This window comes from Devosia geojensis (assembly GCF_000969415.1).
GTDB classification, from domain to species: domain Bacteria; phylum Pseudomonadota; class Alphaproteobacteria; order Rhizobiales; family Devosiaceae; genus Devosia; species Devosia geojensis.
Genome location: NZ_JZEX01000039.1, coordinates 56058 through 102501, shown reverse-complemented (window position 1 = coordinate 102501; position 46444 = coordinate 56058). Strand labels below are relative to the sequence as shown.

Here is a 46444-nt window from a genome sequence, read left to right as displayed (position 1 = left end):
GCTCTTCAACTTGGCCGCTCGTCGGCAGCGTCAGATGTGTATAAGGGACGGCTCGTTCCCTCCCCTCGAGGGGAGGGAGGCGATGGAGCCACCGGTATCAGCGTGTATCCGGCCTATGCCTCAGTCGTCGTTGGTGGCGTTGAGCTCTTCCGGCCGCCGACCGTCGTCGAAATCGGGTTCGGCCGGCTCGTTGGCAGCGAGCGCCGCTTCGATCGCCTCGGCCATCGCGGTGACGTCTATGCGCTGGGCGCCCTCCAGGGCCTGCCGTTCGAGCTCGGCGGCGATCACCGACTCGATGAGCGCGCGCCGGTCGAAGCTCTCCTGCGCATCCGGTTCGTCAGCCATTACCATCGATCGAAAGTCCCTGCTCGTCGACCCGTATCTCGACGCCGGGCCGCGTCTCCTGCTGGTAGGTGTAGATGCCGAAGATGACGACCACCGCCAGCAGGATGGCGATCACCAGATATAATCCGTTGCGGCTCATGGATGTTCCCCTGTTTAACCTGTCCAGGGGTTATAACGCGTTGATCGCGCTTGCGGTTCAAGCAACCTGCGCGGAAAGGCCCTTGAGGGCCATGACGAACGCGGCGATGCCGTTGGCGAGCGTTCCGGAATTATCGACGATTGTGGGTTCGATCCCCTCAGGCAGCTGCGGGCCTTCGCGGGCGAGACGCGCGGCGATCTCGACCTGCGTCTCGCGCCCGCGCGCGGAAAGCCGCTCGGCGCGCAGCGCGATCTCGGCGGTCACCAGCACCACCTTGCAGCGGGCAAAGCGGCGCACCGCTTCCGCGATCACATGCCTCGATCCATTGGCGACGACGACCCGCCCCAGCGCTACGTCGGTCGCTGCCGAAACGGGCAGCGCGTAGCTGAGGCCGTGCGCCTGCCAGGAAAGCGCGAAGCGCCCCGCCGCCTCCGCTTCCATGAAGCTCGCGAGGTCCATCGTGTCGTGGTCCTCGGCCTCGACATCGGCCTTGCGCGTCACGATGCGCCGGACGAACACGAAATCCGGGTCGCCGCGGAGCGCATCTTTCGCCCCGGCGATGAGCGTGTCCTTGCCGACGCCGGAGGGGCCGACGACGAGGACGAGCGTGCCCGGTCCCGCCATCTTCAGGCGACCCTGACGCCCGCGCGCCAGACGGCGCGCACCACCGGCTGTCCGCCGATGAGCGAGACGCGCACGAGGTCGGCGCGCTTGCCCTGCGCGATGACGCCCCTGTCGTCAAGCCCGGCGGCCTCCGCCGGATTGCGGGTGACCGTCGCCAGCGCCTGCGGCAGCGTGATGCTGTCGACCCGCTGCGGCAGGATGAACGCCGCCTGCATCAGGGCGAACGGCACGTAATCGGAACTGAGGACGTCGAGCAGTCCCGCGCGCACCAGGTCGGTGGCCGAGATATTGCCCGAGTGCGATTGCCCGCGCACGACGTTCGGCGCACCCATGAGGATCGCGAGCCCGGCGTCATGCGCTGCCGAGGCAGCCTCCAGCGTCGTCGGGAACTCGGCGATGTCGACCCCGTCCTCGACTGCCTCCTCCACATGCTCGAGCGTCGCGTCGTCATGGCTGGCGAGCGCGATGCCGAGCTCGTCGGCGAGCGTGACGATGGCGCGCCGGTTGGGCGCCGAATAGCGGTGATGCTCCTCGAGCCGCGCGGCGATGAAGACCTCGAGCTCCTCCGGCGTGCGCCCGGCCTCGTACCATTTCTTGTATTCGTCGATAGTGCGGAACTGGCGCTGGCCGGGCGTATGGTCCATCATCGAGGCGAGCTGCGTCGTCTCGTGCCGGGCATAGGTCTCGAAGTGGTCGACCACGTCCTCGGTCGGCAATTCGCAGCGCAGGTGGACGAGGTGCTCGGCTTTGAGCCGGTTCTCGTCGCGCCCGCGCCGGATGGCGCCGACCAGGCGCTCGACATGGATGCTCATGTCCCGGACGTCCGGCGACGAGCCGATGCGCACCGCGTCGAACACCGTGGTGATCCCCGAGCCGATGATCTGCGCGTCATGCGCGTGGAGCGCCGCCAACGGATCCCAGTAGACGCCCGGGCGCGGCCGGTAATGCCATTCGAGGTGGTCGGTATGCAGTTCGACGAGGCCGGCAATGAGGTAGTCGCCCTCGAAGTCCTCGCCCGTCTCGCAGGCGCCCTCGTCGACCGACGCGATCATGCCCTCTGCGATTGAGAGCGATCCCTCGATCTCCCGGTCGGCAAGGACGATCCGGGCATTGCGCAGGGCAGGGGTCATCGGGCGGCTCCCTTGAGCGCGAAGTCGGCACGGCGTCGGAAAGCCAGCCCCGGCTCTGGCTCGACAAAGATCGAGACCGAATCGAGCACCATTTCCCCGTTGAGCAGCGGGCCGAACCAGGTTTCGGCCGCCGCCCGGATTTCCGGCGCCGCCTCCGGATCGAGCCGGTCGGTCAGCGTCATGTGGAAGCGGTACTGCTCGGCGACATAGGGGTAGCCGTACTGGTCGACGAGTTCATGCTGGCGCGGGGTGAGCCTGCCGCTCGCGGTGCGCCGGGCGCGCTCCTTGTCGGAGAGCGGCGCGCGCAGGTCTTCCATCGCCTCGACACAGGCCTGGGCGAACTCCGTCAGTTCCTCGCTCTGCTGCGTGGGGACGATGGCCAGGAACCCGTCGAGCGAGCGGATTTCCATCGGTCCCATGGAGAAGGGTGCGTTCGCCTCGGCAAAGTCCGACACCGTTCCGGCAAGGTCCCCCTCGTCCGCTTCGCGGCGCAGCCGCATCGGCGAGCGCAGCGTCGCATGGAAGCCGTAACGGTTGGGTGAGCCGGTGAAATTGAGCAGCCGGTTGCGGTCCATGCCGGCCACGGGGCCGTCAAAGGTCTCGCCGGTCGCCGCGTCCCGGCCGAGCCAGATGGCGGCGCGCTCCCAGAGGGCACTGGTGGCGGGGGGCGCGTAGTAGACGGCGTAACGCTCGGCCATCGGTCTCTTTCCGAATCTGCTTGGAAATGTGCTCAAGAAACGTGGCCGCATATACGACCTGCATGTCAACTTCTTGACAGTCCCGTGAGCGCTGGACTTGAGGTGCTCGGCCCGCCAATATCCCGGCCGTCCCGCCCTTTCCGAATCGTCGAGATGCCGATGGACCGCTCCCTCCTTCAAGAGCTCTTTTCGCATGCCGTGGCCGTGGCCCAGCCCGAGCGGGCGGTGCGCGACCACCTGCCGCCGCCGCCGAAGGGCAGGACGATCGTCGTCGGCGCCGGCAAGGCCTCGGCGCAGATGGCGCGCGCTTTCGAAGAGGCCTGGCCGGGCCCGCTCACCGGCCTCGTCGTCACCCGCTATGGCTATGCCTGCCAATGCGAGCGGATCGAGATCGTTGAGGCAGCCCATCCCGTCCCGGACGAAGCCGGCTACCTCGCCGCACGGCGGCTGATGGAGATGGTCTCGGGCCTCGGACCCGACGACCTCGTCGTCGCGCTGATCTCGGGTGGCGGTTCCTCGCTGCTGCCGGCGCCCGCGCCCGGCCTGACGCTTGCCGACGAGCAGGCGGTCAACAAGGCGCTCCTCGCCTCGGGCGCCCCGATCGGGGTGATGAATCTCATCCGCAACCAGTTCTCGACCATCAAGGGCGGTCGCCTCGCCACCCGCGCCGCGCCGGCAAGGGTCGCGACCCTCGTCGTCTCCGACGTGCCGGGCGACGATCCGGCGGTGGTGGCCTCGGGTCCGACCATCGCGCTCGGCCAGCCGCGCGAGCTCGCCCGCAAATATGCCGGGCTTTATGGCATCGATCTGCCGCCGGCCGCCGCCGAGCTGCTCGTTGGAGAGGACAATCTCGCGCCCTTGCCGACCGATCCGCGCCTTGCCGGCAACAGCGTCGCGACGATCGCCTCGGCTGCGATCTCGCTTGCCGCCGCTGCCGATCTCGCCCGCGAGCGCGGTATCGAAGCGGCGGTCCTTTCCGATGCCGTCGAGGGCGAATCGCGCGAGGTCGCCCGCGTCCACGCCGCCATCGCCCGCGAGGTCGCAACCCGCAACCGGCCGTTCGAGAAGCCCGTGGTGCTGCTCTCGGGCGGCGAGACGACGGTGACGCTGCGCGGCAAGGGCAGGGGCGGGCGCAATGCCGAGTTCCTCCTCTCGCTCGCCATCGCCATCGACGGGTTCGAGGGCGTCACGGCGCTCGCTGCCGATACCGACGGCATCGACGGGTCGGAGGACAACGCCGGCGCCTTCGTCGACGGCACCAGCGCCCAGCGCATGCGCCGCGCCGGCATCGATCCGCTCGCCGCCCTCGCCGGCAACGACGCCTACACCGCCTTCGCCGCCATCGGCGACCTCCTGGTCACCGGCCCGACGGGCACGAACGTCAACGACTTCCGGGCGATCGTGGTGCGGTAGGTTCAGTGTTCGGCGACGTCGGCGATCGCCTCCCTTCCCTGAGGGGAGCTGGTGCATCTACGCCCCGCCACACATTTCTTCCGGAATCCTAAGCTCCCGCTTCACAGCCCGGCTCTGATCTGCTCTATGGAGCGCGCTTTGAACGGGAGGACGAAAAGCCCATGGCCAAGAGGAAGATCGCCGTCATCGGCGTCGGCAAGATCGCGCAGGACCAGCATCTGCCGGTGATCGACAAGAGCGGCGATTTCGAGCTTGCTGCGACCGTTTCGACGCGCGGCGTCGGCCATCGCGACGTCCCCGTCTTTCGCACGCCTGCCGAATTCTATGCGGCGATGCCCGAAGTGAGGCTCGTCTCCATCTGCACGCCGCCGGGGGTGCGCCATGCCTATGTGCGTGAGGCGCTCGACGCCGGCATGGACGTGATGCTGGAAAAGCCCCCGACCCCGACCATCTGCGAGTTCGACGACCTCGTCGCCTATGCCAGGGCCAAGGGGCGCGTCATCTACCAGACCTGGCACTCGCGCTACAACGCCGCCGTCGACCGTGCTCGCGACATCCTTGCCGCCGATGGGGTCAAGTCCGTGCGCATCGATTGGCGCGAAAGCGTACGCAAATGGCACCCCGGCCAGGACTGGGTTTGGGAGCCGGGCGGCTTCGGCGTCTGCGATCCCGGCATCAACGCCCTCTCGATCTTCACCAAGATCATGCCGTTCCCGGTGTTCGTCGAAAGCGCCAAACTCTCCTTCCCCGCCAACCGGCAGACGCCGGTCGACGTCGAGATCGTTTTCAAATCGGGCGAGGTGCACAAGCCACAGATGAGCGCCGGCTTCAACTGGCTCGAAGAGTCCGGCGAGATCTGGACCATCGCCATCGAGACGGTCAAGGGCGACGAGTTGAAGCTCGAAAAGGGCGGCACGGCGCTGCGCGTCAACGGCGGGGTCACCCTCGAGGCCCCCTCCGAGGAATACGAGCGCATCTACGAGCGCTTCGCCACCCTCCTCGACAAGGGCGAGAGCGAAGTCGACGGCTCGCCCCTGCGCCTGACCGCCGACGCGTTCCTCCTCGGCGCGCGCATCAACACCGACCCCTTCGAGTGGTAGGCGCCTAACCCTCCGCCGCCGGCGGCCGGCCCCGGCCGGTCACGCTGTGGACCTGCTCCAGCGCCGGCCGGATCTCGGTGATGCAATAGGGCGCCATCGCCGTATCGCCGGCGATGGCAACCGCCTCGTCCATGTCCCCGGCCTCGATGACGAAAAAGCCGCCGAGGAATTCCTTGGTCTCCATGTAGGGCCCGTCCGTGCGGGCGAGCTTGCCGGCCTGCATGCGCAGGACCGTCGTGGCCTCGGGCGGCTGGAGCGGTTGGGCGAGGACCAGGCGCCCCCGATCGCGAAGGCTCCAGTCCTCCTCGATGGTCGCGTCGGTCAGGCGCCGGTCGTCCTCGGGTGAGAGCGAAGTCATGGCCTTGCTGTCGATATAGACGAGGCAAACGAATTTCATGTTGAATGCTCCTGCATGTTGGCAGGATTAGTCGTTCGGTTTACAGAAAATCGACATTATTTTAATGGCGATTTGACCGTCAGCGTCCCGCCGCCGTCAGCCTGTCGAGCTCGTCCTCGGAAAGCTTCAAGCGCACGCCCTTGGCGAGGCTTTCGAGCTGCTTGACCGACGTTGCCGAGGCGATGGGCGCCGTCACCCCCGGCTGCGCGACGAGCCAGGCGAGCGCCGCTTCCGCCGGCGTCGCTTCATGCGCCACCGACACGTCGTCGAGGGCAGCAAGGATACGCATGCCCTTGTCGTTCATGTACTTTTCCATGCGCGCCCCGCGCGGGCTCTTGTCGAAATCCGCGCTCGAGCGGTACTTGCCGGTGAGGAACCCGGCCGCCAGGCTGAAATAGGGGATGATGCCGATATCCTCCTTGATGGCGAGCTCCTGCAACTCGCCCTCGAAGACGTCGCGTTCGTAGAGGTTGTAGTGCGGCTGCTCGCTCTCGTAGCGGGTCAGCGACTTGATCACCGCCGTTTCGAGTGCCTCGCTGATCTGTGCCGGCGTGAAATTGGATGAGCCGATGACCCGCACCTTCCCGGCGCGGATGAGGTGGTCATAGGCTTCGAGCGTCTCCTCCTGCGGCGTGTCGGCATCGGGCCGGTGGCTCTGGTAGAGGTCGATATAGTCGGTCTGGAGGCGCTTCAGGGAATCCTCGACCGCCTCGCGGATATAGTCGGCCTTGAGACCTTTCTTGTCCGGCGCCATCTCCGAGCCGACCTTGGTGAAGATATGGACGCTCTCGCGGTTGCCGCGGGCCTTCAGCCAGTTGCCGATCAGTGTTTCGGACTTGCCCTTGCCGTAGACGTCGGCGGTGTCGATGGCGGTGAATCCATGATCGACGAAGGCATCGAGGATGGCGAAACCCGTCGGCTCGTCCACCGTCCAGCCGAAGACGTTGCCGCCGAGCACCAGCGGTTCGATGACGAGTTCAGAGCGGCCAAGGGGGCGGCGATCCATGGGTCGGTTCCTTTCCAGTAGCGTCGAGATGGCAAACGCGGTCGGCGTCCGATGGTTCGCCCGTCAACCCGTCTGCAGACGCGGCGCGCAATAGGCGAGGGCGGTGTTGATGGCGTAGAGGGAGCCGTCGAGCGGGATGTAGTTCCGGGTGAGACTAGCGCGTGTGCCCGGATCGAGGAAGGCCGCTGCGCCCTGTTTCAGCCCGTCGAGCAGCCATTCCAGATCGCCCGCCTCATCGCCCGCCAGCCGCGCGCCGTAGCCGGTGGCGCTTGCCTGCCCGATGAAGCCGCGCTCCTCCTTGTCGACGGTGATCCTCCATGCCCCGATATCGGCCGCCCCAAGGCTGGTGTGGATATAAAGGCCAACCGAGAAATCGCTTTCACAACGCACCGCAAGACAGGCGAATTCGTCCGGGTCGGATTCGAGCGCGCATCCCATGGTCGCCCGGTCGCCTTCCCCCGGCAGCGGCGAATAGCGCCAGCCTTCCTGCTGGGCGACGGCGGACATCGTCGTCGCAAGGCAGAGGCACCCCGCGAACATCGCCCGCCGCATCGCTCCCTCCTTCATGCCCTTGGCTCGATGAGGTCCCACCGGTTGCCGTAGAGATCCTCGAAGACGGCGACCATACCATAGGGTTCGGATCGCGGCGCCTCGAGGAAGTTGACGCCCTTCTCGCGCATCGCCCGGTGGTCGCGCTCGAACTCGTCGGTCTCGAGAAAGAAGCCGACGCGCCCGCCCGTCTGATTGCCGACCGCATCGGCCTGCCGCTTGCCGTCGGCGCGGGCCAGGAGCAGCCGGGCGCCGTTCCCGCCCGCCGGGCCGACTGTCACCCACCGCTTGCCGTCACCGAGGTCGGTATCGCAGAAAAGGATGAAACCCAGTTTTTCACAGTAAAACGTGACCGCATCGTCGTAGTCGGCGACAACCAGGGCAACCGTGGCAATGGAGCGGGACATAATGCGTTGGATTCCTGATCTTTTCTGCCGATGGAACGCGACTGTTCCGGTGCATCGAACGGCCCGCGTCGAGACCATCCAAGCCGATTCCGAACCTCGGGGAAAGTCATCGGATCGTCACCGGAATGCCATCGGATTGACCAAGTGGTCAAAGTCCCCATTGCGTACCGAACCAAAAGCGGCTTTTCTGTCCACCAAGCTGGCGGGGCATGAACACTGCCAGCGCATTCAGGAACGGGAGACCATTCATGCACTCTTCACTGACCCGCATCGCGGCGGCGCTCGTTGCCACGACGATGCTCGCCGGTGTGGCCAACGCCGAAACCCTGCGCTGGGCGCGCGCTTCGGATTCGCTGACCCTCGACCCGCATTCGCAGAACCAGGGCGTGACGCACACGCTCGGCCACCACATCTACGAGACGCTTCTCGACCGTGACGTCGACGGCAACCTGCAGCCACGCCTCGCCACCGAGTGGTACCTCAAGGAAGGCGACCCGACCGTTTGGGTCTTCAAGCTGCGTGAAGGCGTGACCTTCCACGACGGCGCCGAGTTCACCGCCGACGACGTCGTGTTCTCCATCGAGCGCGCCAAGTCCGAGCACTCCAACATGCGCCAGCTCCACGCCGAGGTGGAATCTGTGGCCGCCGTCGACGACTACACCGTCGAGTTCCAAATGGTCGGGCCCGCCCCGATCTATCCGAACAACGTCACCAACACCTTCATCATGGACCGGGGCTGGTCCGAGGAACACGACCTGCAGGAAGTGCAGGATTTCGCCAGCGGCGAGAGCAATTATGCAGTTCTCAACGCCAATGGCACCGGTCCTTACGTCCTGACCTCGCGCGAGGTCGACGTCCAGACGGTCCTCACCGCCTTTGAGGATCACTGGGCCGAGGAGCCCCCGGCCGTCACCGAGATCATCTACCTGCCCATCGCCGACGCCGCCACGCGCGTCGCCGCGCTCCTGTCGGGCGACGTCGATCTCGTCCAGGACGTGCCGGTCCAGGATATCGAGCGCCTTTCCTCGACCGAGGGTTTCAAGGTCGAGACCGGCCCCGAGAACCGCATCATCTATTTCGGCTACCGTTTCGGCGAGGAACCGCTCAGGTCCTCCAACATCACCGACTCCAATCCCTTCAACAACCCGCTGGTGCGCGAGGCGATGGAGCTGGCGCTCGATCGCGACGCCATCCGGCAGGTGGTGATGCGCGGCAATTCGCTGCCGACGGGCGTGGCGACCCCGCCCTTCGTCAACGGCTGGACCGAAGAACTCGACGCCTATCCGGCGCCGAACGTCGAACGGGCCCGCGAGCTGATGGCTGAGGCGGGCTACCCCGACGGTTTCACCGTCACGCTCGATACGCCCAACAACCGCTATGTCAACGACGAGGCGGTCTCGACGGCGTTCGTCGGCATGCTCGGCCAGATCGGCATCCAGGTGACGCTGGCCTCGCGCCCCGTCGCCGAGCACTCGCCGATCATCCTGGCCAACGAGTCGGACTTCTACCTGCTCGGCTGGGGCGTGCCGACCTTCGACTCGGCCTATATCTTCAACGACCTCGTCCACACCAAGACCGAGACGCACGGCACCTACAACGTCGGCCTCTACTCCAACCCCGAGCTCGACGAGAAGATCATCTCGCTCGGCACCGAGACCGACCTCGACGTGCGCAACCAGACCATCGCCGAAATCTGGGAGGTGGTGAAGGCCGACCGCGTGCTGCTGCCGGTGCACAACCAGGTGCTCAACTACGCCATGCGCGAGGGCATCAACCTGGCGGTCCACCCCGAGGACCAGCCGCGCATGACCACGGTCACCTTCTCGGAATAGTCGAGACCTGAGCCTCAACCACCGCCGCGCAGCACCCTTCGGGAGCGCTGCGCGGCGGTTCCAATTCGGAGAGCCGCGATATGCTGGCCTTCATCCTGCGACGTCTCGGGCAATCCGTGCTGGTCATGCTCGTCGTCGCCTTCATCGCCTTCATGGTCTTCCGTTATGTCGGCGATCCCGTCGTCTCGATGGTCGGTCAGGATGCCACCACCGGCGACATCGAGCAGTTGCGTACGCGGCTCGGGCTCAATGATCCCTTCTACGTGCAGTTCGTCCGGTTCGTGGGCAATGCCTTGCAGGGTCAGTTTGGCATTTCCTACCGGCTGCAGCAGCCGGTGAGTCAGCTCATCCTCGAGCGCCTGCCGGCAACCATCGAGCTCGCCTTCGCCTCGGCGCTGATCGCCCTCGTCTTCGGCGTGGTGCTCGGCATCTATACGGCCTTGAAGCCCCGCTCGTTCTCGTCGGCGGTCATCATGACCATCTCGCTCGTCGGCGTGTCGCTGCCGACCTTCCTCATCGGCATAGGGCTCATCTACCTGTTTGCCGTCGAGCTCAAGGTCCTGCCCTCCTTCGGGCGCGGGCAGGTGGTCCAGCTCGGCTGGTGGCGGACGGGGCTGCTGACCGAATCCGGCTGGCGCTCGCTGATCCTGCCGGCGATCACCCTCTCGCTCTTCCAGCTGACCCTCATCATGCGCCTTGTGCGCGCCGAGATGCTGGAGGTGATGCGTACCGACTATATCCGTTTCGCGCGGGCCCGCGGGCTCTCGCAGCGGGCGATCAATTTCGGCCACGCGCTGCGCAATACGCTGGTGCCGGTCATCACCATCGCCGGCCTGCAACTGGGCTCGGTCATCGCCTTCGCCATCATCACCGAGACGGTGTTCCAGTGGCCCGGCGTCGGCTCGCTCTTCGTCAATTCCGTGCAGGTCGTCGACGTGCCGGTCATGGCCGCCTACCTCGTCTTCGTCGCACTGGTGTTCGTCGTCATCAACCTCATCGTCGACATTCTCTACTTCATCGTTGATCCGCGCCTGAGAGACGGCGCGCGTACCGGGAGATAAGGCTCTTGACGGACCTGCCCCATTCGCCCGAGCAGCCCGTGCCGGCGCGCACCTCGCGCCTCGCCACCTTCTGGCGCTCGGACCTCGTGTGGTCCTACCGGCATTCGCCGGTAACCATCGTTGCCTCCATCGTCGCCCTGGCATTGATCCTCATGGCGGTCCTGGCGCCCTGGATTGCGCCCTACAACCCCTTCAACCCGGCGACCCTCAACCTCATGGACGGCATGACGCCGCCCAATTCCGCCTCCTATTCGGACCGCTATTTCCTGCTCGGCACCGACAACCAGGGCCGCGACGTCCTCTCGACCATCATGTACGGCTCGCGGGTGTCGCTGTTCGTCGGCATCATGGCGACGCTCTTCGCCATGGTCATGGGCGTCGGCCTCGGGCTGGTCGCCGGCTATGCCGGAGGACTCGCCGACGCCGTCATCATGCGCGTTGCCGACGTGCAGCTTTCCTTCCCGGCGATTCTCATCGCGCTCCTCATCTTCGGCGTGGCGCGTGGCATCATCCCGCCCAACCACCAGGAGGGAGCGGCCGTCTGGGTGCTGATCCTTGCCATCGGGCTCGCCAACTGGGCCCAGTTCGCCCGTACCGTGCGCGGCGCCACCATGGTCGAGCGGCAGAAGGACTATGTGGCTGCCGCCCGCATCCTCGGGGTCAACCCGATCCTCATCCTGCTGCGGCACGTGCTGCCCAACGTGCTCGGTCCCGTGCTCGTCATCGGCACCATCGGGCTGGCGCTCGCCATCATCGAGGAGGCGACGCTCTCCTATCTCGGCGTCGGCGTGCCGCCGACCCAGCCTTCGCTCGGAACGCTCATCCGCATCGGCCAGCAGTTCCTGTTCTCGGGCGAGTGGTGGATCCTGCTCTTTCCCGCTGTCACCCTCGTCCTGCTCGCGCTCTCGGTCAACCTCCTCGGCGACTGGCTGCGCGACGCTCTCAACCCGAAGCTGCGCTGATGACCGAGCCTGTCCTTTCCGTAAAGAACCTCGTCGTCGAGTTCCCCTTCCGGGACGACGTGTTCCGCGCCGTCGACGACGTGTCGTTCGAGATCATGCCCGGCGAAGTGGTGGGGGTCGTCGGGGAGTCCGGCGCCGGCAAGTCGATGACCGGCGCCGCCGTCATCGGCCTCATCGAGCGGCCCGGCCATATCGCGGGCGGCGAGATCCGCCTCAAGGGCGAGCGCATCGACAACCTGCCGGAGGATGCGCGGGCCAAGCTGCGCGGCAAGCGAATCGGCATGGTCTTCCAGGATCCGCTGACCAGCCTCAATCCGCTCTACACGGTCGGCCGGCAGCTCGTCGAGACCATCCGCGCCCATCTGCCGCTCTCGGAGGCCGAAGCGCGCCGGAAGGCCATCGACCTGCTCGTCGAAGCGGGCATCCCCAAGGCCGCCGAACGCATCGACAGCTACCCGCACCAGTTCTCGGGCGGCATGCGTCAGCGGGTCGTCATCGCGCTCGCCATTGCCGCCGAGCCCGAACTCATCATCGCGGACGAACCGACCTCGGCGCTTGACGTCTCGGTGCAGGCCCAGATCATCAAGGTCCTGAAAAAGCTCTGCGCCAGCCACGGCGCGGCGATCATGCTCATTACCCACGACATGGGCGTCATCGCCCAGACCGCCGATCGCATGATCGTCATGCATCATGGCAAGATCGTCGAAACCGGCACCGTCGGCGACATCATCCGTCGTCCGCGCGAGCCCTACACGATCAAGCTCATCGATTCGATCCCGACAATCTCGCGCACTGGCGAAACGATCGCGCCCGAGGCCGCCAACGACGATCGCGCCTTCGTCGAGATCCGCGACCTCGTGCGCGACTTCGAGCTCGGCCGCTCGGCCTTCACCCGCCTGCTGCCGGGCAAGGTCGAGATATTCCGTGCCGTCAACGAGGTCTCGTTCTCGATCGCCAAAGGCAAGACCTTCGGGCTCGTCGGGGAATCGGGCTCGGGCAAGTCGACCTGCGCCAAGATGATCGTCGGCCTCCTGCGTCCGACCTCAGGCTCGATCCATGTCGACGGCCATGACGTGTGGGCCGGCGCCCATGGCCTGCGCGAGCGGCGCCGGCGCGTGCAGATGATCTTCCAGGACCCCTATGCCAGCCTCAACCCGCGCTGGCGGGTGGCCGATATCGTCGCCGAACCGATGAAGACCCTCGGCATCGCGCGCAACCGCACCGAGGTCCAGGATCGCGTCGCAGACCTCTTGACCAAGGTGCGGTTGGAACCTGGCGCCATGAAGAAGTTCCCGCACGAGTTCTCCGGCGGCCAGCGCCAGCGCATCGCCATTGCCCGCGCGCTTTCGAGCCAGCCCGAGTTCATCGTCTGCGATGAACCGACCTCGGCTCTCGACGTCTCGGTGCAGGCGCAGGTGCTCGACCTGATGAGCGCGCTGCAGGAGGAGTTCGGGCTCACCTACCTCCTCATCAGCCATAACCTGGCGGTCGTGCGGCAGATGTCGAGCGCCGTCGGCGTGCTGCACAATGGCGTGCTGGTGGAATCGGGCCCGGTCGACGCGATCTTCGACAATCCGCAGGCGGACTATACCAAGATGCTGCTGGATGCGGTGCCGGATATCTCCAAGGTGGCGTGAGGTGTGAGGGCTAGCGCCCCACCGCCACCCGCCCCCCCTCCCGGGCCGACGACAGCAGCGCGTCGATCAGCCAGTGCACCTCCAGCGCCGTGCGTCCGTTCGAGAGCGGCTGGCGGCCGGTGCGGATCGCGTCGATGAAGTCGGCGATCAGCGCCTTGTGCCAGTCGAAGGGGAACGCCATGGGGTCGGCGCCCCCGCCGCCTTCGCTCGGCTCGCCGATACTCTCGCGCCGGCCGTCGAGCCAGGAGACCGTGAGCGTGCCGGCAGCGAGTGTTGCGCTTGCCTTGTCGAAATTGAGGGTGAGGCTCTCGGGGCCGCCGGGATAGTTGGCGGTTGTTGCCATCAGAGCGCCGGCAGCGCCGTTCTCGAAGGCAAGCCCGCCCGCAACGAAATCCTCGGTCTCCATGCGATGCAGCTCGGTGGTCGCGGCGAGCGCCGTGACCTCGCGCACCGGACCGGTCAGCGACAGCATCAGGTCGAGCGAATGGATGGCCTGGGTGATCAGCACCCCGCCGCCATCCTGGGCGAGCGTGCCGCGCCCCGGCTGGTCGTAGTAGCCCTGCTGCGCCCGCCACCACGGCACGACGAGGTGGACCGCCTGAAGCGAACCGAAGCGGCGCTCCTTCATGGCCAGCTCCAATGCCCGCGATGCGGCACGGAAGCGGTGCTGGAAGACGACGCCGAGGGTGACCCCGGAGGCCTCGCACGCCGCAACGATCCGTTCGGCCGCGGCGGTCGTGCGCTCCACCGGTTTTTCCATGAGGATGTGCTTACCCGCCTGCGCGGCGGCTTTGACGATCTGTTCACGCGCATTGGGCGGGGTGAGGACGAGAATGGCGTCGATCTGCGGATCTGACAGCAGCTCTTCGAGGCTCTGGGCGGGCGGAAAGCCGTGTTCGGCGCAGAACGCTTCGCGGGCTTGCCTGTCACGCCGATAGACGCCACGCACGGCGATCTCGTCCTTCAGCGCGTTGAGCGCCAATGCATGCGGCCTGGCGCCCATGCCGGCCCCGACGATTCCCAGTCCGATCCTGCCCCGTTCATCGGCCATTCAGCTGCTCCCTCTTACCTCTTGCCTCGATCGCCATTGCGCGCGACGTTCGCCCGTCAGGGCATACACACTGGGGACACTCATGAGAATAGCCGCTGTTCTGGGCGCCATCCTTCTTGCCGCCGGCATCGCGCTTGCGGGCTGGTTCGTCGGCACATCGATCGTCGAAAGCCGTGCGCCGCTTCGTGTCGTCACGGTCAAAGGCCTCTCCGAGCGTGACGTAGAGGCCAATCTGGGCTTCTGGCCCATCCGGTTCGTGGCGACCGGCGCGACCCTCGAGGCTGCCCGCGCCGGGCTCGAACAGTCCGAGGCGGCGGTCTATGCGTTCCTGACCGAGCGCGGTTTCGCCGAGGAGGAGATCCAGGTGCAGAACGTCCTCGTCGAGGACCGCGCCGCCGGCTACAACGCCGGCTCGACGCCTGACGAGTTCCGCTTCGTGCTGACCGAAGACATGCTGGTCACCACCGATCGCGTGCGTGACCTTGCCGATGCCTCGCGTTCGGTCGCCGACCTCTTGCGGCAGGGCGTCGTCTTCTCGTCCGACGCCTACACGGCCGGTGCGTCCTTCGTCTTCACCGGCATCAACGACCTCAAGTCCGAGATGCTGACCGAGGCCACCCAGCGCGCCCGCGAGACTGCCGAGCAGTTTGCCCGCGAATCCGGCGCCGTCGTCGGCGACATCCAGAATGCCAATCAGGGCGTCTTCGAGATCCTGCCCGCCGTCGAGATCCCCAACGACCGGCCGGAAAAGCAGATCGCCAAGAAAGTGCGCGTGGTGACGACGATCACCTATTCGCTGGTAGATTAAAAAGGGGCGCTCGGCGCCCCCTTTTACTTATTCGATCCGTCGGCCGCTCGTCTTGTCGAACGGGTGCAAGGCCGCTTCCGGCAGGTAGAACGCGACTTCGTCCGTCTCGCCGAACGTTGCGCGGCCCTGGACGACGAGGATGACGATCTGCTCGATGCCGGCCAGGCGCACATAGACGTGGCTTTCCCCGCCCACGGGCTCGATGAGCTCGACCGTGCCCTTGAGCGCAATGGCAGCGCCCGCCGGCTGGTCGAGAACGATGGAGTCCGGCCGTACCCCGATGACGTCGGCGCCCTGCGGTAGCGAGGCGGGCAGCGACACGCCCGGCAGCTCGCGCAGCGTCGCCGTCTCGAAGATGTTCATCGGCGGCGAGCCGATGAAACCGGCAACGAAGAGCGAGGCGGGCTTCTCGTAGAGCTCGACCGGCTTGCCGACCTGTTCGATGCGTCCCGCGTTCATCACCACCAGCCGGTCGGCCAGCGTCATCGCCTCGAGCTGGTCGTGGGTCACGTAGACGCTGGTGGTCTTGAGGCTGCGCTGGATGCGCTTGATCTCGATGCGCATCTGGCCGCGCAGTTTCGCGTCTAGGTTGGAGAGCGGCTCGTCGAAAAGGAAGGCCTTGGGATGCCGCACGATCGCGCGGCCCATGGCGACGCGCTGGCGCTGGCCGCCGGAGAGCTGGCGGGGCTTGCGCTCGAGGAACGGCTCGATCTCGAGGATGCGGGCAGCCTCGGTCACGCGCTTGTCGATCTCGGGCCGCGGAGTGCCGCGGTTCTTGAGGCCGTATTCGAGGTTCCCCCGCACGCTCATGTGCGGATAGAGCGCGTAGTTCTGGAAGACCATGGCGATGTCGCGCTCGGCCGGTTCCTTGCGGTTGACCACGTCCCCGCCGATGGCGACGGTGCCCTCGGTGATGGTCTCGAGGCCCGCGATCATGCGCAGAAGCGTCGACTTTCCGCAGCCCGACGGACCGACGAGGACGACGAGTTCGCCGTCATCGATGGAAAGGTCGAGATCGTGGATGGCCGTCACGTTCCCGGGATAGACCTTCTTGACCCCGGAAATATCGATGTTTGCCATGGGTTATTTCTCCGTTTCGACCAGGCCTTTGACGAACAGGCGCTGCATGAAGATGACGACGAGGACGGGCGGCAGCATAGCAAGCATCACCGCCGCCATCACCAGGTTCCACAATGGATCGGCATCGGCCACTTGCGCCAGGCGTTTGATGCCCATGACGATGGTGTAGTAGCGCGTGTCGGTGGTCACGAGCAGCGGCCAGAGATACTGCACCCACCCGTAGATGAAGAGGATGACGAAGAGCGCCGCGATATTGGTGCGCGAGAGCGGCAAGAGGATATCGCGGAAGAACTTCATCGGGCCGGCGCCATCGACACGGGCCGCCTCCATCAGCTCGTCGGGAACCGTGAGGAAGAACTGGCGGAAGAGGAACGTCGCGGTGGCGGAAGCGATCAGCGGGATGATGAGGCCGGGATAGGAGTTGAGCATGCCGAGGTTGGCGACGACCGCGAAGGTCGGGATGATGCGCACCTCGACCGGCAGCATCAGCGTGATGAAGATCAGCCAGAACGCCAGGAACCGGAACGGGAATTTGAAGTAGACGATGGCATAGGCCGAGGTGATCGAGATGGCGATCTTTCCGATGGAAACGGCGAGCGCCATGATCAGTGAGTTGGAGAGCATCTGCCAGACCGGCGGCGCCCCATAGGTTGAAAGCCCGGCCGTCAGCATGCGCGAATAGTTCTCGATCATATGCGGGCCGGGCATGAGCGGCACCACCCCGCTCATGAAATCCCCGCCCCCGCGCGTCGAGGCGATGAAGGCAAGATAGACGGGAAAGACGATGACGACGACCCCGATGATCAGCACCAGGTGCGTCAGTAACGTCAGGAAAGGCCTGTTCTCAACCATTCATCCGCCCCCCTAGTACTGCACGCGCCGCTCGACATAGCGGAACTGGATGGCGGTGAGCGCAATGACGATTGCCATCAGCACCACCGACTGAGCCGAGGAGGAGCCGATGTTGAGGCCGAGAAAGCCATCGGCATAGACCTTGTAAACGAGCGTGTTGGTCGCTCCCGCCGGCCCGCCCGAGGTCGATGCATCGATGATGCCGAAGGTGTCAAACATGGCATAGTTGATGTTGACGATGAGCAGGAAGAACGTCGTCGGCGACAGCAGCGGGAAGACGATGGTCCAGAACCGCTTGAACGGCCCCGCCCCATCGATCGCGGCAGCCTCCGTCAGCGATTGCGGCACCGACTGGAGACCGGCGACGAAAAAGAGGAAATTGTAGGAGATCTGCTTCCAGCTCGCCGCCAGCACGATCAGGATCATGGCGTGGTTGGCATTGACCCGATGGTTCCAGTTGATCCCGAGCGCATCGAGGACATAGGGAAGGATGCCGATGGTGGGATTGAACATGAACCACCAGAGTATGCCCGCGACGACAGGCGCCACCGCATACGGCCACACGAGCAGTGTCGTATAGATGCGCCCCGAGCGCAGCAGCCGGTTGACGGCCACCGCCAGCAGCAGCGACACGCCCATCGAGATCGCCGTGACCGCGACGGAAAAGACGAGCGAAGTCCACAGCGAGTTGATGTAGGACGGCTCCCGGAAGAGCCGCTGATAGTTCTCGAACCAGACGAAAGTGGTGCGAAAGCCGAACGGGTCCTCGCGTTCGAACGAGGATTTCACGGCCTGGCCTGCCGGCCACAGGAAAAAGACGAAGGTGATGACGAGCTGGGGCGCCAGCAACAGATAAGGCAGCCCTTTATTGGGAAAGATCGTCCGTTTTGTCTGCATGTGGGTCCCGGTTCGCGTTGGGTTATGGCCCAACCGCCCATGCAGGCCGCCACGCGAAGCGGTCTGCAGAGGGGGTCGGCAATAGGACCCGGGCTTATGTGGCCCGGGTCCGGTTTGAAAGATCAGCTGTTGGCGGCTTCGAAGTCGCGCAGGATGCGATTGCCGGCCTCGACGGCGGCGTCGAGCGCTTCCTGGGCAGATTTCTGGCCGGCGAGCAGTGCCTCGAACTCGGCGTCGACCGCGTCGCGCACCTGAGTCAGGTTGCCGAAGCGGACGCCCTTGGAGTTGGGAGTCGGCTCACCGCGGGTGATCTGTTCGATGGCGATGTCCGAGCCCGGGTTCTCGGCGTAGTAGCCCTGTTCCTGGCCCAGTTCGTACGCGGCGTTGGTGATCGGCAGATAGCCGGTCGCCTGGTGCCAGTCGGCCTGCACCTCGGGCTGGCTGAGGTACGTGAAGAACTCCGCAGCACCCTGGTAGACTTCGGGCGAGTGGCCGTTCAGCACCCAGAGGGTGGCCCCGCCGATGATCGAATTCTTGGGCTCCTCGATCTCGTCCTCATAATAAGGCAGGGGCGCAAAGCCCACCTCGAAGTTCTGGGCGTTGAGGATGACGCCGGCACGCGAGGCCGAGGAGTTCATGTACATGGCGCATTCGCCCGAATAGAACTTCGGCGGCGCGTCGGCGCCACCGACCGGGCCGCCGTACTGGAAGAGGCCCTCATCGGCCCAGCGCTTCAGGTTTTCCCAATGCTTGACCTGCACGGGGCCGTTGAAGGTGAATTCGGTGCCGAGGCCCCCGAAGCCGTTCTCGAGCGTGCCGTACTGCTGGTCGTGGATGGCCGAGAGATTCTCGAGCTGCACCCAGGAAATCCAGCCTGAGGTGAAGCCGCAATTGGCCGCGCCCGATTCGACGATCTGGCGGGAGAATTCCTCGACCTGCGCCCAGGTGGCCGGAGCCACTTCCGGGTCGAGCCCGGCAGCCTCGAACGCGTCCTTGTTGTAGTAGAGGATCGGGGTCGAGGAATTGAAGGGCATGGAAAGGATGTTGCCCTCGGTATCCGAATAGTAGCCGACGACCGGCTGCAGGAAGCCCGAAGGCTCCCAGGGCTGGCCCATGTCGGCCATCAGCTGGTGGACGGGATAGACGGCGCCCTGCGCGGCCATCATCGTGCCCGTGCCGACCTCGAAGACCTGCACGATGGCCGGCTGCTCGTTGGCGCGGAAAGCGGCGATCGCGGCGGTCAGCGTCTCGGGATAGGAGCCCTTGAACACGGGCGTGACGACATAGGTGTCCTGGCTGTCGTTGAAGCCCTGGGCGATTTGTTCGAGCTTCTCACCGAGCTCGGCGCCCATGGCGTGCCACCAGGTGATCTCGGTCTGCGCGAAAGCGACCGAAGACGTCAGCGAAACGGCAAGGGCTGCAAGCCCGGCCGCGAGGGTCGTACGTACCATTGTTTTCTCCCTTGAGGACGATTTCCCAGTAAGGATCGTCGAGTTCCGCTCATCCGTCTTGGCGCGGCTTGCGCGGTCCGGACAGCTTGTCAGAGTTGCGGGCGAGGTCAAGACGGAAATCTTCCGAAACAAATATGACAAAGAACGAAACTCGATCCGCGTGAGCCCATGCGCCGGGGGGCGGACCGCCCAGCGCCGGCGCCGGTCCTAAAGGCGGCCCATTACAGGGGGGTGACGATCGGATGACGGAATTATGACGGCGAGTGGCGGGTCGTCGCCGCCTCTTCCAGTTCGATCAGCACCCCGTCGAAATCCTTGGGGTGAAGGAAGAGCACCGGCAGGCCGTGAGCGCCGGTGCGAGGCCGGCCGTCCCCGAGGATCCGCGCTCCCCCTTCGATGAGTCGCCGCGCCGCGCCGGCGATGTCGGCAACCTCGAAACAGACGTGGTGCACGCCGCCGGACGGGTTCTTTTCGACGAAACCGGCAATAGGGGAGTCGGCGCCGAGCGGCGCCATCAGCTCGATCTTGCTGTTGCCGGTTTCGACGAAGACCACGGTGACCCCGTGCTCGGGCAGTGCCTGCGGCGCGCTTACCCGCGCCCCGAGCAAGTCGCGGTAGCGGCTGGCGGCCGCGTCGAGGTCCGGCACGGCCATGGCGACGTGGTTGAGACGCCCGATCATCGGTTGGAAAGCCTTCCCTCGATCTCGTTGATGACCGCGAACGCCGCTTCGAGCACGTTGGTGCCCGGCCCGAAGATCTGGGCGACGCCGCAGTCGCGCAGGAACTGATGGTCCTGCTCGGGCACGACCCCGCCGACGATCACGGTCACCTCGCCGATCCCCCTGTCGCCGAGCGCTGCGATGAGCTCGGGCACCAGCGTCCTGTGCCCGGCCGCCAGCGTCGAAACGCCGATCGCGTCGACCCCGAGCTCCTCGGCCTCCGCCGCGACTTCCGGCGGTGTCTCGAAGAGGGCCCCCAGATGCACGGCAAAGCCGAGGTCGGCGAAAGCCGTGGCGATGATCTTGGCGCCTCGGTCGTGTCCGTCCTGGCCCATCTTGGCGATGAGGATCGCCGGCGCCCGCCCGAGCCGGCCGTGGAAGGCTTCGATGCGCTGCGCGATCGCCGCATATTCCGGGTCATCCGCATAGCTCTCGCCATAGATGCCGGAGATGACGCGGTTCGTGGCGCTGTAGCGGCCGAAGACGTCTTCGAGCGCCTGGCTGATCTCGCCGAGCGTCGCGCGGGCGCGGGCGGCTTCGATGGCGGCTTCCAGGAGGTTCCCCTCATCCTTGGCGGCGAATTCCCGCAACGCTGCGAGCATGGACTGGCAGCGCGCCTCGTCGCGGGTGCGGCGCACCTCGGCGAGCGCACGCACCTGCTCCTCGCGCACTCGCGCCGTATCGATCTGCCGCACCGGCACCTCCGGCTCGTCTTCGACCCGGTAGCGATTGACGCCGACGATCACCTCCTCGCCTCGGTCGATCCGAGCTTGCCTCAGCGCCGCCGCCTTCTCGATCTCGAGCTTTGGCACGCCCGCCTGCACCGCCCGCGTCATGCCGCCCTGCGCCTCGATTTCGGCGATGAGAACGCGGGCCTTCTGCGCGAGGTCCGCCGTCAGCGCCTCGATGTAGTAGGAGCCGCCGAGCGGATCAACGACATCCGTCACCCGTGCCTCGTGCTGCAGCACGAGCTGGGTGTTGCGGGCGATCCTGGCGGAAAAATCGGTCGGCAGCGCCAGCGCCTCGTCGAACGAGTTGGTGTGCAGCGATTGCGTGCCGCCCAGCACCGCCGCCAGGGCCTCGATGGTGGTACGCACGATGTTGTTGTGCGGATCCTGGCTGGTCAGCGATACGCCAGAGGTCTGGCAGTGGGTGCGCAGCATCTTCGAGCGCGGGTCCCTGGCGCCGAGGTCATCCATGATTTCGGCCCAGAGCAACCGCGCGGCGCGCAGCTTTGCCACCTCGAGGAAAAAGTTCATGCCGATGCCGAAAAAGAACGAGAGCCGCCCCGCGAACGCATCGACGTCGAGTCCACGCGCTTGGGCCGCACGCACATATTCGCGCCCGTCGGCCAGCGTATAGGCGAGCTCCTGCACCGCCGTCGCCCCGGCCTCGTGCATATGGTAGCCCGAGATCGAGATGGAGTTGAACTTGGGGCTGTGGCGCGCGGTATGGGCGATGACGTCGCCGACGATGCGCATCGAAGGCTCGGGCGGATAGATGAAGGTGTTGCGGACCATGAACTCCTTGAGGATATCGTTCTGGATGGTCCCTTCCAGCTGATCCTGCCGCACGCCCTGCTCCTCGGCCGCGACGATGAACATCGCCATCACGGGAATGACCGCGCCGTTCATCGTCATCGAGACCGACACCTCGTCGAGCGGGATGCCCTCGAACAGCGCCTTCATATCCTTAACCGTGTCGATGGCGACCCCGGCCTTGCCGACGTCGCCGGCAACCCGCGGATGGTCGCTGTCGTAGCCGCGGTGGGTGGCAAGGTCGAAGGCGACGGAAAGCCCCTTCTGCCCGTTCGCCAATGCCTGCCGGTAGAACGCGTTGCTCTCGCGCGCAGTGGCAAAGCCGGCATACTGCCGGATCGTCCACGGGCGATTGGCATACATCGTCGCCCGCACGCCACGGGTGAACGGCTCAGCACCAGGCAGGGCGGCATTGGCGTCGGCCGGCAGGTCCTCGAAGAAGTAAGCGGGTTTCACCGAAACCCCGCCATAGTCGCGCATGAGAGAAGCGAGCGGCGTTTCCTTGAGCTCGCGTTCTGCGAGCTCGGCCCATTCGGCGAAGGTGGCGGGTCTGTCGCGCATCACACCCCTGTAAATTCCATCATCACCTGGTCGACCGCCAGCACCGCGCCGGCGGCCACATGCACCTTGGCCACCCGGGCCCGGCGCTCGGCGCGCAGCACGTTTTCCATCTTCATGGCCTCGACGATGGCAAGCGGCTGGCCTTCCTCCACCACCTCGCCCTCGGCGACGTCGACGCGCACGACCTGGCCGGGCATGGGGCAGCGCAGAAGCTTCGAGTGGTCAGGCGGCGCCTTCACCGGCATGAGCGGGAGGAGCGCCGCGACATGCGGTGGCAGCACCAGCACCTCGAGGTCGGCGCCCCGATAGCGGATGCGAAAGCCCATGGTGGTGGCGGCAAGCTGCATGCTCGCCGCCGGCTCGTCGCGCCAAGCTATGATGGCGAACCGGTCGCCCGGCTTCCAAGAAAAGCCCGTCGCTTCATGCAGCGTCCCGTGGACGTTGATGCGCCAGAGCCCTGCGGGATCGTGCCGCGCGACGCGCACCTCGTTGATCTCCCCGCCGACGACGACGGCGAACTTGGCGAAGATTTCCTCGGTCCCGTCGATGGCCTCGCGCTCCACCCGTCCGCGCCGCTCGGCGCAAACGTGCCCCGCCATCGCCGCCGCCGCGATCACCTCGACCATGCGACCGGTTGCAAGCCGCGCCCCGGCAAAGCCGTCGGGAAACACCTCGGCGATAAAGCCCGTCGTCAGCCGCCCCTCGCGGAAGCGGTCTTCCTCCATCACGGCGGAAAGGAACGGCAGGTTGTGGCCGACGCCCTCGATCTCGAACCCGTTGAGCGCCGCGCTCATCGTTTCGATGGCCGCGGTACGCGTCGGACCCCAGGTGACGAGCTTGGCGATCATCGGGTCATAGAACGTCGAAATCTCGCCGCCCTCATAGACGCCGGTATCGTTGCGTACCGTGCGTTCGACCTCGGCAACTTCCGCTGGCGGCCTATAGCGCTTCAGCCGTCCGGAGGAGGGCAGGAAATTGCGGTACGGGTCCTCGGCATAGACCCGCGCTTCGATGGCGCAGCCGTCGAGCCGCACGTCCTTTTGGCCCAGCGGCAGCTTCTCGCCGGCGGCGATGCGCAGCATTATTGCGACGAGGTCGAGCCCGGTGACGAGCTCGGTCACCGGATGCTCCACCTGCAGGCGCGTGTTCATCTCGAGAAAGTAGAAGTTCTTCTCGCCATCGACGATGAACTCGACGGTTCCCGCGCTGACGTACCCGACGGCCCTCGCCAGCGCCACCGCTTGCACGCCCATGGCCGCCCGTGTCGCTTCATCGAGGAACGGTGAGGGCGCCTCCTCGATGACCTTCTGGTTGCGCCGCTGGATCGAGCATTCGCGCTCGCCGAGGTGAATGATATTACCATGGGCATCGGCCAGCACCTGTATCTCGATATGGCGCGGGTCCGTCACGAACGTCTCGATAAAGAGCCGCTCGTCTCCGAAGGACGAGAGCGCCTCCGAGCGCGCCCGCTCGAAACCCTCGCGCACCTCGCCGGCATCGAACGCCACCCGCATCCCCTTGCCGCCGCCTCCGGCCGAGGCCTTGATCATCACGGGATAGCCGATCTCCTCGGCGATACGCACCGCTTCGTCGGCATCTGCAATGAGGCCCATGCGCCCCGGCACGGTCGAAACGCCGGCCTGCGTCGCGATCTTCTTGGAGGTGATCTTGTCACCCATCGCCGCAATGGCTTTGGCCGGCGGCCCGACGAAGGCGATGCCCTCGGCCATGAGCGCCTCGGCGAACGTCGGGTTCTCCGACAAGAACCCATACCCCGGATGCACCGCCTCCGCCCCGCTCGCCTTGCAGGCGGCGACGATCCTCTCGATAGAAAGATAACTCTCCCGCGCCGGCGACGGCCCGATATGCAACGCCTCGTCGGCCATGCGCACATGCAGCGCCTCCCTGTCGGCATCGGAGTAGACCGCGATGGTTCGAATGCCGAGGCGCTTCGCCGTCCGGATGACCCGGCAGGCGATCTCCCCGCGATTGGCGATGAGGAGGGAGGAGAACATCCGGCTCACAGCGGAATATTCCCGTGCTTCTTCGCCGGACCCTGCACCCGCTTGCCGCGGAGCGTCTCGAAGGCGCGGATCACCCGCCGCCTGGTCCCGTGCGGCATGATCACGTCGTCGATGAAGCCGCGTTCGGCGGCAACGAACGGGTTGGCGAAGCGCGCTTCGTATTCGGCCGTGCGTTTGGCGATCATCTCGATGTCGGCGAGTTCCGAGCGATAGAGGATTTCGCTCGCGCCCTTGGCGCCCATCACCGCGATCTCGGCCGAGGGCCAGGCGTAATTAATGTCGGCGCGGATGTGCTTGCTCGCCATCACGTCATAGGCGCCGCCATAGGCCTTGCGGGTGATGACGGTGACGAGCGGCACGGTCGCTTCCGCATAGGCAAAGAGCAGTTTCGCCCCATGCTTGATGATGCCGCCATGCTCTTGCGCCGTGCCGGGCAGGAACCCGGGCACATCGACGAAGGTGAGGATGGGGATCTCGAACGCGTCGCAGAAGCGGATGAAGCGCGCCGCCTTCTTGCTGGCGTTGATGTCGAGGCATCCGGCCAGCACCAGCGGCTGGTTGGCGACGATGCCGGTCGTCGCCCCGTCGAGCCGGATGAAGCCGATGAGAATGTTGCCGGCATGGTCCTTCTGCAGTTCGAGGAAATCGCCCTCATCGGCGACCTTCTCGATGATCTCGCGCATGTCGTAGGGCTGGTTGGCGCTCGCCGGAATGACGGTGTCGAGCGAATCCTCACGCCGGTCGCGCGTATCGTTGACCGCGATGCGCGGCGGCTTCTCGCCGGCTTTGAGGGGCAGGAAATCGAAGAGCCGCCGCACTTCCATCAGCGTTTCGATGTCGTTCTCGAACGCCGCGTCGGCGACAGAGGAAACCCTGGTGTGGGCGCTCGCCCCGCCCAGCTCCTCGTGCGTCACCGTCTCGTTGGTCACGGTCTTGACCACGTCCGGGCCGGTCACGAACATGTAGCTGGTGTCGCGAACCATATAGACGAAGTCGGTCATCGCCGGCGAATAGACAGCCCCGCCCGCGCACGGCCCCATGATGACCGAGATCTGCGGGATGGCGCCCGAAGCCTCGACATTGCGCCAGAACACCTCCGCGTAGCCGCCGAGCGAAGCCACGCCCTCCTGGATGCGCGCGCCGCCGGAATCGTTGAGGCCGATCACCGGCGCGCCGTTCTGCATGGCAAGATCCATGATCTTGCAGATCTTTTGCGCATGCGTCTCCGAGAGCGAGCCGCCGAAGACGGTGAAATCCTGCGAGAAGACGTAGGTGAGGCGCCCGTTGATCGTGCCCCAGCCGGTCACCACCCCGTCGCCCGGATAGACGGTTTCGGCCATGCCGAAGTCCGTCGCCCGGTGGGTGACGAACATGTCGTATTCCTCGAAGCTCCCCGGATCGAGCAGCACGTCGAGCCGCTCGCGGGCGGTCAATTTGCCCTTGCCGTGCTGGGCGGCGATACGCTTCTCGCCGCCGCCGAGGCGCGCCCCGGCCCGCCGCGCCTCCAGCGCCTTGATGATCTCCTGCATCGCTCCTCCACCGCCGGATTTGACCGGGCAGTCAAAAACGAGATTGGCGGGCGGTGGCCGAAAAAGCAAATGCTTCGCGTCTTAGGCCGGGTCGAAATCCCGCCCATGGTCGGGCAGGACGGTCAACCCCGCCGCAAAACGCCGGGCATTGCGGATGTAGCCCTCGGCCGAGCGCCGCAGCCTCGCGATTGCCTCGGCGTCGAGCTCGCGAGCGATCTTGCCCGGCGCGCCGATGACCAGCGAATTGTCGGGAATCTCCTTGCCCTCGGTTATCAGCGCCCCCGCGCCGATGAGGCAATTGGCGCCGATCCGCGCCCCGTTGAGCACCGTCGCGCCCATGCCGATGAGCGTGTTCGGTCCGATGGTGCAGCCGTGCAGCATCGCCTTGTGGCCGATGGTGCAGCCCGGCCCGATGGTCAGCGCAAAGCCCTTGTCGGTGTGGAGCACCGTGTTCTCCTGGATATTGGTGCCTTCCCCGATCTCGATCGGCTCGATGTCGCCGCGCGCCACCGCCCCGAACCAGACGCCGACATCGCGCTTCAAGATCACCCGCCCGATGATCACCGCAGTTGGCGCGATCCAGGCGACGTCCGGATCGATGGTCGGCGAGATGCCGTCGAGGGCGTATATGGGCATGGATTGGCCTCCCGAAGAATCTTACGGTTTTATGCCGTGAGCATCGCGCATCGTAGCGATCTCGGCCAGCGCTTCGTCAAACGCCGACCAGTCGTCGTTCTCGGCGATCGGCGCCCAGATATCTTCCATCTCGTCGATCAGCATGGTGCGCGGCGTTGCCCGGGCGAAATAGGGGTGGTCGAGATCGGCTGTCTCGACGGGTGCGAACGCCTCCAGCGCATCGGCGACCGGACGGAACGCTTCGCTGGTATAGTGTCCGGCCGCCGGGCTTCTCGCCGCGCGCCGCGCAGAAAGCGCCCCGCCGTACCAGTCGAAGAAGAACTGTTCGTAGGGCGCTTGCGAGGAGGAGAGGAACGGGAAGAGCGCCGAAACCAGCGCCGAATCCGCCTCTTCACCCCTGGGCTGGAGACCCAGCCGCTTGAGGATCGCCGCTGGCAGCGCCTTCTGGAACACCGGCCAGACGGTGTTGAGCGCCGGTTCCAGCCGTTCGGCGGGCGCCAGTGGCAGCAGGCACTCCGCCAGCCGCGTCAAGTTCCAGGCGAGAGTGTCGGGCTGGCGCCCGAAACTGTAGAGTCCCGTCTCGTCGAAATAGGCCGCCGTGAAGGCCGGGTCATAGGCCGGCAGGAACCGCCAGGGGCCGTAGTCGAAGCTCTCGCCGGTAATATTGATGTTGTCGGTGTTGAGGACGCCATGGACGAACCCGGCCGCAATCCACTGCGCGCCGAGCACGGCGACTTTTTCCGTCACTGCCTCGAGAAAGGCCGCCGGCCTGTCATCGGCCTCGGCGAGGTGCGGATAGTAGGTTGCAATGCAATAGTCGAGGAGCGTTTCGAGGCTCTGCGTCTCCTCGAGAAAGGCGAGCCGCTGGAAGGTGCCGATGCGGATGTGCGAATGGCTGAGCCGCACGAGCACGGCTGAGCGCGTCGGCGAAGGTTCGTCGCCGCGCCAGAGTTCCTCACCGGTTTCGACGAGCGAGAACGACTTCGAGGTGTAGACGCCGAGCGCCTCCAGCATCTCGGTCGCCAGCACCTCGCGCACGCCGCCCTTCAAGGTCAACCGCCCGTCTCCGCCGCGCGACCAGGGCGTGCGCCCCGACCCTTTGGTGCCGAAATCGAGAAGCCGCCCGTCCTCGAGGTCATGGCATTGTGCGAAAAGAAAGCCGCGCCCGTCGCCAAGGTCGGGGTTGTAGGTGCGGAACTGGTGGCCGTGGTAGCGCAGTGCCAGCGGCTCGGGAAAGCTCCCGGGCAACGGCTCGAAGCGAGCGAAATGCGCGACCCACTCGGCGTCGGTGAGATGGTCGAGCCCCACCCGTCGCGCCCATCTCTGGTCGCGATGGCGCAGGATCGTCTGCGGGAATTCGGCGGGGCGGACGCGATCGTAGAAATCGTCGCCCAGCGCTTCGTGGTTCCTGGCGGGCCTGAAAGGGGTCATCGTGCACCAACGCATAGGCGCTGGCGCACGATCCGTCTATACGGCCGCCACCGCTTGCCGGTTGCGGACCGAGGTCCAGATGAAGGCGGCGATGAAGGCGATGGTCATCAGCAGCACGATGGTCGGCGCGGGAGCGCTGTCGAGCCAGAAGCTCGCATAGACCCCGATGAGCGTTGCCGCCACCGAGACGGCGACCGCCACGACGAGCATCGTGCCGAGGCGCTTGACGAGCAGATAGGCGATCGATCCCGGCGCCACGAGGAGTGCGATGACGAGGATGATGCCGACGGCCTTCAGCGCGCCGACGATGGTCAGCGACAGGATGGCGAGAAGCCCGTAGTGCAGAATCTTCACCGGCAGCCCGATGGCCGAGGCCTGCTGCTGATCGAAGACGAAGAGCATCAGATCCCGCCAGCGCAGGGCGATGAGGCCGGTGACGACGAGGGCGATGATCCCGGTCTCGGCGATGTCCGCCCAGTTGGCGCCGAGCATGTTGCCGAAGAGGATATGGTCGAGATGCACGTCGGTGGTGATGGAGGTGTAGAGCACGATGCCGAGCCCGAACATGCCCGAGAACACCACGCCCATCACCGTATCTTCCTTGATGCGGCTGTTGTCTTTGAGATACCCGGTGCCGATGGCGCAGACCATGCCGGCAACGAACGCCCCGATCGAGAGCGGCAGGCCGACGATATAGGCGATGACCACCCCCGGCAGCACCGCGTGGCTGACGGCGTCACCCATCAGCGACCAGCCCTTGAGCACCAGGAAGCAGCTGAGCAGCGCCGCCGGCACCGCGACGAGAATGCCGATGATGAACGCGTTCTGCATGAACGGGAACTGGAACGGCCAGGTGAGATAGATGAGGAACTCGCTCATGCCCTGACTCCCTCGGCGATCCGCCGCCGCGCCGCCAGCAGCCCGTGCTTGGGCGCGAAGACGAAGGCGGTGAGGAAAATAAGGGTCTGCAGGACGACGATCACCCCGCCCGTCGCCCCGTCGAGAAAGTAGCTGATATAGGCCCCGACAAGGCTCGTCAGCGTGCCGATGGCGACGGCGAGGATGATGAGCCGCCCGAAGCGGTCGGTGAGCAGATAGGCTGTCGCTCCCGGCGTCACCACCATGGCGATGACGAGAAAGGCGCCGACCGTCTGCATGGCGGCAACCGTCGCCGCGCTCAAAAGCGTGAAGAAGATCGCCTTGAGGAGGTCCGGGTTGAGTCCGACCGAGCGGGCGTGGCTCTCGTCGAAGAAGACGACCATCAGGTCGCGCCAGATGACGAGCATCACCGCAAGGCAGATGCCCGAGATGATGACGAGCTGCAGCGTGTCGGCGGGCGTGACGGCAAGGATGTTGCCGAGGACGATCGTCTGGATGTTGACCGGCACCGGCGAGACCGAGACCATGAAGAGCCCGAGCCCGAAAAAGCCGGTGAAGATGAGGCCGATGATCGCGTCTTCCCGCAATTTGGTGCGCTGGGTGAGAAAGAGCATGGCGACGGCCGCCAGCCCCCCCGAAAAGAACGCGCCGAGCGAGAAGGGGAGGCCGAGCATGTAGGCCCCCGCTACCCCCGGCACGATCGAGTGGGAAAGCGCGTCCCCGATCAGCGACCAGCCCTTGAGCATCAGATAGGCCGAAAGGAACGCGCAGACGCCCCCGACCAGCGCCGAGACCCATATGGCGTTGACCATGTAGCCATAGGAGAAGGGTTCGAGGAGGAGCTCGATCATGGGTGCTCCCTGCCCTGAAAGGCCCCGATCAGTGGGGATGGGAAGGCCCCCTCACCCGGCTGCTGCGCAGCCGACCTCTCCCCCAAAGGGAGAGGTGTCACCGAGGCGGTCGCGGTGCTCCCTTCACCTCCCCCTGGGGGGAGAGGTCGCCGCGTAGCGGCGGGTGAGGGGAGCTTTCCGACACCACCCATGTCCTTGGCAAGCAATGCAGCAATCCTACTCACGGCCTTCCCCCTGCCGTTCCTCGTCCCTTGTCGAGGCCTGCGCCGTCATGCGGTCCTTCTCGCCATACATGACGAGCGGCCGCTCGTCGTCGGTGATGACCGACAGCTGGCGCGGGTCGGCGTCGGAATGCAGTCCCTGGCCTTCCAGCACGAAGTGGCGGAGGACTCCGCCGAAGGCGCGCTCCAGGTTCTCGCGGGTGAAGACCTCCTCTGTCGGTCCATGCGCGAGCACCGTGCCTTTGACAAGCACCGTGCGGTCACAGAATTCGGGCACGCTCCCGAGATTGTGGGTGGAAACGAGGATCACCCGTCCCTCGTCGCGTAGTGCCCGGAGGAGCCCGATGATCGCGTCCTCGGTCTTGACGTCAACGCCGGTGAACGGCTCATCGAGCAGGATCACCTGCCCCTCCTGGGCGAGGGCGCGCGCAAGGAACACGCGCTTCTTCTGCCCGCCGGAAAGCTCGCCGATCTGGCGCTTGCGGAAATCGGTCATGCCGACACGTTCGAGGGCCATGGTGACCATCTCCCGGTCGCGTGGCTTGGGGCGTCGGAGCATCCCCATATGGCCATAGCGGCCCATCATCACCACGTCTTCGACGAGAACGGGGAAATTCCAGTCGACCTCCTCGCTCTGCGGCACATAGGCGACGAGGTTCTGTTTCAGTGCTTCCCGGCCGGGCTTGCCGAGGATCTCGACGGAGCCCCGCGCCAGCGGCACGAAGCCCATGATGGCCTTGAACAGCGTCGACTTGCCCGAGCCGTTGACGCCGACGAGCGCCGCGATCGACCCTCGCGGCACCCGGAAGCTTGCATGGCTCATGGCCGTCGTCCCATTACGGTAGGCGACAGTGATGTCGCGTACGTCTAGGCTGATGGCCGGATCCTGTTTCACGGCTGCAATCCTGCAACGATGGTCTGTGTCGTGACGCGCAAGAGGTCGAGATAGGTCGGTACCGGCCCGCCGGCGTCGGTCAGCGAGTCAACATAGAGCACGCCGCCATATTTGGCACCGGTCTCGCGCGCGACCTGCTCGGCCGGGTCCGGCGAGATGGTGCTCTCCGAAAAGATTGCCGGAATGTTGTTCTCGCGCACGAGATCGATAACGCGCCGTACCTGCTGCGGGGTTCCCTGCTGATCGGCGTTGATCGGCCAGAGGAAGGCTTCCTTGAGTCCGAAATCGCGCGCGAGATACGAGAATGCGCCCTCGCTCGAGACCAGCCAGCGCCGCTCCTCGGGGATCGCGGATATCGCCTCGCGGATCGGGGCGACAGTCGCCTCGATTTCCGCCGTATAGGCCTGCGCGTTGGCATTGTAGGTCTCGGCATTGGCCGGATCGTATTCGACGAAGGCGGCGCGAATGTTCTCGACATAGATCAGCGCGTCGGTCGGCGACATCCAGGCGTGCGGGTTGGGTTTGCCGCTATAGGGGCCATCGTCGATGCTCATCGGCTCGACGCCGTCCGAGACGACGGCGCTCGGGATATCGCCGAGATTGGCGAGGAACTGCTCGAACCAGAGCTCGAGGTTGAGCCCATTATAGAGGACGAGGTCGGCGTCCTGCGCGCCGATGAGGTCTCCCGGCGTCGGCTGGTAATTGTGGATCTCGGCGCCGGGCTTGGTGATCGAAACCACCTCGGCGGCATCCCCAGCAACGTTCTTTGCCATGTCGGCGATGATGGTGAAGCTGGTGACTGCCTTGAACTTTTCCTGTGCGAAAGCCGGAAGGGCGAGGCTGAGAAGGGCGGTGGAGGCGAGGGCGAACGAGACGAAGTGACGGCGATGCATTGGCAATTCCTGAACGATGAACCTCGCCACACATAATGCAATTGCAAATCATTCGCAATAAGCCATTGAGAGTTTGATGGAAAATGAGGGGCGCCGGGCGGCGCCCTCGCGAACTCGGCGGAAGCTATTCCGGCGTCTCGTTCTTGTAGATGACGCCGTCCTTCATGATGATCAGGAAATTGGAGGGATCCGCCACCAGTTCGAGATTTTCGAGCGGATTGCCATCGACCAGCAGAAGATCGGCCAGGGCGCCTTGCTCGACGACACCTAGTTTCCCCGGATAGGGATTGCGCGCGCCCGATAGCGCCAGGAGCTCGGCATTGGTCGAGGTCGCCATGGTGAGCGCTTCGGCCGGCGTGTACCACCGGATGAGCGAGGCAAGGATCGCTCCCTGCTGTTGCGCGAGCGCCTGTGAGAACAGGACGTCGGTGCCCCATGCCGTCTTGATGTTGTGTCTCTTGGCCAGCTGGTAAGCGTTGTCGATCCCGGGGAAGACCTTGTCGGCGCCCTCGCGTTGCACCGATCCCTCGGGAAAGCCGAGGCGCATCGCTTCCGGCAGGGGTTGCATGCTCAGCCAGATATCCCGGTCAGCGATGTATTGTGCCGTGGCTTCATCCATGAGGAACCCGTGTTCGATCACCTTGACGCCAGCATCGATCGATCTTCTGATCGCCTGGGGGGTAAAGGCATGGGCGGTGACGTAGGTGCCCCAATTGTCCGCCGCCTCTACTGCGGCGCGCAGTTCCTCCAGGGTAAAGGTGGACACGTCGACCGGACTGAAAGGGGAGGAGACCCCGCCGCCGGCCGTCAGCTTGATCTGCGAAGCGCCCTGCATGAGCTGTTCGCGCGCGCGCATCCGGACTTCGTCGGGGCTGTCGGCCACCATGGCGCCACCGACCTGCTCCATGCGGGCCATATGGCCGCCGATGGTCCGGGGAAGCTCGGACAACTGCCTGAAATCACCGTGGCCGCTGGTAATGGTGATCATTGCGCCTGAGGGATAGATGCGTGGTCCCGCGACAATCCCCTCATCGATGGCTTGTTTCAGGCCAAAGGCCGGTCCCCCCACGTCCCGCACCGTCGTAAAACCGCGCATAAGCGTGTCGGTCGCCTCGTCGGCAGCCGTGATATTGTTGTAGCCCACATCGCCATAGATCGTCTGCGCCGGGGTGTTGCGGATCAACATCGCGTGCCAGTGGGCATCGATCAGCCCGGGCATCAGCACACGGCCGTCGCCCTCGACAATGGTGACGTCGCTGTCGTTAGTTTCGATCGGCTGGTCGGAGATCGTCGCGATGATGTTGCCGTCGACGAGCACGTTTGATGGCTCGGAGAGTTCCTCGTTCTGGCCATCGAAGATGCGGACGTTCCGGAAGAGGGTGGCACCGTCGCCCGTCGGGGGCAGCGTGGCGTCGCCGGCCCCCGCGGCATCGGTCGACGCGATATCGAGACTGCACACCTCGATCACCGTCGGCTCGGGCGCGGTATGATCCATGATCATTTCGCTGAGCCGCCCGCGGCTGCCGTCACTCGACCACTCGAGGCCGTGGTCGGGCCGCAGACCGGTCTCGGTGGTAAAGCGCTCCGGTGACGCGGCGACCTGATGCAGGTCGAATGTCCTGTCCTCGTATTCGAGCCGCACGGTCGATCCGTCGGCCTCGTGCACGATCACGCTGTTGCCGCTGTCGCACCGATAGGTCTGGGCATATGCCCCGACCGACGCGGCAGCAGTCAGGCCTGCCGCAATGGCAAGGCTCGCAAGGCGTGGATAAGCCGTACGCAAATGCCGATGAACAACCATGGTTTCCTCCTGGCGCCGGGGCACTGTTCCGCCGGCGCTGCGGCGCGCTCGCCCTCGCATTCACCATAGCGGCCAAGCGGCCGAAATTTATTCGCAGGGAATCCAAACATCCTGCTCAGCGTCTCAATTGTTCCTCGCTTCACGGGATGAGCATGACTGGGATTTTCTCGCGGAAGGACGTTGGCTCCGGTCCCTCATGCTCCGCTTCAATTTGGGATGCAGCGACCGCAGTTTGGATTTTCTGCCAATCTCGTCATTGAGAAGAAGAGCTATAGTGCGATTTCCAACTAACTTCCTGGCGGTCATCATGTCATCGGTAAGGTGATCGCAGGGATGTGTGGGGAAAGTCGAAATGATGTCGAATTTTTGGGACTTTCTTTGGCTGCTTGTCAGCGCCTTTCTTCTGATCTCGTACTTGATGGTCCTGTTCCAGATCATCGCCGACCTGTTCCGTGACACGCAGCTTGGCGGGTTTGGCAAGGCGCTGTGGATCATTGCTTTGCTCGTTCTGCCGCTGCTGACTGCCCTGGTATACGTGATCGTGCGCGGCGGCGGCATGACGCGGCGGTACAACGAAAGCATCAGCCGGGCGCGTGCCGAAACCGACGAGTACATCCGGGAAACTGCGGGCAGATCCCCGGCGGCCGAGATTGCGCAAGCCGATGCACTGCTGAAATCCGGCACGATCACCGAAGCCGAGTTCCGTCAGCTGAAAGCCAAGGCATTGGCCTGATCTCGCGCTGACGGCCATGGTGCTAAGCTAGCGGATGGCGTCGCTCGTCGTCATCTCGAAGAGGATCGGATAGACGAAGTCGATGTCGGCCTCTTCCTGCCGCGGATCGATCACGTCATGGGGCAGGCGATGGGAGAGAGGCAGGATGGTCAGCAATACCTGCCGGTCGTGGTCACGCCAGGCGGCAATGACCTCGCCCGTAAGCCGGTTGCTTACCGCAACGTCTGCTTCGTTGAGCAGCACGCCGATGGCGGGAGCCAGGGGTGGCACCCGGTGAGCCGCGACTTCGACGGCTTGGCCGAGACGCATGACCTGCCCCAGTGCATGGGTTGCAAAGCGGGGATAGGCGTAGTCCATCTCTGGATTGGGCTCGGTCTCCAGCGGATTCCACCAGACCATCATGTTCGGTGCGACAAGCAGCAGGTTCGCGGCGGCGCGCGCGGCCCAGGCCGGCACGACATACGGCCCGAAGAACGGCGCCACCGACAGCGAGACATCGGCTTTGGCGCTGTTCTGTGCCAGCCAGGACGACATAACGCCGCCCGCGGAAAGACCGATCACCACCACGTCATCGCCGAGACCTCGAGCCAGCCCGGTCGACTCCTCGGTGACCTCGACGAGGTCTTCCGCCGTCAGGTCCGCCAAGGCGAGGGTCAGCGGATCGGCCTCGCCGTGTCCGGGAAGACGCGGAATATAAACGTTGTAGCCCATGGCAAAGAATCTGGCGGCCAGCTCGTCGGCCTGGGCAGGACAGTTCGTCAGCCCGTGGAAGAAGACCACGACCCGCTCCACCTTGCCGCCATGGGTGAGAAGCTTGGACAGGCAGCGCGGGTGCAGCGGCATTTCCGTTTCCCGCGCGCGAACCGCATCGATTGCCGTGATCGCGTCGACATACGTGGTAATCTGTGGGGTTCGGGTGGGCACGTCCATCAGCTTGGCCATATCGAGAGGCATCAGGCTCAGCCACAGGAAGGCGCCGGCGAGTACCGCGACGCAGGTTGCGGCCAGCCAGCCGAGAGCGATCGAAATCCGCCGCGCGACGAGACCGAGCCCAGTTGTCCGCCGAGCCGAAGTGCCTGCTGATGGAGGATGTAAGCGCAGGAACACCCGGGTCATCACCGCGCCGACCGCTGCGAACAGCACTGTCGTCGCAAAGCCGGTCGTCAGCAGCGACAAGCCGCTGAGCATCAGGACGTGCAGGAATCGCTCGGGAAGGGAAGCCGCATCCGCGCTCGCCCGCCAATCGCGCTGGAAGAGTTCGGCGAACAGCAGCACCATCGGATAGGAGAAAAAGGCAATGAGAACCCCGGTGGAGGCGCCGCGGATCAGCGAAAAGCGCCGCCGGCGGATCATCAGAAGCCACCAGAAGAGGCATCCGGTGAGGAATACGCCAGAAAACAGCGTCAACCAGGTGACCTGTCCCTCGGTCTCGTCAAAGGCAAAGCTGATTTCGACGCCGGCGAGCGGCGCGGCGATCAGAGCGGTGAGGGCAAAGACGATGCCGGCGGTCACATTCCACCACAAATGGCGAACTCCTGCCTGTTTGCATCGTCAGGGAGCGTCGATACCCGGCGCTCCGGCCCGCGACCGCTGGCTCCAGACCCTGAAGAACAGGCTGAGCGCGAACACGATCATCAGCACGGCGACGAGTTGTGCCAGAACCGTCGCGCTGCTCAGGGGTAACAGGATCAGCGCCAGTCCGAAAAGCGCATAGGCGCCGCCGCTGACCAGCGCGGGCCAGACCTGGTTCATCGGCTTGCGTTGGGGCACCACGAGCTCGACCATTTCGATGATTCCGGCCGCAATGGCCTGCAGGCCCACGAAATAGAGAAGGAACTGCACCGAAAGGATCGGGATCAGCCATGGGCTGAGCAGCACTGCAAGACCCGCGAGGATAGCGAAGGCGCTTCGGATGGCGCCGACCCAGAAGCGCGTGTCGCGGGGCTGATCGAACCGGATCGTCGCCAGGTTCAACAGTCCATCCACAAGCAGTAGGCCACCGCCCACGAAAACAAGGAAACGCAGTGCCTCGGTGGGGTAGGCGAGCGTGAACGCGCCCGCGATCAAAAGGACGACGCCACGCAAGGCAGTCAGGGCGGACGCCAAACGGGTCGGCTCGGAAGTCTTTGCCATAGCCGGTTCTCCTGGGTCAGCAGGAACGAAGGACAAACCTCCGTTTCGCTCACCTTCCAGACAGCACCAATGCGAAAGGGCTTCGCCATTTTCTAGCACGGCAGGGGCAGGGCGCACACTAGCCTGGTTTCCGATACTTTTGCGCTGCGTCCCAGCACGGGCAATGAATGGCGGGGAACTTCCCGGGATGACCTTGGGTCTCCGGGCCGGGCGCTCCTCGCTAGCGGGCCGCTACTCGAGAGGAGTGTGGCAAATCGTCGGCGAGTTGTGAGCCCCGTTGTCGAAATTTACATTTCGAGGTTTTCCTGTGGCTTGCACTCCGGAAACGAATATAGTTTTGACTCGATAATTTCATCAATTGCGACAAGTTGCAGAACTTGGGAAATAACTTGACTGGGAACCGCGGTTCATCGCACAAATGATCTCGTTGGGGGTGGCCTGTTCTCGAGGAAAACATGTCACCAGGGGCAGTTGCATCCGGCCGGGAGAATATGTCGGCAGCGCGCTGGCCGACCATGGGCGCGGACGCCAATATCGGCACACGGGTTCACAGTTTCGATTTTTCGACCGATGGGCTCCCGCGCAAGGACCAGTTCGCGGCCTGGCGCGCGAGCTGGGCCGCGGCTTTCGATCTGACCGAACTCGAAAGCGGGCCGAAGACGTTTTCGGGCCGCCAGAAAGTCTGGGACCTGGGCGGGCTCGCCTTTTCACGCGTTCATACCGACGAGCTCGCCTTCGCAGGCCTTGCCGGACATGTCCGGCGCGAGCCGCTCGACCACTGGCTTCTGACACTGTTCGTCAACGGTCGCTCGACCACGCTCGCCGACAACGACCGGCTCGATGGTCGCACCGGCGCAGTTCAGTTGCACCCGCTCGGACGCGTTTTTGAGGGGACGGTCAGCCAAAGCGACATCCTGATGCTGTTCGTGCCGCGGGACCTGTGTCGTGAGATGACCCATGTCCTCGATGCGGCGGCCTTTTCGCGCCTCGAAGGGGCAATGGGCCGGATCTTCGCCGATTACATGGTCAGCCTCGCCCGCAGGCTTCCCCGGCTCGAAGCGTCGGATGCCTCCCAGGTCGTCGCGACGACACGCGCAATGCTGCTGGCGTGCGTCGCGCCTTCGCCCGACCGGCTGGAAGAGGCCGGCAACATGATCGCAAACGTCCTCCTCGAGCGGGCGCGCCGCTACATCCAGGCCAACCTGCATGATCCGGAGCTTGGCGCGCGCGGGCTGCTGCGCGAGCTCGGCGTCTCCCGCTCCAGGCTTTATCGCCTGTTCGAACCCTCCGGCGGCGTGATGCACTACATCCAGCGCCGACGACTGCTTGCCGCACATTCCATGCTCGCCGACGCGAACAATCGCCGGCGCATCTTCGAGATCGCCGAGAGTTGCTGCTTTGCTGACGGCGCCGATTTCAGCCGCGCGTTCCGGCGCGAATTCGGCTGCAGCCCATCGGACGTGCGCGCCGGCACGGCGCATGTCGTTCCGGATTGGAAGCACGGCGAGTTCGACGAGGAGGGCGCCCCCGCGCAACGCCTCAACACCCTGCTGCGCCGCCTCCAGGGTTGAAAAGCCCACTTGCCGCTCGCGACTTCAGGCGATGTCGCCAAATTGGGACGTAAGGCATTGTGGCGAGATTCCCTGCCGATCACTCGTGAGACTTAACAAGACTATAGTCCCTTTCCAGGAACGCTAACTCGTTGACGGCAATCGTTCCTTTGGACCGGCAAGTTCTGGAGGTGCGGCATGGCTGCGAGTACCACGCAAAAGCTCTCGCTCTTTGCCTTGACCGCCATGGTCGTGGGCTCGATGGTCGGCTCGGGTATCTTTTCCCTGCCGCGCACGTTTGCCGGCGCCACGGGTCCGTTCGGGGCCCTGATTGCCTGGGTCATCGCCGCCGGCGGCATGTATACCCTTGCCCGGGTGTTCCAGTTCCTGGCCGAGCGCAAGCCTGACCTCGATGCCGGTGTCTATGCTTATGCCAAGGAGGGTTTCGGAGACTATCCCGGCTTTCTCTCGGCCTTCGGCTACTGGATCGGCTCGTGCATCGGCAACGTGTCGTACTGGGTGCTGATCAAGTCGACGCTGGGCGCTTTCTTTCCGGTCTTCGGCGACGGCAACACTGTCGTTGCCATCGTCGTTGCTTCCATCGGCATCTGGACGTTCCACTTCGTGATCCTGCGCGGCATCCAGCAGGCCGCCTTCATCAACATGGTGGTCACGATCGCCAAGATCGTGCCGATCCTGGCCTTCATCCTGCTCCTCGTCTTCGCCTTCAACTTCGATCTCTTCAACGCCAACTTCTGGGGCGGCGAGGGCATGTCGGAGATGAGCCTCTTCGACCAAGTCCGCGCGACCATGCTGGTCACGGTTTTCGTCTTCCTCGGCATCGAAGGGGCAAGCGTCTATTCGCGCTATGCCACGGAGCGCAGACATGTCGGCACTGCCACTATTCTGGGGTTCGTGGGGGTCACGGCCCTCATGGTATTGGTATCGCTCCTGCCTTATGCCGTGCTTCCCCAGGCCGAGATCGCCGGCATGCGCCAGCCCTCGATGGCCGCGGTTCTCGAAGCGGTGGTAGGCCCCTGGGGCGGCCTGTTCGTCAGCATCGGTTTGCTGATCTCCGTGCTCGGCGCTTATCTTGCCTGGTCGCTGATCTGCGCCGAGGTGCTCTCGATCGCCGCCAAGACCAACGACATGCCGCGGGTCTTCGGCCGGGAGAACGCGAACAAGGTGCCCTCGGCGGCGCTCTGGCTCACCAACATCGTCGTCCAGCTCTTCATTATCAGCACCTACTGGTCGCAGGACGCGTTCACGCTGATGCTCAATCTGACCAGCGTGATGTCGCTCATCCCGTTCCTGCTGGTGGCCGCCTACGGCGTCCTGTTGGTGCAGCGCCGGGAAACCTACGAGCTGCGCCCGCAGGAACGCACGCGCGACTTCGTCTTTGCCACGATCGCGGTGATCTACACCCTCTGGCTGAACTTTGCCGCCGGCCTCGAATACCTGATGCTTTCGGCGATCCTCTACGGTCCGGGGACCGTGCTCTACTTCTGGACCCGTCGCGAGCAGAGCAAGCAGGGCTGGTTCGATCGACCGGCCGATTGGGTGATCTTCATCCTCGTCGTCGCGGGCTGCATCGCCGGCATATGGAGCCTCGCGGCAGGCTACATCACCCTTTGAAAAACGAGGCTCTCGACATGGCAAACTCGGCTTCATCTTCATTCGGCGTCCACTCGGAAGTCGGCCAGTTGCGCAAGGTGATGGTCTGCGCCCCGGGCCGCGCCCACCAGCGGTTGACGCCGAGCAATTGCGATGCCCTGCTTTTCGACGACGTTCTCTGGGTCGAAAACGCCAAGCGCGACCACTTCGATTTCATGACCAAGCTGCGCGATCGCGGCGTCGATGTGGTCGAGATGCACAGCCTTCTGACGCAAACGGTGGCATTGCCGGAAGCCAAAGAATGGATCCTCGACAACCAGGTCGTGCCCAACCAGGTCGGCCTCGGCCTCGTCGACGAGATCCGCAGCTACCTCGAAGGGCTCTCCGATCGCGAGCTCGCCGAAACCCTTATCGGGGGGCTTTCGACCGTCGAGTTCCCGGACCATGTCGGCGGGGAGATGCTGACGCTGATCCGGGATGCGGCGGGGGTGACCGAATACCTGCTGCCGCCCCTGCCCAACACCCTCTATACCCGCGACACCACCTGCTGGATCTATGGCGGAGTAACGCTCAATCCGCTGTTCTGGCCGGCGCGGCACGAGGAGACGATCCTGACGACCGCCATCTACAAGTTCCATCCCGATTTCGCCGGTAAGGTGAACGTCTGGTGGGGCGACCCGACGCAGGATTGGGGCCTTGCAACGCTCGAGGGTGGCGACGTCATGCCCATCGGCAAGGGCAACGTGCTGATCGGCATGAGCGAGCGCACCTCGCGCCAGGCCATCAGCCAGCTTGCCGCGGCACTCTTCGAGAGGGGGGCTGCTGAGCGCGTCATCATCGCCGCGATGCCCAAGCTGCGCGCAGCCATGCACCTCGACACCGTCTTCACCTTCGCCGATCGCGATTGCGTCCTGACCTATCCGGATATCGTCGATTCCATCCACGCCTATTCCTATCGGCCGGGCAGCAAGCCGGGTACGCTCGACCTGCGCAAGGACGAAGGCTCCTTCGTCGACACCGTCAGGGATGCGCTGGGGCTCAGAGAGATGCGTGTCGTCGAAACCGGCGGCAACGACTACATGCGCGAGCGCACCCAATGGGACAGCGGGGCCAATCTCGTCTGCGCCTCGCCCGGCGTCGTTTTCGCCTATGACCGCAACGTCTACACCAACACGCTGCTGCGCAAGGCCGGTATAGAGGTCGTCACCATCGCGGGCGCCGAGCTCGGACGCGGGCGCGGCGGCGGGCACTGCATGACCTGTCCCATCATCCGCGATGCGGTGGACTATTAGGATATCGGCGGCTGAGCTCCGTCCAACGACGCCTTTATCGGCAAGGGTCGCCTCCGCACGCCCAGGACAACAGCATGAGCGACCAATCCCCACCTCCCCGTCCGGTTCGCGAGCCCACCTATCTTGACGCGTTCGTGCCGCTGGTTACCCTTGCGGTGCTGATCGCCGGTTCGGTGATGCTCTTCGGCCTCGATGCCATATCCGGACCGCTGCAGGTGGCCATCTTCCTCACGGCGATGGCCACCGCGCTCATCCTATTGAAGAACGGCCATGCCTGGCAGGAGATCGCCGAGGCCGGTCGCAGGGGCGTCTCGTCGGTGGTCGGCGCCATCTTCATCCTCTTTGCCGTGGGAGCGCTCATCGGCACCTGGAACATGTCCGGCACCATCCCGACGATGGTCTACTATGGCCTGGAGTTCATCTCGCCGGGCTGGTTCTATCTTGCGACCGTGCTCATCTGCGGCGGAATCGCGCTTGGCATCGGCAGCTCGTGGACAACGGCGGGTACGATCGGCGTCGGGCTCGTCGGCCTTGCCGGATTGCTCGGCATTTCGCCCGCGATCACCGCGGGTGCGGTCATTTCCGGTGCCTATCTCGGCGACAAGCTCTCCCCGCTCTCCGAAACCAGCATCCTTGCTGCCCAGATCACCGGCAACGACATCTTCGTCCACCTGCGCGCGCAAGCCTGGTCCTCGGTACCGGCCTTTATCATCGCGCTGGCGGTCTTCGCCGCGCTCGGCGCGACGCAAGGCAGCGGCTACAGCGAGATGGTGATCCAGTCGGAACTGGCGTCTCTCGACACGCTGTTCTGGATCACGCCCCTCAACCTCTTGCCATTGGCGCTGCTCGTGGCCCTATCGGTACTAAAGGTTCCGCCGTCGCTCGCCATCATCGCCGCCGCGCTGATGGCCGGCATCATGGCGGCCCTTGTGCAACCGGAGGCCGTTCTGCGCTTCGTCGCGGATCCCGACCTCGGGGCGCCGGCCGTCTTCATCAAGGGCATCTGGATGGCGCTCGCCAACGGGTACCAGGCCAATTCCGGCATTCCGGTCGTCGACGCCCTGCTCTCACGCGGCGGCATGGACAGCATGCTATTGACCATCTGGCTGATCATCGGCGCGCTGGTCCTCGGCACGCTGCTCGATGAATTCGGGCTTCTCTCCAAGCTCATCACTCCCGTTCTGACGCAAGCGAAAAGCACCGGGCAATTGACCGGCACCGTCATCGGGACGGCGTTCGGCCTCAACGTCGTTTCCGGCGACCAGTATGTGGCCCTGGTGTTGCCCGCGCGGATATTTCGTGCCGAGTTCGAAAAGCGCGGCCTCGCCACCACCAACCTCTCGCGCGCGGTTGCGGATGGAGGTACCGTCACGTCGCCGCTCGTGCCGTGGAACTCGTGCGGCGCCTACATGGCCGCTGTGCTCGGCGTACCGACGATGCTCTACGCGCCGTTCTGCATCTTCAACATCGCCAGTCCGCTGCTCACGCTCGGCTACGGCTTCACCGGATTCAAAATGGAAAAGCGCGCCGCGCCTCCATCCCCTCGTTCCAATATACCTGTCGGGTTGAACGGCCCCTGATGGGGCGTGTGGGATGATGGAAGGCGATGACGTCCCCGCAAGAGCTGCGCTGCCGGATGATCGGCAGGAAGCCCCGCTCGAGACGATCCTCTCCGACGTGCTGGAGCGCATGCGCCTCATCTCGCAGGGTCCGGATCCGCGGCTCACCTGCTACAAGGTCATCGATATCGTCGGCCCGCGATCGCATATCCTGGCGATCCTCATCTTCTCGGTGCTGAACCTCCTGCCGGGTCCGCCCGGATACAGCGTTGTCATCGGGCTGGCGATAATGGCCTTCTCGATCATGCTGTTCCTGCGGATGCCAATCCGGCTCTGGACGTTCGTGGGTGAGCGGCGCCTGCCCCTGCGGCTGCTGCTGAAGCTGCTGGAATTCTTTTCAGGCTTTACCCGGGTGGTCTCGAAATTCTCGAAACCGCGCGCGACCTCCCTCACCTCGCAGCGGATCCTCCCGGCGATCGCGCTGTTGGGTTTCGTGCTGGGCGTGGCGATGCTCGTGCCGATCCCGTTCACCAACACCTTACCGTCGCTTGGTCTCGCGATCGTGTGTGTCGGCATTCTCAATCGGGACGGGATCGCGGTGCTGATCGGCGGGATCGTCGGTCTCATCGGCCTCGTCGTCCTCGCCGTCACGCTCTGGGCCGTTTTCGCCGTCGGCGTCTTCCTCGGGGAGGCGATCCAGCACGAGATACCGGACACCGACTGATCGAGCGGAGAGCGCGGCGCCTCAACGCGGATGGACGACGAGGCGCTGCAGATATTGGTGCATCACCCAGCCCTGTGGTCCCTCATGCCGGACGAGGCAAAATTCGCCGCGGCAGCGCACGATCTCGACCTGCTCGCCGCGATGAAGGACATCGACGATGGGGAAGTTGGTGCCGTCGCCCTTGCGGACATTGACCATGGTCGTCGCGACAGCCAGATCGGCGCTCGGCCGCATCTCAACCTGGGCGTGAGCCACGCAAGCCATGCTCATCGCAAGCGCGACGACGAAACTTCTGATCAGGAGAGTCTTGGACATAATGATCACCCATCGCGAATCCCCGCAAGGACACCTCGGTCGGCAGCGCCCACCGGGTCGGGCACGCGGTCCTTGCAGGGATATGCGAGCATACCATTCCGGCGGGACTTGAAACGAGCTGGGAATCTCCAGTTCCCGCAGTTTGTCCCAATCTTCCGAGCCTGGAGCGCGCCTATGCCGCTGCCGCTGTCCGAACGGCTGAAAGCATGGACTGGGGCGTGTCGCCGGTGACGATCGCGCCGAGCAAGGGAGCCGCAACACCGCTCTCGCGCAGTTGGGCCAAGTCACCCGGCGTAAGAGCGAGCTGGCTTGGCACGATGACGGGTACGTCGGCAGCGGCAACGATGGCCCGGTATCGTTCGAGATCGGCAACGGTCATCGCCGTGCGATAGCGCTCGAACGGCATGATCGAAGCCTCGATGATGCAGTCGGGAACAGCGGCGATTTCGATGACGTCTTGCATGGTGCTGATCGAGGAAAGCGCCGGCATCGGCCGCAATCGCGACCGCAGCAGGTGCGGCTGCAAATGGTCGATATAGACGTTGAATCCTTCAAAGCCGAGTTCGGCCAAGGCCTCCATTTCCGCGCTGGTCGGCACCGTCTCCTGACCGGCCATGACCAGCAGTGGACAGCCGAGCTTTGCCAGTCGCTCGAAGAACGGGCGTTCCTCGGCGAAGCTGCCGAAAGTGGTTCCGGTGGCGCGGTGGAAGGCGTTGAGATGGGTCTTGAGCGCAAAGGCGCCGCCGTCGAGCGCGGCCTTGGCAAGGTCGAGATCATGGCGCGGAAGAGACACGATGACGGGAAAATCGCCACCGGTCAGCGCCCTGTAGAGCCTGGTTTCGGGATGCATCACTCGACCCGGTTGTCGGTCTCGGCGTCGAAGAGGTGGATGGCGTCGAGATCCGGACGGACACGTATGGTCTCACCGGGCTGCGCGGAAATCCTTTCGCGGAAGACGCCTGTAATGCTGTGTTCACCCAGCGTCATCGCGACCTGCGTTTCCGAGCCCGTCGGCTCGATGAGATTTACCGTTGCGGCCAGGCCATCGTCGGCAAGGATCAGGTGCTCGGGCCGGATGCCGTAGGTGGCCCGTCCGCTGGCGCCGAGCCCGGCCGGAAGCGGGAGGGTGACACCGCCGGCGGCGAACCCGCCCTGCGTAATCTCGCCGCTGATCATGTTCATGGCGGGCGACCCGATGAATCCGGCAACGAAGAGATTTGCCGGGCGATCATAGAGCTCGAGCGGCGCGCCGACCTGCTCGACCTTGCCCGCGTTCATCACGACGATGCGGTCGGCCATGGTCATGGCCTCGACCTGGTCGTGGGTGACGTAGACGGTGGTGACGCCGAGGCGCTGGTGGAGGCCCTTGATCTCGCCGCGCATGACGACGCGCAGCTTTGCATCGAGGTTGGAGAGCGGCTCGTCGAAGAGGAAGACCTGCGGGTTGCGCACGATCGCGCGGCCCATGGCGACGCGCTGGCGCTGGCCGCCGGAAAGCTGGCGCGGGTAGCGGTCGAGGAGGTACGCAAGGCCGAGGATATCGGCCGCCCACTTCACCCGCTCGGCGATCTCGGCCTTGCTCGCGCCGCGGTGCTCGAGCGAGAAGCCCATGTTGGTGGCGACGCTCATGTGCGGGTAGAGCGCGTAGTTCTGGAAGACCATGGCGATGTCGCGGTCCTTGGGCTCGAGGTCGTTGACGACCCGCCCGCCGATCTCGATGGCGCCGCCGGTGATCGTCTCGAGCCCGGCGATCATGCGCAGGAGCGTGGACTTGCCGCAGCCGGAAGGCCCGACGAGCACGACGAACTCGCCGTCGGCGATGTCGATGTCGACGCCATGGAGGACAGAGGCTTCGCCATAGGCCTTGCGCACGGACTTGAGGGAGAGGTTTGCCATGAGGTCAGCCTTTCAGCCCGGTATGGGCGAGCCCTTCGACGAACTGCTTCTGCGCCACGATGAAGACCAGGAGGACGGGAATGGCCGTCATGGTCGCGGCGGCGAGCTGGATGTTCCACATGGCTCCGCCATAGGCGTCGGTGAACTGGGTCAGCGCCTGCGGCAGGGTGAACATCTGCGTCGAGGAGAGGAACACGATGGGTTCGAGATAGAGGTTCCAGGAGTGGAGGAAGGTGAAGATCGCGACCGCGCCGAGCGCGGGCTTGGCGAGCGGCAGCGCGATGATCCAGAAGATCTTGAAGCGCCCGAGCCCGTCGACGCGCGCGGCTTCCTCCAGTTCGGTGGGGAGCGCGATGAAGAATTGGCGCATGACGAAGGTGGCAAAGACCGACGGCGCCCCGAAGATCGGCACCAGGATCAGCGGCCAGTGCGTGTTGATCATCCCCCAGCCGAGGAACATCTGGAACAAGGGCACGATGGTGACTTCGGAGGGGATGAGGAGGCCGAGCAGCACCACCATGAAGATGGCGTTGCTGAACGGGAACTTGATCCGCGCGAAGGCATAGCCGGCCATCGACGAGACGATCATGGTGCCGGCGGTGACGATGGCGGCGATATAGGCCGAGTTCCAGTACTGCCGGGCGAAAGGCTGCAGCTCGAAGACCTGCGCGTAGGTCGAGAAATCGAAGCGACGCGGCCAGAGGTCCGGGGGGAAGGCGAAGATGTCGCTGATGGGCTTGACCGACGAGGTGATCATCCACCAGGTCGGGAAGACGAAGGGGATGAGCAGCACGCACATCAGCCCGTAGAGGGCGACCTTTATGCGGGGGGAGAGATCAGTTTTCATAGAAGACGACCCGCTTGCGCAGCTGCCATTGGGCAAAGGTCAGCACCGCGACGATGACGAAGAGCAGGATCGAAAGGGTCGACCCGTAGCCGAAGAAGTGGAACTGGAAGGCCTGCTGGTAGAGGTAATAGACGAGCACCGTCGTCGACATGCCCGGGCCACCCTGGGTGAGGACGGCGATCTGCGCGAAGACCTGCAGCGAGCCGACGATGGTGATGATCGAGGTGAGGAGTATCGTCGGCGAGATCAGCGGCAGGGTGATGCGGCGGAACTGCTTGAACGCTCCCGCGCCGTCGACCCGGGCGGCCTCGTAGAGCTCCTTGGGCACGCCCTGGAGGGCAGCTAGGAAGAGGATCATGTTGAG

The 46444-nt window shown here is 65.0% G+C and carries 45 protein-coding genes and 1 pseudogene (1 of these 46 running past the window's edge); 13 read left to right on the top strand and 33 right to left on the bottom strand.

The annotated features are described in order from the left end of the window. Positions 1 to 120: 120 nt before the first annotated feature. The 5 genes from VE25_RS02710 to VE25_RS02690 are packed head-to-tail and all read right to left on the bottom strand — an operon-like array spanning position 121 to position 2936. A complete protein-coding gene (locus tag VE25_RS02710; protein ID WP_046107044.1) occupies positions 121 to 345 on the bottom strand; it encodes a hypothetical protein in 225 nt (74 codons plus the stop codon). Beyond that, on the bottom strand, positions 338 to 484 hold the full coding sequence (locus tag VE25_RS23090; protein WP_046107043.1) for a hypothetical protein: 147 nt from the start codon (positions 482 to 484) through the stop codon (positions 338 to 340). The genes VE25_RS02710 and VE25_RS23090 overlap by 8 nt, the downstream gene beginning before the upstream one ends. A gap of 57 nt (positions 485 to 541) precedes the next feature. Then, on the bottom strand, positions 542 to 1108 hold the full coding sequence (gene phnN, locus VE25_RS02700; protein WP_046107042.1) for a phosphonate metabolism protein/1,5-bisphosphokinase (PRPP-forming) PhnN: 567 nt from the start codon (positions 1106 to 1108) through the stop codon (positions 542 to 544). A 2-nt stretch (positions 1109 to 1110) separates the two neighbouring features. After that, positions 1111 to 2238 carry an alpha-D-ribose 1-methylphosphonate 5-triphosphate diphosphatase gene (locus VE25_RS02695; protein ID WP_046107041.1) on the bottom strand — a complete coding sequence of 376 codons (1128 nt, stop codon included), beginning with the start codon at positions 2236 to 2238 and terminating at the stop codon, positions 1111 to 1113. Further along, a complete protein-coding gene (locus VE25_RS02690; protein WP_046107040.1) occupies positions 2235 to 2936 on the bottom strand; it encodes a DUF1045 domain-containing protein in 702 nt (233 codons plus the stop codon). The genes VE25_RS02695 and VE25_RS02690 overlap by 4 nt, the downstream gene beginning before the upstream one ends. A gap of 159 nt (positions 2937 to 3095) precedes the next feature. Here VE25_RS02690 and VE25_RS02685 point away from each other — a divergent pair, with 159 nt between their 5' ends. Further along, positions 3096 to 4349, top strand: coding sequence for a glycerate kinase type-2 family protein (locus VE25_RS02685; RefSeq protein WP_244466847.1), 1254 nt, complete (start codon positions 3096 to 3098; stop codon positions 4347 to 4349). Between the two features lie 161 nt (positions 4350 to 4510). Next, a complete protein-coding gene (locus tag VE25_RS02680) occupies positions 4511 to 5449 on the top strand; it encodes a Gfo/Idh/MocA family protein (RefSeq protein ID WP_046107039.1) in 939 nt (312 codons plus the stop codon). 4 nt (positions 5450 to 5453) lie between these two features. On the opposite strand, the gene VE25_RS02675 is transcribed toward VE25_RS02680, so the two are convergent. From VE25_RS02675 to VE25_RS02660, 4 genes are all read right to left on the bottom strand, one after another. After that, on the bottom strand, positions 5454 to 5846 hold the full coding sequence (locus VE25_RS02675; protein WP_046107038.1) for a YciI family protein: 393 nt from the start codon (positions 5844 to 5846) through the stop codon (positions 5454 to 5456). Between the two features lie 79 nt (positions 5847 to 5925). After that, positions 5926 to 6852, bottom strand: a complete 927-nt coding sequence (locus VE25_RS02670) for an aldo/keto reductase (RefSeq protein WP_046107037.1) — start codon at positions 6850 to 6852, stop codon at positions 5926 to 5928. A 63-nt stretch (positions 6853 to 6915) separates the two neighbouring features. Beyond that, positions 6916 to 7419 (bottom strand): hypothetical protein, encoded by a 504-nt coding sequence (locus VE25_RS02665; RefSeq protein WP_152664484.1) that lies wholly within the window; start codon positions 7417 to 7419, stop codon positions 6916 to 6918. Further along, entirely contained in the window at positions 7416 to 7808 is a 393-nt protein-coding gene (locus tag VE25_RS02660) for a VOC family protein (RefSeq protein WP_046107035.1), read from the bottom strand. The genes VE25_RS02665 and VE25_RS02660 overlap by 4 nt, the downstream gene beginning before the upstream one ends. A 248-nt stretch (positions 7809 to 8056) precedes the next feature. Between VE25_RS02660 and VE25_RS02655 the strand changes: the two genes are divergently transcribed. The 4 genes from VE25_RS02655 to VE25_RS02640 all read left to right on the top strand — a co-directional run bounded on the left by VE25_RS02655 (position 8057) and on the right by VE25_RS02640 (position 13300). Continuing rightward, positions 8057 to 9640 carry an ABC transporter substrate-binding protein gene (locus VE25_RS02655; protein WP_046107034.1) on the top strand — a complete coding sequence of 528 codons (1584 nt, stop codon included), beginning with the start codon at positions 8057 to 8059 and terminating at the stop codon, positions 9638 to 9640. An 80-nt stretch (positions 9641 to 9720) separates the two neighbouring features. Beyond that, positions 9721 to 10701, top strand: coding sequence for an ABC transporter permease (locus VE25_RS02650; protein WP_046107033.1), 981 nt, complete (start codon positions 9721 to 9723; stop codon positions 10699 to 10701). A 5-nt stretch (positions 10702 to 10706) separates the two neighbouring features. Further along, entirely contained in the window at positions 10707 to 11663 is a 957-nt protein-coding gene (locus VE25_RS02645) for an ABC transporter permease (protein WP_046107032.1), read from the top strand. After that, entirely contained in the window at positions 11663 to 13300 is a 1638-nt protein-coding gene (locus tag VE25_RS02640) for an ABC transporter ATP-binding protein (protein ID WP_046107031.1), read from the top strand. The genes VE25_RS02645 and VE25_RS02640 overlap by 1 nt, the downstream gene beginning before the upstream one ends. Positions 13301 to 13310: 10 nt before the next feature. On the opposite strand, the gene VE25_RS02635 is transcribed toward VE25_RS02640, so the two are convergent. Further along, positions 13311 to 14351 carry a Gfo/Idh/MocA family protein gene (locus VE25_RS02635; RefSeq protein ID WP_046107030.1) on the bottom strand — a complete coding sequence of 347 codons (1041 nt, stop codon included), beginning with the start codon at positions 14349 to 14351 and terminating at the stop codon, positions 13311 to 13313. Between the two features lie 82 nt (positions 14352 to 14433). Here VE25_RS02635 and VE25_RS02630 point away from each other — a divergent pair, with 82 nt between their 5' ends. Beyond that, on the top strand, positions 14434 to 15159 hold the full coding sequence (locus tag VE25_RS02630) for an SIMPL domain-containing protein (protein ID WP_046107029.1): 726 nt from the start codon (positions 14434 to 14436) through the stop codon (positions 15157 to 15159). Positions 15160 to 15186: 27 nt separating this feature from the next. On the opposite strand, the gene VE25_RS02625 is transcribed toward VE25_RS02630, so the two are convergent. From VE25_RS02625 to VE25_RS23265, 16 genes and pseudogenes are all read right to left on the bottom strand, one after another. Next, on the bottom strand, positions 15187 to 16239 hold the full coding sequence (locus VE25_RS02625) for a sn-glycerol-3-phosphate import ATP-binding protein UgpC (protein WP_046107028.1): 1053 nt from the start codon (positions 16237 to 16239) through the stop codon (positions 15187 to 15189). 3 nt (positions 16240 to 16242) lie between these two features. Further along, positions 16243 to 17091: a sn-glycerol-3-phosphate ABC transporter permease UgpE gene (gene ugpE, locus VE25_RS02620; protein WP_046107027.1), complete on the bottom strand. Its 849-nt coding sequence runs from the start codon at positions 17089 to 17091 to the stop codon at positions 16243 to 16245. A gap of 12 nt (positions 17092 to 17103) precedes the next feature. After that, positions 17104 to 17988 carry a sn-glycerol-3-phosphate ABC transporter permease UgpA gene (gene ugpA, locus VE25_RS02615; protein WP_046107026.1) on the bottom strand — a complete coding sequence of 295 codons (885 nt, stop codon included), beginning with the start codon at positions 17986 to 17988 and terminating at the stop codon, positions 17104 to 17106. 122 nt (positions 17989 to 18110) lie between these two features. Beyond that, positions 18111 to 19439, bottom strand: a complete 1329-nt coding sequence (ugpB, locus tag VE25_RS02610) for a sn-glycerol-3-phosphate ABC transporter substrate-binding protein UgpB (protein WP_046107025.1) — start codon at positions 19437 to 19439, stop codon at positions 18111 to 18113. A 251-nt stretch (positions 19440 to 19690) separates the two neighbouring features. After that, positions 19691 to 20119 (bottom strand): methylmalonyl-CoA epimerase, encoded by a 429-nt coding sequence (mce, locus tag VE25_RS02605; RefSeq protein ID WP_046107024.1) that lies wholly within the window; start codon positions 20117 to 20119, stop codon positions 19691 to 19693. Then, positions 20116 to 22257 carry a methylmalonyl-CoA mutase gene (scpA, locus tag VE25_RS02600; RefSeq protein WP_046107023.1) on the bottom strand — a complete coding sequence of 714 codons (2142 nt, stop codon included), beginning with the start codon at positions 22255 to 22257 and terminating at the stop codon, positions 20116 to 20118. The genes mce and scpA overlap by 4 nt, the downstream gene beginning before the upstream one ends. Beyond that, positions 22257 to 24272 (bottom strand): acetyl-CoA carboxylase biotin carboxylase subunit, encoded by a 2016-nt coding sequence (locus VE25_RS02595; protein WP_046107022.1) that lies wholly within the window; start codon positions 24270 to 24272, stop codon positions 22257 to 22259. Before VE25_RS02595 ends, scpA begins: the two co-directional genes overlap by 1 nt. Positions 24273 to 24277: 5 nt before the next feature. Further along, positions 24278 to 25810 carry an acyl-CoA carboxylase subunit beta gene (locus VE25_RS02590; protein ID WP_046107021.1) on the bottom strand — a complete coding sequence of 511 codons (1533 nt, stop codon included), beginning with the start codon at positions 25808 to 25810 and terminating at the stop codon, positions 24278 to 24280. 81 nt (positions 25811 to 25891) lie between these two features. After that, positions 25892 to 26446, bottom strand: coding sequence for a gamma carbonic anhydrase family protein (locus VE25_RS02585; protein WP_046107020.1), 555 nt, complete (start codon positions 26444 to 26446; stop codon positions 25892 to 25894). 21 nt (positions 26447 to 26467) lie between these two features. After that, positions 26468 to 27877 (bottom strand): protein adenylyltransferase SelO, encoded by a 1410-nt coding sequence (locus VE25_RS02580; protein WP_046107019.1) that lies wholly within the window; start codon positions 27875 to 27877, stop codon positions 26468 to 26470. 36 nt (positions 27878 to 27913) lie between these two features. Next, a complete protein-coding gene (locus tag VE25_RS02575) occupies positions 27914 to 28756 on the bottom strand; it encodes a metal ABC transporter permease (protein ID WP_046107018.1) in 843 nt (280 codons plus the stop codon). Continuing rightward, positions 28753 to 29607, bottom strand: a complete 855-nt coding sequence (locus tag VE25_RS02570) for a metal ABC transporter permease (RefSeq protein WP_046107017.1) — start codon at positions 29605 to 29607, stop codon at positions 28753 to 28755. The genes VE25_RS02575 and VE25_RS02570 overlap by 4 nt, the downstream gene beginning before the upstream one ends. A gap of 216 nt (positions 29608 to 29823) precedes the next feature. After that, positions 29824 to 30732 (bottom strand): manganese/iron ABC transporter ATP-binding protein, encoded by a 909-nt coding sequence (locus VE25_RS02565; protein WP_046107016.1) that lies wholly within the window; start codon positions 30730 to 30732, stop codon positions 29824 to 29826. Then, positions 30720 to 31616, bottom strand: a complete 897-nt coding sequence (locus VE25_RS02560; protein WP_046107015.1) for a metal ABC transporter substrate-binding protein — start codon at positions 31614 to 31616, stop codon at positions 30720 to 30722. Before VE25_RS02560 ends, VE25_RS02565 begins: the two co-directional genes overlap by 13 nt. A 124-nt stretch (positions 31617 to 31740) precedes the next feature. Further along, on the bottom strand, positions 31741 to 33111 hold the full coding sequence (locus VE25_RS02555) for a metal-dependent hydrolase family protein (protein ID WP_439328890.1): 1371 nt from the start codon (positions 33109 to 33111) through the stop codon (positions 31741 to 31743). 18 nt (positions 33112 to 33129) lie between these two features. Next, positions 33130 to 33417: pseudogene (locus tag VE25_RS23265) on the bottom strand (MliC family protein); the annotation flags it as partial. Positions 33418 to 33769: 352 nt separating this feature from the next. On the opposite strand from VE25_RS23265, the gene VE25_RS02550 reads away from it, so the two are divergent. Continuing rightward, positions 33770 to 34150 carry an SHOCT domain-containing protein gene (locus tag VE25_RS02550; protein WP_046107014.1) on the top strand — a complete coding sequence of 127 codons (381 nt, stop codon included), beginning with the start codon at positions 33770 to 33772 and terminating at the stop codon, positions 34148 to 34150. A gap of 27 nt (positions 34151 to 34177) precedes the next feature. Here VE25_RS02550 and VE25_RS21630 read toward each other — a convergent pair whose 3' ends face one another. Beyond that, complete coding sequence (locus VE25_RS21630; RefSeq protein ID WP_152664483.1) at positions 34178 to 35662, bottom strand: alpha/beta hydrolase; 1485 nt, start codon at positions 35660 to 35662, stop codon at positions 34178 to 34180. Positions 35663 to 35701: 39 nt separating this feature from the next. After that, entirely contained in the window at positions 35702 to 36283 is a 582-nt protein-coding gene (locus VE25_RS02540) for a DUF308 domain-containing protein (RefSeq protein ID WP_046107013.1), read from the bottom strand. Positions 36284 to 36774: 491 nt separating this feature from the next. On the opposite strand from VE25_RS02540, the gene VE25_RS02535 reads away from it, so the two are divergent. The 5 genes from VE25_RS02535 (at position 36775) to VE25_RS02515 (ending at position 43022) form a co-directional block, all read left to right on the top strand. Then, positions 36775 to 37854, top strand: coding sequence for a helix-turn-helix domain-containing protein (locus VE25_RS02535; RefSeq protein WP_244466846.1), 1080 nt, complete (start codon positions 36775 to 36777; stop codon positions 37852 to 37854). A gap of 177 nt (positions 37855 to 38031) precedes the next feature. Then, positions 38032 to 39468, top strand: coding sequence for a basic amino acid/polyamine antiporter (locus VE25_RS02530; protein WP_046107011.1), 1437 nt, complete (start codon positions 38032 to 38034; stop codon positions 39466 to 39468). Between the two features lie 17 nt (positions 39469 to 39485). Then, positions 39486 to 40739 carry an arginine deiminase gene (locus VE25_RS02525; RefSeq protein ID WP_046107050.1) on the top strand — a complete coding sequence of 418 codons (1254 nt, stop codon included), beginning with the start codon at positions 39486 to 39488 and terminating at the stop codon, positions 40737 to 40739. 74 nt (positions 40740 to 40813) lie between these two features. Beyond that, entirely contained in the window at positions 40814 to 42319 is a 1506-nt protein-coding gene (locus tag VE25_RS02520; RefSeq protein ID WP_046107010.1) for a Na+/H+ antiporter NhaC family protein, read from the top strand. A gap of 13 nt (positions 42320 to 42332) precedes the next feature. Further along, positions 42333 to 43022 carry an exopolysaccharide biosynthesis protein gene (locus tag VE25_RS02515; protein WP_046107009.1) on the top strand — a complete coding sequence of 230 codons (690 nt, stop codon included), beginning with the start codon at positions 42333 to 42335 and terminating at the stop codon, positions 43020 to 43022. 21 nt (positions 43023 to 43043) lie between these two features. On the opposite strand, the gene VE25_RS02510 is transcribed toward VE25_RS02515, so the two are convergent. The 5 genes from VE25_RS02510 to VE25_RS02490 all read right to left on the bottom strand — a co-directional run. Beyond that, positions 43044 to 43337, bottom strand: a complete 294-nt coding sequence (locus tag VE25_RS02510; RefSeq protein WP_046107008.1) for an SH3 domain-containing protein — start codon at positions 43335 to 43337, stop codon at positions 43044 to 43046. A gap of 172 nt (positions 43338 to 43509) precedes the next feature. Continuing rightward, positions 43510 to 44187: a hypothetical protein gene (locus VE25_RS02505; RefSeq protein ID WP_046107007.1), complete on the bottom strand. Its 678-nt coding sequence runs from the start codon at positions 44185 to 44187 to the stop codon at positions 43510 to 43512. Continuing rightward, complete coding sequence (locus VE25_RS02500) at positions 44187 to 45233, bottom strand: ABC transporter ATP-binding protein (RefSeq protein WP_046107006.1); 1047 nt, start codon at positions 45231 to 45233, stop codon at positions 44187 to 44189. The genes VE25_RS02505 and VE25_RS02500 overlap by 1 nt, the downstream gene beginning before the upstream one ends. A gap of 4 nt (positions 45234 to 45237) precedes the next feature. After that, positions 45238 to 46080: a carbohydrate ABC transporter permease gene (locus VE25_RS02495; protein ID WP_046107005.1), complete on the bottom strand. Its 843-nt coding sequence runs from the start codon at positions 46078 to 46080 to the stop codon at positions 45238 to 45240. Then, positions 46070 to 46444 carry the 3' portion of a carbohydrate ABC transporter permease gene (locus tag VE25_RS02490; protein WP_046107004.1) on the bottom strand. 540 nt of this gene lie beyond the right edge of the window, so 375 of the gene's 915 nt are visible here — the last part of the coding sequence; the start codon falls outside the window, past its right edge; its stop codon occupies positions 46070 to 46072. The genes VE25_RS02495 and VE25_RS02490 overlap by 11 nt, the downstream gene beginning before the upstream one ends.

Excerpts from the sequence above, each read along its gene's own strand:
- VE25_RS02690 (WP_046107040.1), bottom strand. The coding sequence starts at position 2,936 with ATGGCCGAGCGTTACGCCGTCTACTACGCGCCCCCCGCCACCAGTGCC.
- VE25_RS02640 (WP_046107031.1), top strand. The coding sequence starts at position 11,663 with ATGACCGAGCCTGTCCTTTCCGTAAAGAACCTCGTCGTCGAGTTCCCC.
- VE25_RS02550 (WP_046107014.1), top strand. The coding sequence starts at position 33,770 with ATGATGTCGAATTTTTGGGACTTTCTTTGGCTGCTTGTCAGCGCCTTT.
- VE25_RS02515 (WP_046107009.1), top strand. The coding sequence starts at position 42,333 with ATGATGGAAGGCGATGACGTCCCCGCAAGAGCTGCGCTGCCGGATGAT.
- VE25_RS02685 (WP_244466847.1), top strand. The coding sequence starts at position 3,096 with ATGGACCGCTCCCTCCTTCAAGAGCTCTTTTCGCATGCCGTGGCCGTG.
- VE25_RS02680 (WP_046107039.1), top strand. The coding sequence starts at position 4,511 with ATGGCCAAGAGGAAGATCGCCGTCATCGGCGTCGGCAAGATCGCGCAG.
- VE25_RS02695 (WP_046107041.1), bottom strand. The coding sequence starts at position 2,238 with ATGACCCCTGCCCTGCGCAATGCCCGGATCGTCCTTGCCGACCGGGAG.
- VE25_RS02650 (WP_046107033.1), top strand. The coding sequence starts at position 9,721 with ATGCTGGCCTTCATCCTGCGACGTCTCGGGCAATCCGTGCTGGTCATG.
- VE25_RS23090 (WP_046107043.1), bottom strand. The coding sequence starts at position 484 with ATGAGCCGCAACGGATTATATCTGGTGATCGCCATCCTGCTGGCGGTG.
- VE25_RS02670 (WP_046107037.1), bottom strand. The coding sequence starts at position 6,852 with ATGGATCGCCGCCCCCTTGGCCGCTCTGAACTCGTCATCGAACCGCTG.
- VE25_RS02535 (WP_244466846.1), top strand. The coding sequence starts at position 36,775 with ATGTCGGCAGCGCGCTGGCCGACCATGGGCGCGGACGCCAATATCGGC.
- phnN (WP_046107042.1), bottom strand. The coding sequence starts at position 1,108 with ATGGCGGGACCGGGCACGCTCGTCCTCGTCGTCGGCCCCTCCGGCGTC.
- VE25_RS02630 (WP_046107029.1), top strand. The coding sequence starts at position 14,434 with ATGAGAATAGCCGCTGTTCTGGGCGCCATCCTTCTTGCCGCCGGCATC.
- ugpA (WP_046107026.1), bottom strand. The coding sequence starts at position 17,988 with ATGCAGACAAAACGGACGATCTTTCCCAATAAAGGGCTGCCTTATCTG.
- VE25_RS02555 (WP_439328890.1), bottom strand. The coding sequence starts at position 33,111 with ATGGATCATACCGCGCCCGAGCCGACGGTGATCGAGGTGTGCAGTCTC.
- VE25_RS02635 (WP_046107030.1), bottom strand. The coding sequence starts at position 14,351 with ATGGCCGATGAACGGGGCAGGATCGGACTGGGAATCGTCGGGGCCGGC.
- VE25_RS02575 (WP_046107018.1), bottom strand. The coding sequence starts at position 28,756 with ATGAGCGAGTTCCTCATCTATCTCACCTGGCCGTTCCAGTTCCCGTTC.
- VE25_RS02530 (WP_046107011.1), top strand. The coding sequence starts at position 38,032 with ATGGCTGCGAGTACCACGCAAAAGCTCTCGCTCTTTGCCTTGACCGCC.
- ugpE (WP_046107027.1), bottom strand. The coding sequence starts at position 17,091 with ATGGTTGAGAACAGGCCTTTCCTGACGTTACTGACGCACCTGGTGCTG.
- VE25_RS02525 (WP_046107050.1), top strand. The coding sequence starts at position 39,486 with ATGGCAAACTCGGCTTCATCTTCATTCGGCGTCCACTCGGAAGTCGGC.
- VE25_RS02560 (WP_046107015.1), bottom strand. The coding sequence starts at position 31,616 with ATGCATCGCCGTCACTTCGTCTCGTTCGCCCTCGCCTCCACCGCCCTT.
- scpA (WP_046107023.1), bottom strand. The coding sequence starts at position 22,257 with ATGCGCGACAGACCCGCCACCTTCGCCGAATGGGCCGAGCTCGCAGAA.
- VE25_RS02540 (WP_046107013.1), bottom strand. The coding sequence starts at position 36,283 with ATGGCAAAGACTTCCGAGCCGACCCGTTTGGCGTCCGCCCTGACTGCC.
- VE25_RS02655 (WP_046107034.1), top strand. The coding sequence starts at position 8,057 with ATGCACTCTTCACTGACCCGCATCGCGGCGGCGCTCGTTGCCACGACG.
- VE25_RS02570 (WP_046107017.1), bottom strand. The coding sequence starts at position 29,607 with ATGATCGAGCTCCTCCTCGAACCCTTCTCCTATGGCTACATGGTCAAC.
- VE25_RS02500 (WP_046107006.1), bottom strand. The coding sequence starts at position 45,233 with ATGGCAAACCTCTCCCTCAAGTCCGTGCGCAAGGCCTATGGCGAAGCC.
- VE25_RS02590 (WP_046107021.1), bottom strand. The coding sequence starts at position 25,810 with ATGCAGGAGATCATCAAGGCGCTGGAGGCGCGGCGGGCCGGGGCGCGC.
- VE25_RS02710 (WP_046107044.1), bottom strand. The coding sequence starts at position 345 with ATGGCTGACGAACCGGATGCGCAGGAGAGCTTCGACCGGCGCGCGCTC.
- ugpB (WP_046107025.1), bottom strand. The coding sequence starts at position 19,439 with ATGGTACGTACGACCCTCGCGGCCGGGCTTGCAGCCCTTGCCGTTTCG.
- VE25_RS02495 (WP_046107005.1), bottom strand. The coding sequence starts at position 46,080 with ATGAAAACTGATCTCTCCCCCCGCATAAAGGTCGCCCTCTACGGGCTG.
- VE25_RS02595 (WP_046107022.1), bottom strand. The coding sequence starts at position 24,272 with ATGTTCTCCTCCCTCCTCATCGCCAATCGCGGGGAGATCGCCTGCCGG.
- VE25_RS02520 (WP_046107010.1), top strand. The coding sequence starts at position 40,814 with ATGAGCGACCAATCCCCACCTCCCCGTCCGGTTCGCGAGCCCACCTAT.
- VE25_RS02665 (WP_152664484.1), bottom strand. The coding sequence starts at position 7,419 with ATGAAGGAGGGAGCGATGCGGCGGGCGATGTTCGCGGGGTGCCTCTGC.
- VE25_RS02675 (WP_046107038.1), bottom strand. The coding sequence starts at position 5,846 with ATGAAATTCGTTTGCCTCGTCTATATCGACAGCAAGGCCATGACTTCG.
- mce (WP_046107024.1), bottom strand. The coding sequence starts at position 20,119 with ATGATCGGGCGTCTCAACCACGTCGCCATGGCCGTGCCGGACCTCGAC.
- VE25_RS02625 (WP_046107028.1), bottom strand. The coding sequence starts at position 16,239 with ATGGCAAACATCGATATTTCCGGGGTCAAGAAGGTCTATCCCGGGAAC.
- VE25_RS02585 (WP_046107020.1), bottom strand. The coding sequence starts at position 26,446 with ATGCCCATATACGCCCTCGACGGCATCTCGCCGACCATCGATCCGGAC.
- VE25_RS02660 (WP_046107035.1), bottom strand. The coding sequence starts at position 7,808 with ATGTCCCGCTCCATTGCCACGGTTGCCCTGGTTGTCGCCGACTACGAC.
- VE25_RS02505 (WP_046107007.1), bottom strand. The coding sequence starts at position 44,187 with ATGCATCCCGAAACCAGGCTCTACAGGGCGCTGACCGGTGGCGATTTT.
- VE25_RS02580 (WP_046107019.1), bottom strand. The coding sequence starts at position 27,877 with ATGACCCCTTTCAGGCCCGCCAGGAACCACGAAGCGCTGGGCGACGAT.
- VE25_RS02510 (WP_046107008.1), bottom strand. The coding sequence starts at position 43,337 with ATGTCCAAGACTCTCCTGATCAGAAGTTTCGTCGTCGCGCTTGCGATG.